Consider the following 55079-nt stretch of genomic DNA (forward strand, 5'->3'; position numbering starts at 1 on the left):
CCGGCACCATCATTGCACTGGACCCGGACATCCCCCCCGCGCGCCAGCGCCTGCAGTTCACGGCCACGGGCGACGGGCTGCTCTGGCGCATGGACGGCAAGCCGCTGGGCCGGGGCCCGCGTGTGGCCTGGCTGCCCTGGCCGGGGCGGCATGTGGTGCAGATCACCGACGCGCGCGGGCAGGTGCTGGACGAGATCCGCATCGAGGTGCGCGGGGCGGGCGTGGCGGCGGGGGCTGTGGCGCCCCCGATAAGGGCTGCTGCGCATTGACGCGCCCAAAGCCGAGGAATACGGTGTGATTTACCCATTCAGCGTCCCAATACGGGTCGCCTAAAATGGTTACAAATTATTTCTATGCCCTTTTTGCGCCAGTTCTTTTCGCATCGCCTGATCTGGCTGCTGTGCTGGTCTCCCTGGGGATCGGTGTGCTGTTTGCACGTTCGATCTGGACCATCCGCCAGGACGAGTGGAACTACGCCGCGCAGACCAATGCCAATCTGGTGCAGACCCTGGAGCAGGGCCTGGGCTGGGTGCTCGAGTCGTTTGACAAATCCCTGGAGGGCGTGGCCCGCGAGGTGGCGCGCCCCGAGGTGTGGGACCTGCCCCCCGAGCTGCGCGCACGGGTGGTGTTCGACAACTCCTTGCGCTCCCGGGGCGCTGGGGATGTGCTGGTGCTCGACGCCCAGGGCAACATCGTGCTGGATTCGGGCTCGCTCACGCCGCGCAAGGCCAACCTGGCGGACCGAGACTACTTCCTGGCGTTCCAGAAGGACGGGCACCAGGGCCTGTACATCGGCAAGCCCGTGCCTTCGCGCATCACGGGGCTCAACATCCTGCCCCTGTCGCGGGCCTACTTCCATGCCGACGGCAGCTTTGCGGGCGTGGTGGTGGGGGCCGTGCGGCTGAGCTACTTCAATGAGCTCTTCGGTGCCCTGGACATGGGCCCCAGCAGTGGCGTGAACCTGTTCCGTAGTGACGGCGTGGTGATCTCGCGCTTCCCGTACGGCGACATGGACGTGGGCAAGACGATTGCCGGGTCGCCCAACATGCTGCGCTTTCAGAAGGAGGGCAATGGCTCCTTCGTGGGCACGGCGGCGCTCGATGGTGTCGAGCGCCTGTATTCCTTCCGGCAGGTGGGCGAGTTCCCGCTGATCATCAATGTGGCCCAGGCCACCAGCACCATCCTGGGCAAGTGGTACAGCAGCTCCCTGTGGCTGGGCGGTTTCGCGCTGCTGCTGATGGCCGCCTGCCTGGGGCTGGCCCTGCTGTTTGTGCGCGAGCTGACCCTGCGCCAGCAGGTGGCCGCCCGGCTCAGCGAGGCCGAGCACGATGTGCGCACCATCCTCAACAACATGCCGTCCATGATCGGCTACTGGGACGCGCATCTGCTCAACCGTTTTGCCAACAAGGCCCACTTCGAGTGGTTCGGCATCCAGCCCGAGCGGCTGCGCGGCATGCACTTCAGCGAGCTGGTGGGGCCCGAGCGTTTTGCCGTGAACAAGCCATTTCTGGACCGCGCCCTGCAGGGCGAGCCGCAGCTGTTCGAGAGCACCCTGCTCGATGTGCATGGCGTGTCGCGCCACATCATCGTCTCGTACGTGCCTGACACCGAAGCGGGTGCCGTGCGCGGCATTTTTGTGCAGACCACCGACATCTCCGAGCGCAAGCGCATGGAGGACGAGCTGTTTGACGAGAAAGAGCGCGTGCGCCTCACGCTGCAGTCGATTGGCGATGCCGTGGTCTGCTCGGACGCCCGGGGCTCGGTGACCTACCTCAACCCGGCGGCCGAGCGCCTGACCGGCTGGCAGGCTTTTGATGCGGCGGGCCACAACGTGGACGAGGTGGTGTGCCTGCGCAGCCCCGACAACGATGCGCTGCTGCCCAGCCCCCTGCGCACGGCCATCCAGCAAGCGGCCGTGATGGAGGCCGTGCGGGGCGTGGTGGAGCATCGGGGCAGCGGCCAGCGTTTTCAGGTGGAGGAAACCGCCAGCCCCATTACCGACCGCCATGGTGCCGTGAGGGGCGCGGTGGCCGTGCTGCGCGATGTGACCGAGGCCGTGGCCATGGCCGAGCGCATGGCGCACCTGGCGCAGTACGACGCACTCACCGACCTGCCCAACCGCGTGCTCCTGCACGACCGCGCCCAGCTGGCCATTGCCCAGGCGCGGCGCGATGGCAAGTCGCTGGCCGTGATGTACCTGGACCTGGATGGTTTCAAGGAGGTCAATGACCGCCTGGGCCACGATGTGGGCGATGTGCTGCTCGTGCAGTTTGCCCAGCGCCTGAAGGCCGCCGTGCGCGCATCCGACACCGTGTGCCGCCAGGGCGGCGACGAATTTGTGGTGCTGCTGCCCGGCCTGGACGGCGCCGAGCCCGCGCGGGGCGTGGCGCGCAAGATCCTCGCCTCGTGCGACGCGCCCTTCGAGCTGGCGGGCGAGCCTGTGCGCGTGGGGCTCAGCGGTGGCATTGCGCTGTTCCCGCAGCATGGCGACACTTTCGATGCGCTCTCGCGCCACGCCGACAGCGCCATGTACGCCGCCAAGCGCGGTGGCCGCATGCGCTTCATGCTCTACCGGGGCCCGGATGTGCAGCCCGAGGTGGTGCTGCCCGAAGTGGCGGTGGGCGCCGAGGGGTGAGGGGCGCGTAGTGGGTAGTGGTTGCGATTTGCTATCTATTTGGTAGCAACAAGCGCTTGTCCATTGGGCGGTAACGGCATTTTTTGCTTGATAAAGCGCCGCCGCTGTGCCACATCCCGGGCGCGGCGCTGAAAATTTGTTGCAGCCCCTCGAAATAATTTTGATGGCTGGCCGATGCCCCAGCGCCTACCATCTGGCGCAATTCCCACCCTGGAGAGCCTGCGTGCCTGACCTGTCCAAAATCACCTGCATCGAAGACCTGCGTGCCATCGCCCAGCGCCGCGTGCCGCGCATGTTCTATGACTACGCCGATTCAGGCTCGTACACCGAGGGCACCTACCGCGCCAACGAAAGCGACTTCCAGCGCATCAAGCTGCGCCAGCGCGTGGCCGTGAACATGGAAGGCCGCAGCACGCGCACCACCATGGTCGGCCAGGACGTGGCCATGCCCGTGGCCATTGCGCCCACCGGCCTCACCGGCATGCAGCACGCCGATGGCGAGATCCTGGGCGCCAAGGCAGCCAAGGCGTTTGGCATCCCGTTCACGCTCTCGACCATGAGCATCTGCTCCATCGAAGACATTGCCGAGCACACGAGCCGCCACCCGTTCTGGTTCCAGGTCTACGTGATGCGCGACCGCGACTTCATCGAGCGCCTGATCGACCGCGCCAAGGCCGCCAACTGCTCGGCGCTGCAGCTCACGCTGGATTTGCAGATCCTGGGCCAGCGCCACAAGGACATCAAGAACGGCCTGTCGGCCCCGCCCAAGCCCACCATCGCCAACCTGATCAACCTGGCCACCAAGCCGCGCTGGTGCCTGGGCATGCTGGGCACCAAGCGCCGCAGCTTCGGCAACATCGTGGGCCATGCCAAGGGCGTGGGCGACTTGTCGTCGCTGTCGTCGTGGACGGCCGAGCAGTTCGACCCGCAGCTCAACTGGGGCGATGTGGAATGGATCAAGAAGCGCTGGGGCGGCAAGCTGATCCTCAAAGGCATCATGGACGCCGAAGACGCGCGCCTGGCCGTCAACAGCGGTGCCGATGCGCTCATCGTCAGCAACCACGGCGGCCGCCAGCTCGACGGTGCGCCATCCTCCATCGCCGCGCTGCCCGGCATTGCGGCCGCGGTGGGCAAGAACATCGAAGTGTGGATGGACGGCGGCATCCGCAGCGGGCAGGACGTGCTCAAGGCCCGCGCGCTGGGAGCACAGGGCACGCTGATCGGGCGCAGCTTCCTGTACGGCCTGGGCGCTTTTGGCGAAGCCGGTGTGACCCGTGCGCTGCAGATCATCCAGAAGGAGCTGGACATCACCATGGCGTTCTGCGGCCACACCAACATCAACAACGTGGATTCGTCGATCCTGCTGCCGGGTACGTTCCCCACCGCCTGAACCGGGGGCAGGCTGTTACCGGGCGGCGGATTCCGGCGACGGCACGCGTTTGAGCGTGGCCAGGTAGGCCACCACGTCCTCGCGGTCGCGCGCCTGGTCGAGCTGGTAGTCCATGCCCTGGCCGGGAATCAGCGCCTCGGGGTCGCGCAGCCAGGCCTTGAGCGTGGCACGCGTCCACAGAATCCTGCTTGCGCTCAGCGCGGGCGAATAGTCAAAGTCCTTCAATGCCCCCGCGCGGCGCCCCACCACGCCCCGGTGCGCGGGGCCGTCGCCATGCTGGTCGGCGCTGTGGCAGCTGCTGCAGTGTGCGGCATACAGCGCGGCGCCACGCGCTACCGACTGGGCGGCTGCAGGGCTGTGGGCCATCCAAAGCAGGGTGGCTGCTATGGCAACACAATGAACAGGGGGCAGTGGGTGGTACAGGGGCATGGCGGGGAGCGACGGGTGGAAAGCGCCTTGAGCGCGAGCAGGCGAACCCTTGCAATACGGCCCCGCCAGCCATCTGGATTCATTCGGTCCTGCCCGGGGGGGCCGATCCGGGGGCACCGGTTTCCGGCGCCGGGTCGCTGTTTGTGCCCCTACTACATCCAAAGTGCCCGCTGTGGCGTATTCACCTACGGCAAAGCCCCGCAGGCGCTGCCGAACCGACCAATCCCAGAGAATGGGCGCATGAGCACCCTCCACCCAGACAGTGAACTGATGGACCTCCTTGACCGCATCGCCGCGCAGGACGATTCCGCGCTGAAAAGGCTGTACGAGCGCACCTCGTCACAGCTTTTTGGCCTGGCCTTGCGCATCGTCCGCAACCGGGACGCGGCCGAGGACGTGCTGCAGGAGGCGTTCTTGACCATCTGGCGCAGCGCGGGCAGCTACCGCGCGTCGCTCAGCCCGCCCATGGCCTGGATGGGCCTGATCGTGCGCAGCCGGGCGCTGGATGCCCTGCGCAAGCGCAGCTCCGACCGGGCCGATCTGATGAACGAGCTGGACGATGACATGGCGCAAACGCTGGAAGGCGACTCGCCCAACCCCATGGACGCCGCCGACGCCAGCGAGCAGGCCTTTGCCCTGCACCACTGCCTGGGCAAGCTGGAGAGCAAACAGCGCGAAGTGGTGAGCCTGGCCTACCTGCGCGACCAGAGCCACGGCGAGCTGGCCGAGCAGCTCAAGCTGCCGTTGGGCACCGTCAAGACCTGGATTCGCCGGGGGCTGGAGCAACTGCGTGCCTGCATGGCGCGCTATGCCTGAGGTCGTCGCCATGAACATCACCCAACACCCTGATCTGCTCGACCGCCTGGCCGCCAGCTACGCGCTGGGCACGCTGCGCGGTGGCGCCCGCCGCCGCTTCGAGACCCTGGCCCGCGAGCACGCCACCGTGCGCGCTGCGGCCCTGGTGTGGCAGACCCGCTGGTCGGGCCTGACCGAGCTGCAACCGCAGGTGGCGCCGTCGCCCGCTGTGTGGACGCGCATCGACAACCTGGTGCGGGCCGGCCAGCTGGAGCAGGCCATGTTGGCCGCCCGGCAGGCCGCCCCCGCACACACACCCGCGCCAGCCCCAGGCGGCTGGTGGCGCAACCTGCTGTTGTGGCGCGGTGCCGCCGCTGCCGGTGCCATCGCCACACTGGCGGCGGTGGTGGTGGGTGTGCAGGTCAACGGCGGCCTGCGCGCCACCACGGGCGCGCAGATTGCTGCCCTGCAGCAGCAACTGCAGGCCACGCCCCAGATCCAGTACGTGGCCGTGCTGGCCGACGACAAGGCCGCTGCCTCGATGCTCGTCACCTTCGATCCCAAAAACAACCAGCTGGTGCTGCAGCGCGTGGGGGGCTTCCAGGAGGGGGCGGACAAATCCCTGCAGCTGTGGGCGCTGCCGCCTGCGGGGGGGCCGCGTTCGCTGGGGGTGCTGGGGCAGGACAAACTGCTGACGCTGGTGGCGGGCGAGGCCGATGTGCGCCAGGTGCCAGCGCTCGCCATCAGCCTGGAGCCCAAGGGGGGCGTGCCCAGCGAGACAGGGCCCACCGGGCCGGTGCTGTTCAAGGGCGAGCTGATCCAGCGGATGCTGTGAGGGCCTGAGCCGCGGGTTGCAGCGGCTTTTCAACAATTTTTCGGGGTCCGTGAATCCGCTTTGGTCTCGGGGGCGTATGTAGAAGGCAACATCTTCTTACAACCGTCCATTCACTGGAGACTGCGATGAAACACAGGCCCCCACCCATCCTTCTTGCTGTGGCCGCGCTGGCCCTTGCCAGCGGCCCGGCCCGGGCCGATACCGGCAAGCTGCTGCTCACCGGCGGCGTCAGCACCGTCGCCGGATCGGCGGGTGGCGGGCTCACCCCCTGGGCCGTCATTGGCAGCAACGCCACCGAAGGCGAGATGGGTGTGAGTGCCCATGCCACCCGCGCCGCCACGCAGGACTATGGCCTGACCGGCTATGGCGTGGCGCTGGGCCTGCACGACCGCCTGGAGCTGTCGCTGGCGCGGCAGGACTTTGATGCCTCGCCCGCCATCGCGCTCAACGGCATTGCACCGTTTGGTGTCACGCCGGGCCAGCACATCAAGATGGATGTGCTGGGCATCAAGCTCAGGGTGGCGGGTGACGCCGTGCTCGACAGCGACAGCTGGATGCCGCAGATTGCGGTGGGGCTGGAGCACAAGCGGGTGCGCCCGGGCTCGATCGGGTCGGTGCTGGACTTTCTGGGCACCAAAACCAGCGGCACCGATGTGTATGTGAGTGCGACCAAACTGCTGCTGGCGCAGAGCGTGCTCGTCAACGGCACGCTGCGCTACACCAACGCCAACCAGAACGGCCTGCTGGGTTTTGGCTCGGCGGCCCCCGGCAAGAACAACCGCAGCCTGCAACCCGAGTTCTCGGTGGCGTACCTGGTCAGCAAGAACCTCGCGGTGGGCGCCGAGTACCGCTTCAAGCCCAACAACCTGCAGGCGCTGGGCGCCGCCGCAGGCCTGGGCGCCGCGCTGCGCGAGGACGACTGGAAGGACATCTTTGTGGCCTGGGCGCCCAGCAAGAACATGTCGCTCACGCTGGCCTATGTGGACCTGGGCCGCATCGTGCCCGGCATCACCAACAACCGCCGCCAGACCGGGTACTACCTGTCGGCCCAAGTCGCATTCTGAGCGAGGAGATTGTCATGACGCACCACCGTACCCTCATCGCCCTTGCCATCGCCACTGCCATTGCTATGGGGGGCTTGCTGGCCCCGCCCGCGTTTGCCCAGGGCACCGCCGCCATGGCCACGGCCCCTGCAGGCCTGTACCAGGCGCTGGGCGAGAAACCCGGCATCACCCGCCTGATGGACGACTTTGTGAACCGTGTGGTCAAAGACCCACGGATTGGCGGCCACTTCAAGGATGTCAAACCCGCTGCCCTCAAGGAGAGCCTGACCGACCAGATCTGCCAGCTCAGTGGCGGCCCTTGCAAATATGAAGGCGCTGACATGAAATCAGCCCATGCCGACATGGACATCAACAAGGGCCACTTCAACGCCCTGGTCGAGGTGCTGCAAAGCGCCATGGATGCCCAGGGCATACCCTTCGCCCAGCAAAACCGCTTGCTGGCCCTGCTGGCGCCCATGCACCGGGACGTGATCACCATTCGTTGAACCACCATGAGAAATACTCTTGTTTTGATAGCTATCAGCGCTTTGTGGACAGGCGCTAGCGCCGGAAATGTCCAGATCCAGGTGCTGGACCGCGAAGGCAAGCCCGTGCCCGACGCCGTGGTGGTGATCTACCCCGGCAATACAGCGGGTACGCCGCCCAGCCTGCTGCAGGCCAGCCCCACCATCGAGCAGGAAAAAATGCGCTTTGTGCCTGCGGTGACGGTGGTGTCTGCAGGCACCACGGTGCGCTTTACCAACCAGGACCGGTGGGACCACCATGTGCGCGGCAATCCCACCGGCGTGGCCCCGGCCGCCGCGCCCGGTGCAGCAGCCAGCACCAATTTCGAGTTGCGCCTGGCGGGCAAGACCGATGGCAAGCCCGCCAATTTCGCCGATGTGAAGCTCGACGCGCCCGGTGTGGTGCTGCTGGGCTGCCACCTGCACGGCTCCATGCGCGGCCATGTGTTTGTGACGGACTCGGCCTGGTCGCTCAAGACCGACAACGACGGGATTGCGCGCTTCCCCTCCGTGCCCGACGGCGCCGCCCAGGTGCGCGTGTGGCACGCCGAACAGCTGGTGGACCTGCCGCGCAAGGCCCTGAACGTGGTGCCCGGCCCGGTGCTCGACACCGTGCAGCTCAGCGTGGTGCCCCGCGTGCGCCGCACCCCACCGGCCACCCCCGGCAACACCCCGGGCGGGCCCATGGGGGCATACAGCCAGGCGCCAACACAAGGCGCACACGCCCACCACCGCGGGAGCTGACCCACCACCACGGAGGGTGGTCCACCGGGCGGTGGGTCAGCGGGCAGCTGTCTCGTTCGGGGTTTGCCCGCTCGCGGTTCAACCCGGCAGCTTGAGCCCACCTGCGCCCGAGGGCACAGTGTTGGCGCTGCTCTTGGTGCCCTGGGCCGAGGGCAGGGGGTTGGCACCACCCACCTCCTGCTTCACGCTGCCGACCGGGGCATTCAAGTAGAGGTACAGCGCCTGTGCATCCACATCGCTGAGCTGGCCCAGCGACTCGAAGGGCATCACCTGGATGGGCGTGCCATCGGGCCGCTTGCCGGTGCGCAGCATGGCCACAAAGCTGTTGGCGTTGGGGTAGCGCGCCAGGGCGCTGTCGGCGCTGCGGGAGCCGGGGCGGATGTCGGAGGCCGCAGGCCAGTCGGGTGGGCCGCCGGGGATCTTGCCGCCCGACAGGTCTGCACCATGGCAGCCAATGCACATGTTGGCCACGTACTGGCCGTTGGCCAGCGTCACGCCCGCCGGCACTGGGCGTGAGGGCGCCAGCTGGTGGTCGATGCGCGCAGCCGCGTCAGGGATCACGCCCAGGCCGTACAGCACCCAGGCGGGGCGGGGCAGATCGACCACCGCCTGCTGCGTGCTCTCCTGGGGCGGCAACTGGCGCACATACGACACGAGTGCGTTCAGGTCTTCATTGGTGAGGCGGTTGTAGTCTTCGCTGGGCATCACCATCACGGGGCGGCCGTTGGGCTTGACGCCATGGCGGATCACGCTGTTCCAGTCTTCGGGCTGGTAGCGGCCCACCACGCCCGCAGACGTGATGTTGGGCCCGGCGATGCGCGTACCCTTGCCATCGTTCACAAACTCGCGGCCCGTGCCCTGGGCACCATGGCAGTCGGTGCAGCCGCGCGATGCATACAGGTAGCGGCCACGCTCGATGGTCTGCGCATCGGTGGTGTAGGCCACGGGGCGCGGCTTGATGTCGATGTAGCGGTTGCGCCGCTGTTCGGCCAGGTACAGGCCGCTGGCGGCGGTGGCGGCCACGATCATGCCCAGCAGCATTGCGCCGCCTGCAGTCCATTTGATCCAGCGTTTCATGGTGGTATCCCTCTTCTTCGATTCGACGACCCAATTGCCGTGTTCAGGCGGCGGATTCTGAATTCGAAGCAGCGGTTTGGCGCACCCCCAGGCCGCAGCGCGTGGCGGGGCCGGTGACATTTGTCACAAACGGCCCGCCGGTGTGAGCAGACGTTGCCTGCTCACACCCCTCTCAGCGCTCGATGGTCTTGTTCCAGCGCGTGTTCCAGGCGGGGCGGTTCGCGTTCACGCTGTCCCAGTCCAGCGTCACGGCGTTTTTCATCCACTGGCTGATCTTGGCCACCTGCTCGGCGCCTTCACCCACGGCCGGTGCCTTGGGGTTGGTGGGGATCTGCGCGCCAAACTGCAGCACATTGGCCTGGGCCAGCGGGCTCAGCAAAAACTCGGCAAGTTTTTGTGCCAGCTCGGGTTCGCTGTTCTTGGCGATCACGCACTGGCCGGTCATCAGCACCACCGAGCCCTCCTTGGGCTGTGCGTATTCCACCGGGATGCCCTTGGATTTGAGTGCGGCCACGGCCGTGGGCGTGAGGGGGAACAGCGCGGCCTCACCCGTTTGCACCATCTCGGAGATCTTGGCCGAGCTGGGGATGTACTCCAGCACGTTGGGGCCGATGGTCTTGGCCCAGTTGTTGAAGCCCGGCTCCACGTTCTTGTCGTTGCCACCCTGGATGCGGTTGAACATCAGGAAGCCGTGCAGGCCGAACGACGACGAAGGCATGGACTGGAACACCACCTTGCCCTTGTACTTGGGGTCGGCAAAGTCCATCCACGAGGTGGGCGCGGCCCAGCCCTTTTCCGCAAACATCTTGGTGTTGTAGGCAATGCCGGTCATGCCCAGGCTCACGCCGCTGGCCAGGTCGTCCTTGAAACGGGCTGCGGGGTAGATGTCGTTCAGGTGTGGGTTGGGCTTTTGCTTTTCGCACAGGCCCATGCCCATGGCGCGCACCATGATGCCGTCGTCCAGGAACATCACATGCATCTGCGGCTTGTCCTTGTTGGCCTGGGCCTTGGCCAGGATGTCTGACGAGGTGCCGGGCACCACCACCACGCGCGCGCCGTGCAGCTTTTCAAACGCCGGGAACACGTACTGCGTATACGCCTTCTCCATGGTGCCGCCGTTCATGCCGATGTACAGCGTCTTGGTTTGTGCCACGGCGCTGCCGCTGGCGGCCAGGGCCGTGGCAGCAGCCGCTGCGGCCAGCAGGCCACGGCGCAGGGAAACAACGTTCGAGCAGAAAGCGAAGTTCATGGTGATTGCCTTTCAGGTGGGTCAGGGGGAAATACAAGATCGGCTGGCTCAGTGGGCCTGCACTGGGGTTGTCGGGGTGTTGTGAGCGGCGGGCACAAGTGGTTCGTCGAAACGTGCGAGAGAAAACGCGTCGATGGGTGTGCTGGTCTGCCCGTCACGCGCCAGTTCGGCCAGCACCTCGCCCACGGCAGGGCCAATCTGAAAGCCCGCGCCTGCGAAGCCAAAGCCGTGGATCAGGCCAGGTGTGGTGCGGCTTTGGCACAGCACGGGCTGGCGGTCGGGCAGGTAGCCCTCGGTGCCGCTCCAGGTGCGGATGAAATGCGCGTGCTTGAGCGCGGGCAGCAGTTCGATGGCCTGCTGCGTGAGCGATGCAATCGCGCCGCGCTCGGAGCGCGCGCGGTCAGCATCCAGCCAGAAGCCCGAGCCGCCGCCCAGTACCAGGTTGCCGCGCGCCACCTGGCGGCAGTAGATGCCACCACCCTCCACGCCCAGGCTCCATTGCATGAAGTAGGGCAGGGGCTCGGTGACCATCATGGCCGGGTGGCCCGAGCGCAGCGGCACGGCCTCGCCAAATTGCGCAGCCAGGGCACCCGCCCAGGCGCCTGCGCAGTTGAGCACCACGGGCGCCTGCACCTGCAGCGCGGTGCCCGATTGCAGTGTGAACTGCTGGCCACCATGTTCGATGCGCGTGAGGGGCGAGCGCTCAAAGATTTGTGCGCCCGCGCGTTGGGCGGCCAGCGCGAAGGCGGGCGACACCAGGCGCGGGTTGGCTTGCCCGTCGTCGGCGCACAGCGAACCGCCCACGGCCTTGCCACCCAGCCACGGGCATTGCGCACGCAGGCGTTCGCCAGAGATCAGCGAGATTCCCAGGTCAAAGTCGCGGCTCAGGTCTGCGTAGTGCTCCAGCGATGCCAAGTCCGCCTCGCTGCGCGCGATCTTGAAATGCCCGGTGCGCTGGTATTCGCCGTCGGTGCCGATCAGCTCGGGCAGCCGCGCCCAGATCTGGTGGGCGCGCTGCGCCAGCGGCAGCTGGCTCAAAGGCCGGCCCTGGCGGCGCACACCGCCGTAGTTCACGCCGCTGGAGCGCGAGCCACACAGGTCGCGCTCCAGCAGCACCACGTCCACGCCCTTGCGGCGCAACGCCAAGGCTGCTGATGCGCCCACGATGCCGCCGCCCACGATGGCGACGTCGGTTTTGACAATGCGGGTGGTGCTGCTCATGCGGAGGCTCCCGCATCTGCTGAGGGCCGCGTCTGCAGGTGGATCGGTATCGGCTTGATGGGCGCCTGCCCGCGCAGGCGGCCTACCAGCTCCACAGGTTTGCCGGTGGCCTGGGCCAGGATCTCGGCGGCGGCCACGCCGCAGCTGCGGCCCTGGCAGCGGCCCATGCCCACACGGGTGAGCGCCTTCAGCCGGTTGATCTCGTCGGCGCCGGTGTTGCGCACGCAGGCGCGCAGCTCGCCCGCCGTGATGTTCTCGCAGCGGCACACCACCAGCGCATCGGGCGCGTGCGCGGCCCAGTCGGTAGGGAAGGGAAAGGCGCGCTCCAGCCCTTGGCGAAACTTCATCAGATGGGTGAGCTGGCCCTGCAGCGCCAGCATGCGTGCGGTGTCCACGGCCACGCCGTGGTCCTGCAGCAGCGCCAGCGCCGCCAGTTCGCCCGCCCACTCCGCTGCATCGGCACCCATGATGCCCGCGCCGTCGCCCGCCAGATACACACCCGGCACGCTGCTGCGGCCTTCGGCATCCCGCTCGGGCAGGTGGGCACGGTGCAGGGGGGCCCAGGCAAAGCGGCAGCCCAGCAGGTCGGCCAGCTGGGTCTCGGAGCGCAGTGCGTAGCCAAAGCCCACGGCGTCGCAGGCCAGCGTGTGCTCGCGCCCGGCGCTATCGGCCCACACCACACCTGCCACGCGCTGGTCGCCCAACACGCGCACGGGGCGGATGCCGCTGTGGATTGGGATGCCGTGCGTGCGCAGCCAGGCCACGTAGTACACACCTTTGGCAAAAACCGCAGGCTGCGTGAGCATGGCGGGCACGGCGGCCAATTGGTCGGTGAGCCGCGCGGTGTCGAGCACTGCAGCAACGCTGGCTCCGGCCTTGGCGTATTGGTAGGCCACCAGGTAGAGCAGCGGGCCCGTGCCCATCAGCACCACACGGCTGCCAATCGCACAGCCCTGGAACTTGAGCGCCACCTGCGCGCCGCCTAGCGTGTACACGCCCGGCAGCGTCCAGCCCGGGATGGGCAGCACCCGGTCGGTGGCGCCGCTGGCAACGATGAGCTGGCGATAGGGCACGGTGCGCGTGGTTTGCGTGGGGCCGTGCAGAACGTCCAGCAGGCCGCCCTGGGCGTTCCACACCAGGCTGTCGGGCCGGTAGTCGATCTGGGCCTGCAGGCCATCGAGCGTGTTGTGCACGGCGGTAGCGCGCGCGGCCTCGGTGCCATACAGCGTGGCTGCGGCGCGTGTGAAATGTGCGGGTGGTCGGCGATAGATCTGCCCGCCGCCGCGCGCGGCTTCGTCGATCAGCACGGGACGCACGCTGTGGGCGGCCAGCGTCTGCGCGGCGCGGATTCCGGCAGGGCCTGCGCCCACGATCACGGGTTGCAAGGTGGGGGGCGTCATGCCGGTCCTCCGGTCGTGAGGTCCATGCCCTCCGTCACGAAGGTGGTGCAGGCACGCAGCCGGTCGCCACTTGCCGCCATCACCCAGCAGTCCTGGCAAGCGCCCATCAAACAGAAGCCTGCGCGGGGCTCGTGGCTGAATTCATTGCGGCGCAGCTGCGCGCGCTGGGTCAGGATGGCGGTCAGCACCGTGTCGCCCTGCAGTGCGGTGGCGGGTTGGCCGTCGATGGTGAAGTGCACGGGCGCGCGGCTTTTTTCGGCCACGCGGTGCAGCAAAGGTGGGCAGGAACTCATGGTTTCAAGCGGCATCATTTCCGTCCGACCAAGACGCGGTCGAGCCCGTAGACGCGGTCCAGCAGCACCATGGCAAAGGCCGTGACTGCCACCATCAGCGCTGACACGGCAGCCATCAGCGGGTCGATGGATTCGGTGGCATACATGTACATGCGAACCGGCAGCGTCACCGTGCTGGGCGAGGTGACAAAGATCGACATGGTCACTTCGTCAAAGCTGTTGATGAAGGCCAGCATCCACCCGCCTGTGACGCCGGGCAGGATCATCGGTAGCGTGATGCGTGTGAACACCGTGGCCTGGCTCGCGCCCAGTGACAGGGCGGCATGCTCGGCACTGCGGTCAAACCCCACCAGCGCCGCCACCACCAGCCGCAGCGTGTAGGGCGTGACGATGAGCGCATGCGCAAACACCAGCCAGCCAAAGCTGCCCGTGCCGCCGATCAGCGCAAACAGTCGCAGCAGGGCCACGCCCAGCACCAGATGCGGAATGATGAGTGGCGACAAAAACAAGCCGTTGAGGAAGCCGCGCCCCGGAAAGTCGTAGCGCGTGATCGCAATGCCCGCAGGCACCGCCAGCACCGTGGCCAAGGTGGCCGATGCCAGCGCCAGCCACAGGCTGTTCCAGAAAGACTGAACGAAATCCGAATGTTCGAACACCGCCTTGAACCAGCGCAGCGAGAACTCGGTGGTGGGCAGGGTCAGCGTGTTGTGCGGCGTGAAGGCCACTATGCACACCACCAGCAAGGGGGCGAGCATGAAGGCGATGACGAGCGCGTTGAACGCGAGGGCGAGGGGGCCGTTCTTCTGCATCTTGGTTATCCCAAAGATTTCTTGTAGCGGCCTTCGACCAGCCGGTTGTAGCTCAGCATGACAACGAGGTTGGCCACCAGCAGCGTGAGCGCGATGGCGGCGCCCAGCGGCCAGTTCAGCTCATGCAGGTACTCGTCGTACACCACCGTGGCCACCATCTTCAGCCGCCGCCCGCCCAGCAGGCCGGGGATGGCAAACGAGCTGGCTGCCAGGCCGAACACGATGAGGCTGCCGGACAGGATGCCGGGCAGCACCTGCGGAAACACAATGCGCCGCAGCGTGGTGAAGGGCGTGGCCTGCAGCGACAGGGCGGCGTTCTCCACGCCCGGGTCCAGCTTCTGCAGCGAGGTCCACACGGGGATCACCATGAAGGGCAGCATCACATGCACCAGTGCAATCACCACTGCAATCTCGGTGTAGAGCATCTTCACCGGGCCGATGCCCACCAGGCCAAAGGCCGCGTTCACCAACCCTTCAGGGCCCAGCAGCATGCTCCAGCCAAAGGCGCGCACCACCACCGACACCAGTAGCGGCGCCAGCACCACCAGCAGCAAAATGGAGCGCCACGGGTTGCGCATGCGGCTGAGCACATAGGCCTCGGGCGCGCCGATGGTCACGCAGATCAGCGTGACCAGCCCGGCGATCCAGAACGTGCGCCAGAAGATCGCGTGGTAGTACGAATCGGCAAACACATGGCCGTAGTGCTCCAGCGTGAACTCGCCCGCCTTCACGCCCGTGGCCGGGTCAAAGGCGTTGAACGAGAGCACGGCCGTGAGGCCCAGCGGCACCAGCAGCAGCACGGTGAACAGCAGCAGCGCCGGGCCAGACAGCCACCAGGGCATGGCCTTCTTGCCCAGCAGCGGGTGGGGCGCTGCAGCCGTTGTTGTTGCAGCGCTTGTCATGGCGTGGCCTCGGCGTCGGCCATGGCAGCTTCATCGGCGGGAAGCAGGCGCATGGAGTGGTCGGGCCAGTCCAGGCCCGTGCGCTCGCCTTCGTCAAGCGCGCTGCGGCCGTCGTTGGGCGCCAGCACCATCAGGTCGCCCATGGCCGTGCCCACGCGGTACAGCCACTGGCTGCCCAGAAAGAAACGCTCGCGCACTTCGCCGTCGATACGGCCCTGCACTGCGGGCACCAGTTGCAGCTTTTCGGGGCGCACGCTCAGCAGCACGGCAGCACCGGCGCGGAACTGCGCGCCTTCCACGCGCACCTCGATGGGCCCGGCGCCCACATGGGTGTGTGTGGCATTGGCTGTGGTCACCTGGCCCGGCACCAGGTTGGCCTTGCCCACAAAGGTGGAAATGAAGCGCGTGCGCGGGTGTTCGTACACCCGGTGCGGGTGGTCGATCTGCGTGGCGCGGCCCGCCTCCATCACCACCACGCGGTCGCTGATGGACATGGCCTCGCTCTGGTCGTGCGTGACCATCACCGTGGTGGTGCCCACCTTGCGCTGGATCTGGCGCAGCTCGAACTGCATCTCCTCGCGCAGCTTGGCGTCGAGGTTGGACAGGGGCTCGTCCAGCAGCAGCACGGGTGGCTCGATCACCAGCGCACGGGCGAGGGCCACGCGCTGGCGCTGCCCGCCCGACAGCTCACGCGGGTAGCGGCCTGCGTGTTTTTCCAGGTGCACCAGGCCCAGGGCCTGGGCCACGCGCTCCTTGCGCTCGGCCTTGGGCACCTTGCGCATCTCCAGGCCAAAGCTCACGTTGTCGGCCACCGTCATGTGCGGGAAGAGCGCGTAGCTCTGGAACACGATGCCCAGCCCGCGCGTGTTGGCCTTGGCGTGGGTGATGTCGCGCCCGGCCAGTGCGATGCGGCCGCTGCTCACCGCCTCGAAGCCCGCCACCATCTGCAAGGTGGTGGTCTTGCCGCAGCCCGAGGGGCCGAGCAGGGAGACGAACTCGCCTTTTTCCACCGAAAGGTTCATGGACTGCACCGCACAGGTGCTGCCATAGAACTTGGTCACATCCGTGAGCTGGAGGAAGGACATGCGTGGGCCTTTCTTTCTGCCTGTTTGTCTATCGATCTGTTCTTGCGGGGCCAGCCGCCCGTCTTCTGCAAAAAAGCGCGGGCCACTGCGGTGTATCGGAACGCCGGGCGCCTTGTATTCCAGTGCGTGGGGCCGGGTGCACCGCTGTGGTGCGCCTGCTTGCATGAAATAGAACGTAACCGGCTTTGTTAATTCACTCTATTGCAATATGCGAACCAGGTTGAGTCGGGTATTCCATTAATCAGAATTATTCTTCAATTTATTCCGATGAATGGAATATTAAGATTAGAATACAAGCCATCTATTCCGCAGGAGTGACGCATGGAAGCAGCATCCGCAGGCACGGGCGGCGTATCCCGGGTCTTTGCCCTCATCCGCGCCCTGGTGGCCGTGCAGGCCGAGGGCGGCCGAGTCACCCAATTGGCGCGTGCCATTGGCCTGACGCAGGGCACCACGCACCGTTTGCTGCAATCGCTGGTTGCCGAGGGCATGGTCGAGCAGGATGAGCGCAGCAAGCTCTACCGCCTGTCCACCGAGTTCTTTGCACTGGCCGCCAAGGCGGGTAACCCCGGCGACCTGCGCAGCATCTGCCGGCCCGCGCTGCTGCGCCTGAGCGCCAGCCTGGGCGACAGCATCTTCCTCTTGGTGCGCAGCGGGTTCGACGCGATCTGCCTGGACCGCAGCGAAGGGCCGTTTCCCATCCGCTCGTTCACCGGCGACATCGGCGGCCGCGTGGCGCTGGGGGTGGGGCAGGGCGCGCTGTCCATCCTCGCCTTCCTGCCCGAGGCCGAGCGTGAAGAGGTCATCCGCTTCAACCTTTCACGTGTGCGCGAGTACGGCGTGTACGACGAGGTCTACCTGCGCACCGAGATCGAGCGTGTGCGCCAGACCGGCTATGCGGCGCGCAACACCGGCCTGCTCGAAGGCATGGCTGGCGTGGGCGTGCCCGTGCTCGACCGCGAAGGCCGCGCCGTGGCCGCGCTGAGCGTGGGCACCATCTCTGCCCGCCTCAACGAGGACCGCCTGCCCACGGTGGTGGAGCTGCTCAAGCGCGAAGCGGCCGCCATCGGCCCGCGCATCCACCCCTTCGACGCCACCCTGCGCCGCCCCGCACAAAGCCTGGCCGGGCAGCCGTCCGAGCAACTGCTGGCGCCGCCCGGCGCCGCCAACCCTTCGGTGTGAGGGCGCGTGCGTGCTGCATCTGACGTGCGTTTTACTGCGGTGATGGATGGGATGTGACCTGCTGTTCCATTGCGCAGACTGCCCGCCCAGCCGCCACACAAAAGCGCCAACGCCGTGAGGTGTGGTGCCGATAAAACGCTGCACTACCAAGGTGGCTTCGCGTCGCTATAGTCCGCGCTTTCCTGTGCGCAGGCAGCTCCACCCGCAGGTGGAGCACATTGCGGCACTGCCATCCTTGCATCGAGCCAACGCGACACCATGAGCCTGCAGCAAACCACCCCCGAATACCTCGACCAATGCCGCGCCGCACAGCGTGCCGAACAAGAGCGATCCCTGGCCACCACCGACAACTGGGCGCATGTGGACAAACCGAAGGTGCATGCCGACTTCGACGCCTTCTACAAAGAGCTGGCGCCGCTGATCGACGCCAATGCCCCCGAGTCCGAGGCGATTCAGGCGCTGATGGACAAGCACTTTGCCATCGTTGCGCGGTTCTACGTGCCATCGCGCGATGCTTATGTGGGCACCGCGCTGTTCTATGCCGACAACGCCGATATGAAGGCGTTTCACAACACCTACCACCCGCGCATGGTGGAGTTTCTGGGCGACGCCGCGTACACCTACGCGTTGCAGAACCTGCAATAGCGCTCTTTGGCTGCCATGCAACCACACCCCACTCCCGCGCTGCCCCTCACCAGCAGCGCCCTGGAACCTTTTCCGCCTGTGTGCGGCGCACTGGCCGAAGCGCTGAAGGACGACGCGTTCTACCAGGCAGTCACCATCGACCATGTGGGCGACCCCGCTCTGCGGCACCGCGTGTTGGCCCACTACTTTGTGCTGGCGCTGGACGAAGCCCGCGCGGTGGGTGAGGTGCATCTGGCCGGTGATGATGGCGCGGCCCTGTGGCTCACCCCCGATGCCCCAGCCAGCCACCGCGCCTTGCACAGCGAGCGCCGTACCCAGGCGCTGTCGCGCCTGCTCGGGCCCGCCGGGTTCGGCCACTACCAGCACATCGGCACCACCATGGAGGCGCAGGTGCCCGCCGACCTGCACGGCGCGTGGTACCTCTCCATCCTGGGCGTGCGCCCAGTTGCGCAGGGCCAGGGGCTGGCGCAGCGGCTGCTGCAGCCAACGCTGGCGCGCGCAGACCACGCGCGTGCCACCTGCTATCTGGAGACCTTCAACCCGCTCAGCCTGCCGTTTTACCGGCGCCTGGGGTTTGTGCGTGTGGTCGGGTGTTTGGAGCCCGTCTCTGGTCGCCCCTACTGGCTGATGGCGCGCGAGGCCGTGCAGTCGCAGTCCTGACGCCTGCGGTCAGAACACCGCCAGCGCCCGGGCCACCTGCGCGCGCGCATCGGTGTCGATGATGCAGTTGTGGGCCACCACCACCCGCGCAAAGGGCCAGCGCAGCAAGCGCTCAGCACTGCGGGCCGCCGCAGCCCGGTCCCGCACCAGCGCGCGCACCGTGAGCGGCACGGCGAGCTCGCTGCGCACTCCGGTCAGCGTGGCATACACCCGTGTGGACCAGGGCAGATCGCCCGCCATCCACTGCAGCAGGTCCGTCACGACGAGCGTGGCTGACGGCCGGTGAAACCACACCGATTCATTGCCCGCCGGAATGCCCTCGAAGGCAAAGTGCTCCAGGTCCGGCAGCCATTCAGGCAGGTCGCTCGCAGGCAGCACGCGCAATGTTGCGGCCAGATCTGGCCGTTTTTGCGCCAGCCCTTGCGGGCCGTACACCACCGCGCCCGGGAAGGCTGCGGCAGCGGGAGCCAGAAACAGGTGGTGCATCTTGTTGGGCGCCACGATAAAGGCCACGCTGCCGAGGTCTTGCACCTGGCGCAACAACGTGCTGCCGGGCGGCATCGGAATGGGCGAGTGGATCAAAAGCTTGCGCCCTGGCAGCTGCACCACCGTCATGCGCGTGGGGATGGGAAGGCCGTTGGCCTTGAAGGCGTGGGTGGCGTGCCAGAGGTGGGTGTCGAGGGGTTCAAGTTGCATGGCGCGGGATGGTGCCCGGGCGAGGAGGTGGGGTCTTGAACGAAATCGACATGGGGCGGAGTTCTGCTTTGGGCCCTGAGCTGCCGTTCAGCACCCCCTTCCAAAAGCAGTCATTGTTTCAAAACAGATTGATCGGCGCTCTACACATTAAGTCGGGGGAATCAGTTCAACCAAAGGGGCGCTATAAATGCAATCTCATCTTGCATTGCATTCAACCCTGGTCAGCCGAACTCAATCGTTATGACTCGTGACATGCCACGCCGCTATCTCAGCTCCGGCGAAGCACATGCTGCGCTTCGCCGTGGTAAGGCCATCGAAGTGTTTCTCGGCGCGTGTTCACGCTCAGACTGTCACGGCATTCGCTGGGTGCAGATTCGAGGTTTGCCAAATGGGTGCGAACTTCATCTTTATGAGACGGCGGACCTTGGGTCAAAAGACTACACGGACTTGTATGAGTTTGGTCCGTTAGACCCAGAACTTGAGCAGTACGAGGCAAATGAGGTGCTGACCTTTTCGAGTTTTGAAGAGTGCTTAAAAACACTCGAAACTCGCTGGCCTGGCGCCCCATCGCGATTGACGAATGAGTTCGTGGTTCAGGACGAGTACGCCGACTATCTGCGGCGAGGTCGCGATGTCTAACCTGCAGCTTAATCGTTGAGCGTCCGCTTCCACCTGCCACCACCGACTGCTCCTGGCCGTTAGCTGCCGCACAAGCTCCCGGTATGGGCATGAAGTATCAGGTGTTTTGTGTCAATCTTGATGAGCTGTGGCCGCTTTGCAATATGGCGCTATAGGCCATTTTGATTCCAGCCTCATTCTCTTGGCGATACGCCCCGGTCGCCTGGTATGAGCGCTCGGCCCTCACTCTTGCCGTTGCCCCGCACACTCCCCCACCACCCAATCCCTGAACGCCTTGACCAGCGGCGTCTGCGCCCGTGCCTCCGGGTACACCAGGTAGTACGCATCGGTGCTCGTCAGCACTTGGTCTGACAGCTCCACCAAACTCCCGGCCGCCAGCTCTTGCTCAATCAAAAAGCGCGGCAGCAGCGCCGCCCCCAGGTGGGAGACCGCAGCCTGCGCAATCATGGCGAAGTGTTCGGACTGCGGGCCGCGCAGCGCCAGTGCCGTGGGCACGCCCACCAGCTCAAACCACTCGGCCCACTGTGTGGGGCGGGTGCTTTGCTGCAGCAGTACCACGCGGGTCAAATCCTGTGGGGTGCGGATGCCGTGGCGGTCGCGGTAGGTGGGGCTGCACACGGGCACGGTTTCTTCGTGCATCAGGTATTCGCACACGGCGCCCGCCCAGTGCGGGGTGCCGAAGTGGATGGCGGCATCGAACGGCGTGCCCGCAAAGTCAAAGGGCTCGGTGCGGGCCGAGAAGTTGACCATGGCCTCGGGGTGCAGCGCCATGAAGCCGCCCAGGCGCGGGATGAGCCAGCGGGTGCCCAGCGTGGGCAGCACGGCCAGGTTGAGCAGGCCGTCGGTGCTGGAGAACGCCATGGCTTTCTGCGTGCTGGCCGACAGCTGCTGCAACACGTTTTGCACGTCGGCCGCATAGACACGGCCCGCGTCGGTGAGCACCACACGCTGGCGCACGCGGTGGAAGAGGGCGGTGCCAATCTGATCTTCCAGCTGGCGGATCTGGCGCGACACCGCGCTTTGGGTGAGGTGCAGCTCTTCGGCCGCGCGCGACACGCTCTGGTGCCGGGCTGCGGCCTCAAAGGCCAGCAGGTCGGCGGTGGAGGGCAGGAAGGCGCGGCGCAGCAGGGTCATACTGGGTTATGCATTGGGGGAATGATGATGGGTGCCAAAAATTGAGCTTTTTGAGCCCCTGCCGCGCTTTGGGTATGGGGTAGCAGTCCTGATATTTTCAGGCACTTCATTCTGATTTGTGATCAAGTGGTTCCATTTTTTTGCTATCCAGCGTGGCCCGATTGGCGGATATTGGCGCATTCATTGCGTGTGTTTTCCCACGCTGTTTCCCTTTCTCTGCCTCCACCCACGCTAGCGAGCCGCCATGTCCGCCACCCCTGCCGCCACACCCCTTGTGTCCGAAGTCGATCAACTGCTGCAACGCCTGGGCGTGCCCCGCGCTGCGTACACCGGCGGCACGCTGGCGGCCCGTTCGCCCATCACGGGCGAGGTGCTGGCCCAGGTGCCGCAGCAAAGTGCGGCCGATGCCACGGCCGCCATCGGCCGCGCGCATGCGGCTTTCCAGGCATGGCGCAATGTGCCCGCGCCGCGCCGGGGCGAGCTGGTGCGCCTGCTGGGCGAAGAGCTGCGCGCTGCCAAGGCCGACCTGGGCCTGCTGGTGACCATCGAGGCGGGCAAGATCCCGTCCGAAGGCCTGGGCGAGGTGCAGGAGATGATCGACATCTGCGACTTTGCCGTGGGCCTGTCGCGCCAGCTGTACGGCCTGACGATTGCCACCGAGCGCCCTGGCCACCGCATGATGGAAACCTGGCACCCGCTGGGCGTGTGCGGCGTGATCTCGGCCTTCAACTTCCCCGTGGCCGTGTGGTCGTGGAATGCGGCGCTGGCACTGGTGTGCGGTGATTCGGTGGTGTGGAAGCCGTCGGAGAAAACGCCGCTCACGGCTCTGGCCACGCACGCGATTGCGCAGCGCGCCATCGCACGCTTTGGCGCCGATGCACCCGAAGGCCTGCTGGAGCTGATCGTGGGCCAGCGCGACATTGGCGAGGTGCTGGTGGATGATGCCCGCGTGCCGGTGTTGTCGGCCACGGGCTCCACCGCCATGGGCCGCGCCGTGGGCCCGCGCCTGGCAGCGCGTTTTGCGCGCGGCATCTTGGAGCTGGGCGGCAACAACGCCGCCATCGTGGCGCCTACGGCGGACCTGAACCTGGCACTGCGCGGCATCGCGTTTGCCGCCATGGGCACGGCCGGTCAGCGCTGTACCACGCTGCGCCGCCTGTTTGTGCACGAAAGCATTTACGACCAGCTGGTGCCCCAGCTTGCCAAGGTGTACGCCAACGTGCAGGTGGGCGACCCGCGCACCGCTGGCACGCTGGTGGGCCCGCTGATCGACCGCATGGCCTTTGACGGCATGCAAAAGGCGCTGGAGCAAAGCCGCGCGCTGGGCGCCACGGTGCATGGCGGTGGCCGTGTGGAAGGCGTGGGCGGTGCGGATGCGTATTACGTGCGCCCTGCGCTGGTCGAGCTGCAAAAACACGAAGGCCCCGCGCTGCACGAAACCTTTGCGCCCATCCTGTACGTGGTGCGCTACAGCAGCATTGATGAAGCCATCGCCATGAACAACGCCGTGGGCGCGGGCCTGTCGTCGTCGATCTTCACACTCAACGTGCGCGAGGCCGAGTTGTTCATGTCGGCCGCAGGTTCGGACTGCGGCATTGCCAACGTGAACATCGGCCCCAGCGGCGCCGAAATTGGCGGCGCGTTTGGCGGCGAGAAGGAAACGGGCGGTGGCCGCGAGGCGGGATCGGACAGCTGGAAGGCCTACATGCGCCGTGCGACAAACACCATCAACTACTCCACCGCACTGCCGCTGGCGCAGGGCGTGACGTTCGACGTGTAAGCCACGCGCTGGTTGCCCCGTTCATGTTGATTGCTAAGGACTCACACCCCATCGTCATCATTGGCGGTGGTGTCATCGGCAGTGCGATTGCGTACTTCCTCACGCTGCAGCAACCGGGCTGCGAGGTGGTGGTGATCGAGCGCGATCCGACCTACGCGCGTGCCTCGTCGGCCCTGTCGGCCAGCTCCATCCGCCAGCAGTTTTCTACCGACATCAACATCCAGATCTCGGCGTTCGGCATCGGCTTTCTGCGGAACGTGGGCCAGCTGTTGGCGTGCCATGGTGATGCGCCCGACATCGGTCTGCACGAAGGCGGCTATCTGTACCTGGCCACCCAGGCGGGCGAGGCCACGCTGCGCGAGAACCATGCACTGCAGAAGCAGCACGGCGCCGATGTGGCGCTGCTGAACCCGCAGCAACTGTCCGAGCGTTTTCCGTGGCTGGCGCTGCAGGATGTGGCGCTGGGCTCGCTGGGCCTGTCGGGCGAGGGCTGGTTTGATGGCTACCTGCTGCTGACGGCCTTGCGCAAGAAGGCGCAGAGCCAGGGCGTGCGCTATGTGGCCGATGAGGCGGTGGGGCTGGACACTGCGGCCAGCGACGGCGTGTTGCATGTGAACGCAGTACGCCTGCAAAGCGGCGCCGTGCTGCCTTGCCGCTACGCCGTGAATGCGGGCGGCCCGTGGGCGGCTGCCATTGCGGGCTGGGCTGGCATTGATTTGCCCGTGGTGGGCAAGCGCCGCACGGTCTTCAATCTGGCCAGCCCCGCAGCGCTGCCGGGCTGCCCACTGCTCATCGACACCAGCGGCATCTGGCTGCGGCCCGAGGGCAAAGGCTTTATCTGCGGCTTTGCGCCCGACGCAGTCAACGATGCCGACTTTGCCCCGCTGGAGCCGGAGTACGCCGCGTTTGACAACCTCATCTGGCCCACGCTGGCCGAGCGCATCCCGGGCTTTGAGGCACTGCGCATGCAGGGCGCCTGGGCGGGCTACTACGAGATGAACACCTTCGACCACAACGCCATCGTGGGCCTGCACCCGGCGTGCGACAACCTGGTGTTCGCCAACGGCTTTTCAGGCCACGGCCTGCAGCAGTGTCCTGCCGTGGGCCGGGGCGTGGCCGAGCTGTTGCTCACGGGCCGCTACCAAAGCCTGGACCTGTCGCCGCTGTCCATCGAACGCATTGCGCGCAACGCGCCGCTGCTCGAAAAGAACGTGATCTGAGCCCTGCTTTTTTTCAACCTGCCAACCACAAAACACAAGGAGACAACGACATGGCAATTTCCCGCAAGACCTTCACAGCGCTCGCTGCAGGCCTGACCCTGGCCTGCATGGCCACGGCCCCCGCGCTGGCGCAGACGGTCAGCCAGCCCACGCTGGAGAAGATCAAGGCCAGCGGCAAAGTGGTGCTGGGCGTGCGCGAGACCTCGCCGCCCATGGCCTACGCGTTGGGCGCAAACGAAAAATACGTGGGCTACCACGTCGAGCTGTGCGAGCGCGTGCTGAAAGAAATCGCACCCGACGCCAAGCTCGAATACATGGCCGTGACGGCGCAGAACACGCTGCCGCTGGTGCAGAACGGCACGCTGGACATCGGCTGCGGCCCCACCACCAACAACACGGCGCGCCAGCAGCAGGTGGCGTTTGCGGTGACCACCTACGTGAGCGAAGTACGCATGGCGGTGCGCAAGGATTCGGACCTGAAGTCCATCGGCCAGCTTGCAGGCCGCACCATTGCGGCATCGACCGGCACCACCGCCGTGCAGCTGCTGCGCAAGCAAGAGCGCGCGCTGGGCGGCGCCCCCATCAAGACCGTGCTGGGCAAGGACCACCACGAGAGTTTCCTGCTGCTGGAGTCGGGCCGCGCGGATGCCTTTGTGCTCGACGACAACCTGCTGGCGGGCATGATTGCCAACTCCAAGGACCCCTCGGCCTACCGCATCGTGGGCGAGCCGCTGGGCGCAGAGCCCATTGCGCTGCTGTTCCGCAAGGACGACCCCAGCTTCAAGGCGGCGGTGGATGGCGTGCTGACCAAACTCATGCAATCCGGCGAGATGGAGAAGATCTACGCCAAGTGGTTTGTGAGCCCCATCCCGCCCAAGAACGTGGGCCTGAGCCTGCCGCTGGGCTCCACGCTGCGCCAGCTGTTTGCCACCCCCAACGACAAACCCCTGGAGACCTACCAACAATGAACGCTCCCATCCCCGCCACGGCCTTCCGCGCGGCCGACCGCCTGGGCGCCATCGGCGTCTCGGAAATCGTGCGCCTGACGCAAGAGGCCAACCAGCTCAAGCGCCAGGGCCAGCCCGTGATCGTGCTCGGCCTGGGCGAGCCGGACTTCGACACGCCAGCCCACATCCTGGAGGCCGCGCAGCAGGCCATGGCGCGGGGGGAGACGCACTACACGGTGCTGGACGGAACGGCTGAGCTGAAAGCCGCCATCCAGCACAAGTTCAAGCACGACAACGGGCTGGACTTTCAGCTCAACGAAATCACCGCAGGTGCGGGTGCCAAACAGATCCTCTACAACGCGCTGATGGCCTCGGTGAACCCTGGCGACGAGGTGATCCTGCCCGCGCCGTACTGGACGTCATACGCCGACATGGTGCTGATTGCGGGCGGTGTGCCGGTGGTGGTGCCCTGCACCGAGGCCAACGGCTTTCGCATCACGCCCGAGCAGCTCGAGGCCGCCATCACCCCGCGCACGCGCTGGGTGTTCATCAACTCGCCCTCCAACCCCAGCGGGGCCGCCTACAGTGCCGAGCAGCTGCTCCCCGTGCTGGACGTGGTGGAGCGCCACCCGCAGGTGTGGCTGCTGGCGGACGACATCTACGAACACATCCTGTACGACGGTCGGGCTTTTGCCACGCCCGCCGCCGTGTTGCCCTCGCTGCGCGATCGCACGCTGACGGTGAACGGTGTCTCCAAGGCCTATGCCATGACGGGCTGGCGCCTGGGCTACGGCGCAGGCCCCAAGGCGCTGATTGCCGCCATGGCGGTGGTGCAGAGCCAGGCCACGTCCTGCCCCTCGTCCATTAGCCAGGCGGCGGCCGTGGCGGCGCTGACGGGGCCGCAAGACGTGGTGCGCGAGCGCTGCCAAGCGTTCCAGGACCGGCGTGACCTGGTGGTGGCGTCGCTCAATGCCTCGCCGGGCTTGCGCTGCCGCGTGCCTGAGGGCGCGTTCTATACCTTTGCCAGCTGCGAAGGTGTGCTGGGTCGCATCACGCCGGGCGGTTTGCTGCTGCGCACCGATGCCGACTTCTGCGCCTACTTGCTGCGCGAGCACCATGTGGCCGTGGTGCCCGGCGGCGTGCTGGGGCTGGCGCCGTACTTCCGCATCTCGTACGCTGCGTCCACGGCTGACCTGCAAGAGGCCTGCGCACGCATCCAGCGCGCCTGCCAGGCCCTGTTCTGAATTTTTGATCCGATACCGTTGACATGAACACGACCTCCCTCACCCCCCGCACCGGCGGCCAGATCCTGGTGCAGCAGCTCATCACCCATGGTGTGAAGCAGCTCTTTTGTGTACCCGGCGAAAGCTACCTGGCCGTGCTCGATGCGCTGCATGATGCCGACATCGGCGTGACCGTGTGCCGCCAGGAGGGCGGGGCGGCCATGATGGCCGAGGCGCAGGGCAAGCTCACCGGCCAACCTGGCATCTGCTTTGTGACGCGCGGGCCCGGCGCCACCAATGCGTCGGCCGGTGTGCACATTGCGCACCAGGATTCGACGCCCATGATCCTGTTCGTGGGCCAGGTGGCACGCAACGCCATGGGGCGCGAGGCGTTTCAGGAGCTGGACTACAGCGCCGTGTTTGGCACCATGGCCAAGTGGGTGGTGCAGATTGACGACCCCGCCCGTGTGCCCGAGCTGATCTCGCGCGCCTTCCACGTCGCCACCTCGGGCCGCCCTGGCCCCGTGGTGGTGGCACTGCCTGAAGACATGCTGACCGAGGCCGCCACGGTGGCCGATGCCTTGCCCTACCAGGTGACGGAGACCCACCCTGGCGCCGCGCAGATGGCTGAGCTGGTGCAGCGCCTGCAAGCCGCCCAAAGTCCCGTGGCCATCCTGGGCGGCAGCCGCTGGTCTGAGCAGGCGGTGCGCGAGTTCACCGCGTTTGCCGAAGCGTGGTCCATTCCGGTGTACTGCTCGTTCCGCCGTCAGATGCTGTTCCCGGCCACGCATGCCTGCTACGGCGGCGACCTGGGCCTGGGCGTCAACCCCAAGCTGCTGGCGCGCATCAAGGCCTCCGACCTGGTGCTGGTGGTGGGCGGGCGCCTGTCCGAAGTGCCCTCGCAGGGCTACGAGTTGTTCAACATCCCCACGCCCGCGCAGCCGCTGGTGCACGTGCATGCCGATGCGGAGGAATTGGGCAAGCTCTACCGCCCCACCCAAGCCATTCACGCCACGCCCCAGGCGTTTGCGGCGGCGCTCAATACGGTGCGCCCCACGGCCGCTGTGCCGTGGACTGCCCACACGGAAGCCGCCCATGCCGAATACCTGGCCTGGAGCGACCCGGCGCCCATCCGCATCCCCGGCAACCTGCAGATGGGCCAGGTGATGCAGCACCTCAAGGAAGTGCTGCCGGCCGACACCATCTTCTGCAACGGCGCGGGCAACTTCGCCACCTGGATTCACCGCTTCTGGCCCTTCACCACCTACGCGAGCCAGCTTGCGCCCACCAGCGGGTCGATGGGCTACGGCCTGCCCGCAGGCGTCGGTGGTAAGCGCCTGTGGCCCCAGCGTGAGGTAGTGGTCTTTGCGGGCGACGGCGACTTCCTGATGCACGGCCAGGAATTTGCGACTGCTGTGCAATACGGCCTGCCCATCATCGTGGTGCTGCTGGACAACGCCATGTACGGCACCATCCGCATGCACCAGGAGCGTGAGTACCCCGGCCGCATCAGCGCCACGCAGCTCAAGAACCCCGACTTCAAGGCCTACGCGCAGGCCTTTGGCGGCCATGGCGAGCGCGTGGAACGCACCGAGGACTTCGCCCCGGCCCTCGCCCGCGCGCGCGCCAGCGGGCTGCCCAGCGTGCTGCATTGCCTGATCGACCCCGAGGCGATCACGCCCACCGGCACGCTGCAGGGCATTCGCAAAGCGGCCCTGGCAAAACAGTGATGGTGACCCGGCGATAGCGCTAAAGTGCGGGATGGCAGCAGGCTGCCACCCCGCCGCGCACAATAGCGGGCGTGACCGTTCCCGCATCTGAATTTGCTGAAAGCGACCCGGCAACCCCGGCCCAGACCGGGGGCAAGCTGCGCCGCATTGCGCACCTCGACATGGACGCCTTTTTCGCGTCCGTCGAGTTGCTGCGCTACCCGCAGCTCAAGGGCCTGCCCGTGGTCATTGGCGGCGGGCGGCGCAAGGTGGACGAGCTGCTGCTGCGCGGGCCCGACGGCACGGCCGAGCGCGAGCGGCGCTTCATCCCGGTAGAGGATTTCCCGCTGCTCAAGGACTATGTGGGCCGGGGCGTGATCACCACCGCTACCTATGCCGCGCGGAAGTTTGGTGTGGGCTCGGCCATGGGCATGATGAAGGCGGCCAGGCTGTGCCCGCAGGCCATCGTGCTGCCGGTGGATTTTGACGAGGTGCGGCGTTATTCGCGCACCTTCAAGGCCGCCATCACCGAGATCGCGCCGGTGATGCAGGACCGGGGTGTGGACGAGGTGTACATTGACTTCACCGACGTGCCCGGCGGCCAGCGCGAGGGCGGGCGGGTGCTGGCGCGGCTCATCCAGAAAAGCATCTTCGACAAGACGGGGCTGACCTGCTCCATCGGCGTTGCGCCCAACCGGCTGCTGGCCAAGATGGCGAGCGAGTTCAACAAGCCCAATGGCATCTCCATCGTTTACGAGGAAGACCTGCAGGAAAAAATCTGGCCGCTGAACGTGCGAAAGATCAACGGCATCGGCCCTAAGGCGGGAGAGAAGCTGGCGCGGTTGGGCATCGAGACCATCGGCCAGCTGGCGGCGCAGGATCCGCAGTGGCTCATCGGCCATTTCGGCAAGTCCACCGGCGCCTGGATGCACCGCGTGGCCTGGGGCCGCGACGACAGCCCCGTGGTGACCGAAAGCGAGCCCGTGAGCATGAGCCGCGAGACCACCTTTGACCGCGACCTGCACGCCGTGCGCGACAAGGCGGAATTGGGCGCGATCTTCACCGACCTGTGTGTGCGTCTGGCCGAGGACCTGCAGCGCAAGGGCTATGTGGCGCGCACCATTGGCATCAAGCTGCGCTACGACGACTTCAAGATTGCCACGCGGGACCACACGGCGGGCATCTACACGGCCGATGGCGCCACCATCCGTCAGTTGGCGGGGCAGTGCCTCAAGCGCGTGCCTTTGGACAAGCGCCTGCGGCTGCTCGGTGTGCGGGCCAGCACGCTGGCGCGGCGGGGTGAAGAGCCCGTGCTGGAACCCCGGGCTGGGGCAGCGGCAGAAACACGCCGACGCAAGCCAGGCACCACCGATGGCACCGACGGTGTGGGGGGCACTGCCCAGCTTTTTTAGCGCGGGCTGGCTGCAACAGCTGCCGCGTTTCTATACTCGCGCGCATATGGCCACTGCCACTGATCGCTCCTCCGCCAACCTGCAGGCATTGATCCGCGCGGCCGCCGCGGGTGATCATGCCGCCTTCGCGCAGGTCTACCAGCGCACCCATGTGCATCTGTTTGGCGTTGCCGTGCGTATGTTGGGGCAAGGACAGGCGGCAGAGGACGTGCTGCAAGAGGCGTATGTGAGCATCTGGAAAAACGCTGGAAGCTACCGCAGCGAAGTGGGTGGGCAACCTGTCCAGCCCATGACATGGCTGATTGCCATTGTGCGCAACAAGGCGCTGGACGCTTTGCGCGCCCGTGCGCGGCGGCCCGAAAGCGCCTGGAACGACACCACCGAGCCCGCAGGCGGTGAGGCGGAAGGCAGCGACGCGCCGGATGCTGCATCTGCATGGGCCACCGCACCCAGCGCGCAGCACCTGCTGGAGCAGGCCACCCAGGCGCTGCGCATCGACGGCTGCATGAATGCGCTGGACGGGAGCCACCGGCAAAGTCTGGCGCTGGCCTATTACCAAGGCCTGTCGCATTCCGAGGTGGCGGCGCAGATGGGCGCGCCACTGGGCTCTGTCAAGGCGTGGATTCGGCGGGGCCTGGAACGTCTGAAAAACTGCCTGGCCGCGCAAGGGGTGGGCGCATGAGATACACCCATCCCGCGCTGCTGGACCACCTGGCGTCTGCCTATGTGCTGGGCACCCTGGGCGGCGGTGCGCGCCGCCGGTTTGTGCGGCTGCTGAGAGATCGCAGCGACTTGCAGTTGCTGGTGGCGCAATGGGAAGCGCGGCTGGGCCTGTTGGCCAGTTCGGTGCCGATGCAGCAGCCACCGCCGCGCGTGTGGGCCGCCATTGAGGCGCGCACCCGGCCGCGCGATTTGAATGTGAAAGAAGCCGCCCTGCAGGGCGGTTGGATGGGCGCGTTGTGGCGGCGCCATGGGGTGTTGCAGGGCTTGGCGGGCTTGGTGCTGGGGGTGGCGGCCACCGTGGCGCTGGTGGCTGCGGTGCCCACCTGGTTTGTGTCGAGCGACCAGGTGGCCTTGCGCGCCGGGGACAAGCTGCCGCAGGCCTATGTGGGCTTGCTGACGGACGCGGCTGGCAATGGCAAGGTGCTGGTGAGTTCGTTGCGCCATGGGCGCACGCTGACGGTGAAGGCCATCGGGCCCATCACGCTTCCAGCGATGCCCGCGGCTCCTGCCACGATGGCGGGCGCTGCCCCCCAGCTGGTGCTGTGGGCGGTGCCCGCCGACGGTGCCCCATTTGTGCTGGGTACGGTGCCGATGACGGGCTCTGCGGTGTCGGCATTGCCCGATACGTCAGAGAAGCTGCTACTCAAGGTCAGCAAGCTCATGGTGACACTGGAGACATCGGCAACGCCCCCGGTGCCCAGTGGCACCGTGCTTTTCACTGGCAACTGCGCCAAGCTGTGGTGAGCGGGGGCGGGGCGAGGCCGCCCCTGGCGTCGCCAAGAAAAAATTTTCCGGGCACTGCATCCGTTTGGCTCTCCGTGGCGTTTGTCCAAGGTGCCGTTGCGCGGCATGGGGCCGGTGCGGCCTCTCACCCCTTTTTTCTTGTCTGCTTTTTCAGGAGTCTTCCTATGCCTTCCTTTTCTGTTCGCCGTTGGATGTCCACGCCCCTGCTGAGCCTGGCATTGGCGGCGGCGCCCCTGTGGGCGCTGCACACTGCCCACGCCGCCGATACACCCACCACGCCGGTCGAGAACACCCGCATTGACGACTTTGCCGTGGGCAAAAAAGCCATCGAAGCCAAGAACTGGGCGCTGGCGGCCAGCAGCTTCAGCAAGGTGGTGGCCCAGAACCCGCAGAACGCCGATGCCTACAACCTGCTGGGCTACTCCAACCGCTGGCTGGGCAAGTACGACGAGGCGTTTGCCGCCTACAACAAGGCCCTGGCGCTGGACCCCCGCCACAAGGGCGCGCTGGAATACTCGGGCATGGGCTACCTCAAGGTGGGCCAGAAGGCGCAGGCCGAAGCCCAACTCGCCAAACTGCAGGCCATTTGCGCGCAGTGCGAGGAAACCACTGATCTGGCCAAGGCCATCGCGGCGTACAAGCCTGCGCAGTGAACGGGGGCGCTGGTGTGCCGGGGGGCGGGGCGCTGGCGGGCTGCTGGAGCGAGCAGGCAAGCCGGGGGCTTTGTCACCCCCACGGGAGAGGCGATCTTCATCCCGGTATTCCTTGACGAAGCCTTACTCGTAACTTACATTGAATCACCCGTTTTCCGGGAGATTCCCATGACGCTGGACGAGCTGCAACGCATCAAGCAATGGCATGTTGCGCACAAGGGTGACCACCCGCTGGAGTACCACCTGTGGGACCTGGTGCTGACGCTGTGGGTGCTGGGCTGGGTGGGCTGGTTTCCCATCTGCGCCTTTGGCGAGCCGCTCACCGCCCCACTGAGCCTGATCGGTATCTTTGTGCCCAGTCTGTACGTGACCTGGCGCACCCGCGCACATTTGCGCCATACCCTGCGGTGTGACTGGCTTGATGTGCGGGGCTGATGGCGGGCTTACTGCCGCGCCGTGCGCACATTGCGCGGCAGGCCCTGCGGGTGGCTGGTGCGCAGGGGGTTGATGTCCAGCCCGCCCCGGCGCGTGTAGCGCGCATACACCGTGAGCTTGATGGGTTTGCAGCGTGCCCACAGGTCCATGAAGATGCGCTCCACACACTGCTCGTGGAACTCGTTGTGGTTACGAAAGCTCACCAGGTACTGCAGCAGGCCTTCCTGGTTGATCTGCGGGCCGCTGTAGCTGATCTGCACGCTGCCCCAGTCGGGCTGGCCGGTCACCAGGCAGTTGCTTTTGAGCAGGTTGCTGGTCAGCGTCTCCGTCACGGGCGCTTCGTTGAATTCGGCCGTCAGCAACTCGGGCGCGGGCTGGTAGCGCGTGCATTCCACATCCAGCCGGTCCAGGCTCAGGCCGTCCAGCTCGTGCACGGGTTCCTGGTCGAACAGCTCGGGCGCGACGAGCTTCACGCCCACGGTGGCAGGGTGTTCTGCGCCGCGCCACACGGCCTCGCTGATGTCGGTGCGGATGCGGGCCTGTACCTCGGCCATGTCGGCAAACCGTGTGTTGTTGAAGCTGTTGAGGTACAGCTTGAACGATTTGCTTTCAACGATGTTAGGCGTCTCGCAGGGCACGGTGATGTGCGCCAGCGCCACCTGCGGCTTGCCGCGCGCATTCAGCCATGACAGCTCGAAGGCCGTCCACAGATCGGCGCCGAAGAAGGGCGCAGCGCCGGTGATGCCGATCTCGGCCCGTTTGCCTGCGCGGGGGATGGGGAACAGCAGCGTGGCGTCGTACTGGTCTACATAGGCCGAGGCCTTGCCCAGCTGGGATTGTTCTGGCGTGTTCATGCTGGTGTGGTTGTATGGATGTTTGCTATTGTTTTGATAGCTATTAAGGCAATATGGAGGGGCGGAGAGGCCTGTTTTTATTTGAATTCCCGCTCGCGCAGCCACTTGGTGGCGATCCACTTCTCGCCCGCGATCACGGGGGCGCCGCCGTGCAGGGTGCGGGTGGAGGTGTGGGGGCGCTCGTAGCTGAAGAACACCGCATTGCCGCGCTGCGGGCCCACCTCAAGATGCACGTCGGGGAAGGTGGTGCCGCCGCCTTTTTCGGGGGTGTTGAGGTACATCACCAGCGTGCCCACGCGCTGCCCGCCGCGCTTGACGATGGTGGCCGTGCCGGGCTCGGCGGGGTCGAAGTAGTCGTAGTGCGGCTTGTACTCGGCGCCGGGGCGGTAGTGCAGCACCTGCAGGCCTTCGCCGTTCTCGATGGGCCAGTTCAAGAGGCGGGCGATGCGCTCTTCGATGCGCTGGATCAGCGGGGTTTCGCCGCGCTGGAAGAACATGCCGTCGCTGGTGCGGTCGGCGTTGATCTCTTCGCCACCCGTCTTGGTGGCCACGGTGAGCGAGCGCGCCAGGCGGGGCTCGGCGTCGGCAATCAGGGCGTCACATTCCTCGGGCGACAGCAGGTTGCCAAACACCACGATGCGCGGCTGGGCCATGGCCAGCAGCACGTTGACCATGCGGTCGCCGCAGTCCACCTGCGAGGGTGATGCATCGAGCTGCGGCTCGGGCACGGGCACGGCCGAGGGCAGGCCTTGTTGCACAGCCAGCTCGTTCAGGTGGTCCTGCAGCGTGATCTCCAGCGCGTCGGCAGCCACGTCTTCGTCCCAGCCCGCGTCGCGCATGGACTGCAGCACCACGGGCGCGGCGTGGCCGGCCTGTGCCTGCTCGATGATCCAGCGGCGCAGCTCGGGCGTGATGGCCTGCCGCGCCGTATGGTTGCGCTGGGCCGTGGTGGTGCTGTCGGAATGCGTGTCAGAGCGTGATGCCATGGCGGTCCTTCAACGGGGTGCGGTGGGGAGGCAGAACAATTCAATTCATGCGGCAGGTGCCGCCTTGCGCCGGAACACCAGGCGCTCCGGGTCGGATGATGCCGGGGCAAAGGCATAGCCGTCCAGATCAAAACCTTCGAGCTTGTGCGGCGTGGCAATGCGGTGGGTGATGGCATAGCGTGCCATGAGGCCGCGCGCACGTTTGGCAAAAAAGCTGATGATCTTGTAGTTGCCGCCCTTCCAGTCCTCGAACACACACTCGATGACGCGGGCCTTGAGCGCCTTGCGATCCACGGCCTTGAAGTATTCCTGCGAGGCCAGGTTGACCACCACGGGCGTGGTGTCGGAGCGCAGCCGGGTGTTGAGGTGTTCGGCGATCTGGCTGCCCCAGAACTGGTAGAGGTTGCTGCCCGCGCCGGTGGCCAGGCGTGTGCCCATTTCCAGGCGGTAGGGCTGCATGCGGTCCAGCGGCCGCAGCACGCCATACAGGCCGCTCAGGATGGCCACATGGCTCTGCGCCCAGTCCAGGTCGTCAGGGCCCAGGCTGCGGGCTTGCAGCCCGTCGTAGACATCGCCGTTGAAAGCCAGCACCGCCTGGCGTGAGTTGCTGGCCGTGAAGCGGGGCCGCCAAGCCTGGTAGCGTGCCACGTTGAGGGCCGCGAGGGTGTCGCTCAGTTCCATCAGCGAGGCGATCTGCTGCGGGGACTGCGTGCGCAGCACCTCGATGAGGGCCGTGGATTGGGCCACAAACTGCGGCGTGGTGTGTGGCAGGCCCTCGGGCAGGGGCGTGTCGTAGTCGAGCGACTTGGCAGGGGACAGCAGGAACAGCATGGGGCGGAAAGCTCTTGGGTCTATAGGGGGGCGGTTTGCCAGCGGCTGTGCGGGCTATGCGGGCTATGCAGGAAATGGTACCTGCTCCATCCCGGTTGCCGATCGCTCATGGGTATTGGCGGGCACGCGCTGCCAACGCTGAACAAGGCGCTGGGCCTTGCTCGCGCGACCCCAAAAAAAGAAGGCGGCCGGAGCCGCCTTCTGGGTTCACAGCCACCGCCAGGGGCGGGAGCCATGTGCTGCGGGCTTCAAGCCGCTGGTGGCTGCTCAAAAGGCAGGGGCATGGCCGACAGGTCGCGGCGGGTTTCCACCAGCACCAGCGGGCCTTCGTCCACTACCACCACAGGAGGCCGTTCGCGGGGCACGTGGATGGGCTTGGGTTCGGCTGCAATCGCGGCCTGCACGGCGGCGATCTTGTCTGCATCGGAGTTCACCCATTGCAGGCCCGACGAAGCGGCCACTTGCTGCAGTGCATCGACCGGCAGCGTGAACGCCTGTACGCGGGGCAGGCCGCCCTGGGCTGCTGCGGTTGCGGGGGCCGCTGTGGCAGCAGCCGGGGCCACTGCCGCGGGTGCCGCAGGGGTGGTCGCTGCGGCGACAGGTGCGGCGGCGACCACTGGCGCGGGCGCAGGCACAGCGGCCACGGGCGCTGCAGCGGGTGCCACGGCTTCGGCCTCTGCCGCCACCGGAGCGGCGGGCGCAGTGGCCGGGGCGCTGAAGTAGCTGCGGCGTGGGGGCTCGTCCTGGGATGCCGTGGCTGCTGCGGGCGCGGCCTGGGTCAGGTCGAAGTCCAGCATGGCGGGTGCAGCAGCGGCTTCGGCACCGTTGCCATCGCGGGGGCCACGTTCACCGCGTTCACGGCGGTCGCGGCCATAGCGGTCGCGTGAACGGCGTTCGCGGCGCTGCTCTTCTCCACCTGCGCCTTGGCCGTTGCCGGGAGCGTCATTGCCGCTGAGGTCCAGGTCGGGCAGCGAGGCCAGGGGCGCTGTGTCGGCAAAGTCGCCGGGCACGGCAGGGGCCTGTGCCGCTGCCGCTTCCTGGGCTTCCACGGCGCGGGGTGCGCGTTCGCCACGGGGGGCGCGGTCACCACGTTCGCGGCGGGGGCCGCGTTCACCACGGGGCTGCTGGGCTGGTGTGCCTTCGGCGCCCTGGTTGCCCGGGCCTTCCACCTGTGCGCTGGCGGCGGTGTTGTCGCCGTTCAGGGCCACATTCTGTTGGCGGGGCTCGGCATCGCGGCGGCCACGGCCACCGTCGCGTCCATCGCGTCCGCTGCGGCCACCACCTTCACGGCCTTCGCCCTCGGGGCGGCGGTCGGTGTCACGCGGTGGGCGGCTCTCCACGTCGCGGGGGGCGCGGCCTTCGGCCGAACGCTCGCCACGGCGGCCACGGCCTTCGCCGTTGCCAGCTTCGCGGTTGCCGTCACGGCCGCCTTCACGCTGGCCCTCACGGTTGCCATCGCGGCCACCGCTGCGGCGGCCACGGCCTTCACCGTTGCGGCCTTCGCGGCGGGGTTCGCCACGGCCAGCGGGCTCGGCGGCCGGTGCGGCGGCAGGAGCTGCCACCGGGGCCGGGGCCGCAGCGGGCGCGCTGCCAAAGCCGAACAGGCTCTTGAGCCAGGCAAAGAAGCCTTGTTCCTGCGGCGCGGCCGGGGCAGGCGCTGCCACCGGGGCCGGTGCGGGCGCTGGTGCAGCAGCACCGCGTGGGGCCTGGCCAGCACGTGCTGGGCGGGCCGCGCCTTCAGGGCGGGGCTCGACCTGCGGAGCGGGCGCGTCAGGCAGCACGCCCTTGATCACCGGGGTCTGCTTGTTGGTGGGCTCTTGCGAGCGGCGCGTCACGGCCGTGGGGTCTTCCACTTCCTCGGCAAGCTTGTAGCTGGCTTCGATGTGGTCCAGGCGCGGGTCGTCGTGCTTGAGGCGTTCCAGGCGGTAGTTGGGGGTTTCCAGCGTCTTGTTGGGCACCATCAGCACGGCCACACGCTGCTTGAGTTCGATCTTGGCGATCTCGGTGCGCTTTTCGTTGAGCAGGAACGAGGCCACCTCCACCGGCACCTGGCAGTGCACGGCGGCCGTGTTGTCCTTCATCGATTCTTCTTGAATGATGCGCAGGATCTGCAGCGCCGACGATTCGGTGTCGCGGATGTGGCCCGAGCCGCCGCAGCGGGGGCAGGGGATGGACGAGCCTTCGCTCAAGGCGGGCTTCAGGCGCTGGCGGCTCATTTCCATCAGACCGAACTTGCTGATGGTGCCGAACTGCACGCGGGCGCGGTCCTGGCGCAGCGCGTCGCGCAGGCGGTTTTCCACTTCACGGCGGTTCTTGCTCTCCTCCATGTCGATGAAGTCGATCACGATCAGGCCGCCGAGGTCGCGCAGGCGCATCTGGCGGGCCACTTCGTCGGCGGCTTCCAGGTTGGTGCGGGTGGCGGTTTCCTCGATGTCGCCGCCCTTGATGGCGCGGGCCGAGTTCACGTCCACGGACACCAGCGCTTCGGTGTGGTCGATCACGATGGCGCCGCCGGAAGGCAGGCTCACGGTGCGGGCGTAGGCCGACTCGATCTGGTGCTCGATCTGGAAGCGGCTGAACAGGGCGGCGTCGTCGCGGTAGCGCTTCACGCGGGCGGCATGCTCGGGCATGACGTGCGCCATGAACTGCTGCGCCTGTTCGTAGATGTCGTCGGTATCGATGAGGATGTCACCGATGTCGTTGTTGAAGTAGTCGCGGATCGCGCGGATCACCAGGCTCGATTCCTGGTAGATCAGGAACGCGCCCCGGCCACCCTTGGCGGCGCCGTCAATGGCGTTCCAGAGCTTGAGCAGGTAGTTCAGGTCCCACTGCAGCTCAGGGGCGGTGCGGCCAATGCCCGCAGTGCGCGCAATGATGGACATGCCGTTGGGGTATTCCAGCTGGTCCATCGCCTCCTTGAGCTCGGCGCGGTCTTCGCCCTCGATGCGGCGCGAGACGCCACCACCCCGGGGGTTGTTGGGCATCAGCACCACATAGCGGCCTGCCAGCGAGATGAAGGTCGTCAGGGCAGCGCCCTTGTTGCCACGCTCTTCCTTTTCGACCTGGACCAGCAGCTCCTGGCCTTCCTTGATGACTTCGTTGATGCGCGCCTGGCTGGGCGACACGCCGGGGGCGAAGTACTGGCGCGAGATTTCCTTGAATGGCAGAAAGCCGTGGCGGTCTTCGCCGTAGTCCACAAAACAGGCTTCCAGCGAGGGCTCGACGCGCGTCACGACGGCCTTGTAGATGTTGCCCTTGCGCTGTTCGCGCCCTTCGATCTCGATTTCGTAGTCGAGGAGTTTTTGTCCATCGACGATGGCCAGGCGCCGTTCTTCGGGCTGCGTGGCGTTGATGAGCATCCGCTTCATGATGCGATTCCTTCAGTGTTTCGCAGACAGCAGCGGTGCAGCCGACCTGACCCACAGGGACGGGCTGCGCGGGCTGCCGCCCACAGTTTCCAAACCAATACAACAAGCTCTACAGGAGCTGTGAATGCCTGGACTGACGCATCGAAACGAAGGGAATTGCCGGGGATGCCAATGATCTGCCGCGCTCTAGCGCAGCATCGTGAGGCAGGGGCGCGTGGATGGGGGCGAGTGGTAGGAGCGCAGTTTTGCTAGCAAAAAAGTAGCTGAATGCGCTTGCTGGCTGGGCGTTGAAGGCGATTTTGAGCATGCAGCCAAAGGCCGCAGCCTCCGCCACAGGGTCTCTATCCATGCCATCAACAACCACATGCTCGCTTTGATCCGCTGGCAGGCTGCGCCCGGGTAGGGAACATCTGCCAGCTTGGGGGATTCCGTATCAGTGTTTCAATCTGTCAGCCCGCCGCGTGGCATGCGGGCCACCACAGGCATCTGGCCTGCAATCTGCGCGCACGACACCCGCTGGCATCGACCTGCCTGCACGGGGCAACGGGCTGTGTGGACTAAACTCCAGACAAATCAACCACTTACATGACAACGCGCAGGTGAAACACATTATAGGGGCCAAACCGCCCGCCGCTCCTGCGGGCCTTCCCGCAGCCCGCATGGTGGAGGTCGATGAAGACTCCGCCGGCCAGCGGCTCGATAACTTTTTGATACGCCACCTGAAGGGCGTGCCCAAGACGCATGTCTACCGCATCATCCGCAGCGGCGAGGTGCGCATCAACAAAGGCCGCGTGAGTGCCGACACCCGCGTCGAGGCGGGCGACATCGTGCGCCTTCCTCCTGTCCGGATTTCAGACAAGGTCGCCGAAAAGGCCGAGCGCCCGGCGCCCGCACGCGAATTTCCCATCCTGCTCGAAGACGAGCACCTGATCGCCATCGACAAACCGGCCGGCGTGGCGGTGCATGGCGGCAGCGGTGTGAGCTTCGGCGTGATCGAGCAACTGCGCCAGGCGCGCCCGGCCTCCAAATTCCTGGAGCTGGTGCACCGGCTGGACCGCGAGACCTCCGGCATCTTGCTGGTGGCCAAGAAGCGGTCAGCGCTCACTCACTTGCAGGACCAGTTCCGCGAGCGCGAGACAGGCAAAACCTATCTGGCGCTGGTCACGGGCGCCTGGCCCGCCAACAAGAAGGTCATCGATCTGCCGCTGCACAAATACCTGCAGGCCGACGGCGAACGCCGCGTGCGCGTGACCACCCCCGACGACCCGGATGGCATGCGCTCCATTACCCTGGTCAAGGTGCGCAGCACAGCAGCTGCCCGGCCGGAACAGGGCCTGCCCGCGATGTCGCTGCTGGAGGTGACGATCAAGACCGGCCGCACCCACCAGATCCGCGTGCACCTGGCCAGCCAGGGGCGCGCCATCGTGGGCGACGACAAATACGGCGATTTCGACCTCAACAAACGCCTGCAGAAGCAGGGGATGAAGCGCATGTTTCTGCATGCGTGGCGGTTACAGTTCAACCACCCCGCTTCGGGTGAGCGTGTGCAGCTGATTGCCGAACTGCCCCCCGAGCTGGCCGAATTTGTTGCCCCCGCCTGACGATCCAGCGCGAAAACCTCTGCTTCCATGTCTGTCAAAAACTTCCGTCCGCGCCGCTTCGACCTCATCGCCTTTGACTGGGACGGCACCCTGTTCGACTCCACCGCCATCATCGTGCGCTGCATCCAGGCGGCGGTGCGCGACGTGGGCGGCACCGTGCCCACCGACAAGGAGGCGGCCTACGTGATCGGCATGGGCCTGATGCAGGCCCTGGCCCATGCAGCGCCGGATGTACCCCCCGAGAAGTACACCGAGCTGGGCAACCGCTACCGGTTCCACTACATCCAGCACCAGGACGACCTGAGCCTGTTCGAGGGCGTGCTGCCTCTGCTGAACGACCTGCGCGAGCGCGGCCACCTGCTGGCCGTGGCCACCGGCAAGAGCCGGCGCGGGCTGGACGAGGCGCTGCACACGGTTCAACTCAAGGGCGTGTTCGACGGCTCCCGCACCGCCGACCAGACCGCTGGCAAGCCCCATCCGCTGATGCTGCAGGAGCTGATGGCCGAATTTGACGTGGTGCCCGAGCGCCTCTTGATGATTGGCGACACCACCCACGACCTGCAGATGGCGGTCAACGCGGGCTGTGCGAGCGTGGGGGTGAGCTATGGCGCCCACGAGCCCGATGCCTTCCACGCGCTGAACCCGCTGTCGGTGGTGCATTCGGTGCGCGAGCTGCACGACTGGCTGCTGCAGCATGGCTGAGAAGGTGTGAACGAATCCGCCATGTCCACGCCCCCCGAACAGTCCCTTCCCCTGTGCAACAGCGCCGACCTGGTCGATGGTGGCCGGGCGGTGGCATTTGATGTGCGTTATGCGGGGCAGACCTGCCGCGCCTTTGCCATCCGCTACCGGGGCGTGCCCCATGCCTACCTCAACCGCTGCACCCATGTGGCGATGGAGATGGACTACCAGGAAGGCCATTTTTTTGATGACACCGGCCAATGGCTGCTGTGCTCCACCCATGGGGCGGCCTACCTGCCCCACACGGGCCAGTGTGCCGGCGGCCCCTGCCGGGGCGGGCTGGTGAAAATTGCTTTGTCAGAAAGCGATGGTGTGGTGCACTGGCATACTGCCCACCACCTGCAGCCCGTGGAGTTCTAGACAATCCAGATGGAAAGCCTGGACTCATGCCATCTGCCACCCGCCGCCTGTGTGGGGGCGCCGGCCGCAGTGGTGCAGCGCCCAGGACACAAGACATGACTGACCCCCAATCGCCCGGACCCTCGGGTTTTGACCCCAAAAGCAACCCCGCGCCCGACCTGTGGGCGCAAGCAGCTACAAATTCAGGAGCATCAGTGAGCGACCCATCGCGTGAACCTGGCTGGGAACGCGCCACGCTGGAAAAGCTGGCCTTCTCCGCCCTCCAAGAACAACGCAGCGCCCGCCGCTGGAAGATCTTCTTCCGCCTGGCCTGGCTGGTGTTGATTGCCGCCGTCGCCTTCACGGCGCTGCGCCAGGCATCGCCCAGCGCCAGCAAAAGCACGCCCCACACGGCGGTGGTGGACATCAAGGGCGAGATCGCCAGCGGCGCCGAGGCCAGCGCCGAATTTGTCGTGGCCGCCATGCGCAGCGCGCTCGAAGACGAAGGCTCGCAGGCGCTGGTGCTGCTCATCAACTCGCCCGGTGGCAGCCCGGTGCAGGCGGGCATCATCAACGACGAGATCATTCGCCTCAAGGCCAAGCACAACAAGCCGATCTACGCCGTGGTCGAGGAAACCTGCGCCTCGGCGGCCTACTACATTGCCGCAGCCGCCGACGACATCTATGTGGACAAGGCCAGCATCGTGGGCAGCATCGGCGTGCTGATGGATGGTTTTGGCTTCACCGGCACCATGGAAAAGCTGGGCGTGGAGCGTCGCCTGCTCACTGCAGGAGAGAACAAGGGTTTCCTCGACCCCTTCAGCCCACAGACCGAAAAGCAGCGCGCCTACGCGCAGACCATGCTCGACCAGATCCACCAGCAGTTCATCGCCGTGGTGAAAGCAGGTCGGGGCGACCGACTCAAGACCACGCCCGACACCTTCAGCGGCCTGTTCTGGACCGGCCAGCAGGCCGTGGAAATGGGCCTGGCCGACAAGCTGGGCAACCTGGACTACGTGGCGCGCGAAGTGGTAAAGGCTGAGGAAATCATCGACTACACCCGCCGCGACAACGTGGCCGAGCGCCTGGTCAAGCGATTTGGTGCTGCGATTGGTGTGGGTGCGGTGAGGTCGCTGTCACTGGCGGGCCCTCAGCTGCGCTGACCGCCTCCCACCCGGCCTGGTGGCCGATGGCAGAAAAAATGCCCCGGATGGAGTTTCCATTCGGGGCATTTTGCGTATGGGTTGCTGGTCTGGGTGGTACGGACGGCGTCTTCAGCTGTCCACCCCACCCGCCTTGCGCTGGCGTGATCCGTCTTCCAGGATGGCGTCGTCTGCAGTCAGCTTGCCGGTGTCATCCCACTGCTTGCGCGCCGTGAGCCGGGTGCGCCCTCGGCCGTCGGGATCGGAATACTGCTCTTCCTGCGCCAGGCGGCCGTTGTCGTGGAAGGCCTGCTGGGTGCCCACAGGCCACTGGTCGGCGTTGAGCTGCTCGCGCCGGGCCAGTTTGCCGTCGTCGCGGTACATCTCGCGCAGCAGGCGGGCGTCCTTGCCGGTGCCGCTCCAGGCGCTGCGCTCGCGCACTGCGCCGTTCAGGTACCAGCGCTCCACCTGCACCTCGCGGCCCTCGGCAAAGCTGCGCTGCTCGATGAGCTGGCCCGACGCGCCATAGCGTTTGGCGCTCAGCAATTGGCCGCGCGTGTCCCGCAGCGTGCGGTCGTCCGGCGCGAAGACACGCTCCTCGCGCAGCACGCTCTTGCCGCCTTCGGTAGTGAAGCTTCTGTGCACCCGCCGGCCGTCCACCACCAGTTGCTGGGCAGAGACGATGCCGTCGGTGGTCCATTCGGTGGCGCTCAACAGTCGGCCCTGGTCGTAGCGCAGTTGCGCCGACCGCGTGCCGCTTTCGGCAAACAGTGGGGTGTCGGCGGCGCCATCAAAACCGCAGAGCTTGCGGTCCTCGGGCAGCACGCTGGTGCGCGGGCACAGCAGGCGCGCTGGCTGGCCCTTGCTGGTGTACTCCACGTAAAAAAGCTCCTGCCCCTCGCCGTGGAAGGACACGCGCTCCACCCGGCCTGAGGCATCGAAGCGCCGCACCGCGCCCTGGGTGCGGCCGTTGTCGGCGGTTTCCTCGCGGCGCACCTGGCCGTTGGGCCAGAACTCCGCCACCCGGCCGTGGCTGTTGCCGCGCTCGTTCACGCTGCGCTCGCGCTGCAGGCGGCCTTCGCGGTCGAACATGCGCTCCAGGCCCATGAACTTGCCGTTCTGCAACTGCTGCTCGCGCTGCACGTGGCCGGTGTTCTCGTCACGGCAGCGCACCAGGCCGGACTGGCCTGCGGTCTCGGCACCGTTGGAAATATTGATCGCCTTGCCATTCAATTCACAACGAATAATGGCCTCTGCGCTCGTTCCATAAGCGCCGATTGCTATCAAAAATATAGCAAAAGGGTAGGAGTGCTTTGCCATGCTAGCGGCCTAGTGCAAACACGACCGGGGTGCGGTTGTCGGGCGGTGCGGGTTGCTGGCGCCATTGCCGCACCAGCTGGCTGTGGATGCGTGCCTCGGGCAGTGTCAGCCCGCTGGCCAGCGCCAGGCGCGTGTGGGGCTGCAGCGTCTGCACCAGGGCTTGCCACAAGGCGGGGTTGCGGTAGGGGGTTTCGATGAACAGCTGGGTCTGGCCCGTGCGCAGCGCGATGCTCTCCAGCTCCTTGATGCGCTGGGTGCGCTCCTGGCCGTCCTGAGGCAGGTAGCCCACAAACGCGAAGTTTTGCCCGTTCAGCCCACTGGCCGCCAGGGCCAGCAGCAGCGACACCGGGCCCACCAGGGGGACAACGGGGATGCCCAGGTCGTGCGCGGCGCGGACCACTGACGAGCCCGGGTCGGCCACAGCAGGCATGCCCGCTTCACTGACCAGGCCGATGTCGTGCCCGTTCAGTGCTGCCGCGAGCAGCGGGCGGGCGTCGAACGGGGCCGAGCCTTTGTCGCCGTGGTCGCCCTTTTTGTGGACTTCGCGCGGCAGCTCTGTGATCTGCTGCTGCTGCAGGGAGGCGGCCAGGGGGTGCAGGGCGTCGATGCGCTTGAGGTAGGCGCGTGTGCTCTTGGCGTTTTCACACACCCAATGGGTCAGGCGTGCGGCCGTCTGCAGCGTGGCTGCGGGCAGGGCGTCCTGCAGCGGGGCCTGGGTGTCGCAGCCAAAGTCGAGGGGGGCGGGGACCAGGTACAGCGTGCCGGTTTTCGCATTCATCGTTGGCCTCCATAGCGCTGCGCAGCGTCCGGTGCCGGAGAAACTGACGCGGTGCAAGCCCGCGCACCCGTGGAGCTGGCTTGGTCAGGCCACTGGGTGTGTCTCCTTCCCGAAGGGGAGGGGGAGGGCGCGAAGCGACTCAGGGGGTGCTTCATCACGGCAGCACCAGCCCTGCAGCGCGCAGCATGCGGCAGGTGCGGATCAGCGGCAGGCCAATGAGGGCCGTGGGGTCGTCGCTGTGGATGGCGTCGAGCAGCGCAATGCCCAGGCCTTCGCTTTTGGCGCTGCCCGCGCAGTCGTAGGGCTGCTCGGCGCGCAGGTAGCGCTCGATTTCTTCATCGGACAGGGCGCGGAACCGCACTTCCACGGGGGCCAGTTCCACCTGTTCAAAACCCGTGGCAGCACACACCACGGCCACGGCGGTTTGGAACACCACGGTCTGGCCGCGCATCTGGCGCAGTTGCTGCACGGCGCGTTCGTGCTGGCCCGGCTTGCCCAGGGGCTCTCCCGCGAGGTCGGCCACCTGGTCGGAGCCAATCACCACGGCCCCGGGGTGCTGCTGCGCCACGGCGCGCGCCTTCGCCAGCGCCAGGCGCAGGGCCAGATCGCGCGGGGTTTCGCCGGGCAGGGGGGTTTCGTTCACATCCGGGGCTGCGACCTCGAAAGGCAGGTTCAGCCGCTCTAGCAATTCACGCCGGTAGCGCGAGGTGGAGCCCAATACCAGAGGGCGTTGCTGGGGGGGGGGATTGATGCATGCGCCGATTCTCTTACACTGCCGCCATGACCAAGGAATTCTCCCCGCAGCGCCTGGACGTGAAAGCCTTCGCACAGGCGGGCGGTCGGCTGGCGGGCCACGACTCGCTGCTGAAGTACGAACGCCTGGCCCAGGAGGCCAAGGGCCTGCACCCCGACCTGCTGGTGGACTGGGAGGCCGTGGGCGAAGTGCGTACCGCGCTGGGTGGCATGGGGCAGGTGTGGCTGCACATCAAGGTGCGCGCAAGTTTCCCTATGGAATGTCAGCGCTGCATGACCCCCGTGGACGTGCCGCTGGAGGTGGACCGCGAGTTCCGTTTTGTGGCGGACGAAGCCACCGCCGAGGCTCTGGACGACGAGAGCGAGGAAGACCTGCTGGCCCTGAGCCGCGAATTCGACCTGCACGAACTCATCGAGGATGAGCTGCTGATGGCCTTGCCCGTGGTGCCCAAACACGATGAATGCCCCACGGCTGTGCCGCTGGCCTCGTCCGACGATGATTTTGAAGAAGCGAACGCCGAAAAGCCCAATCCTTTTGCCGCGCTCGCCGGGCTGCGCAAGGATCCCAAGGGGTGATTGGCTGACCCAAAAATCATTTGGGTTATAATCGTGGGCTTCACGCGAATCCCATCGTGTCTTTTGGGCTGATCGCGTTTTTACCAACCTACTCAAGATCAGGAGCCATCATGGCCGTTCAGCAAAACAAAAAGTCCCCTTCCAAGCGCGGCATGCACCGCTCGCACAATGCCCTGAACGTGCCAGGCATTGCTGTGGAACCCACCACCGGTGAAACGCACCTGCGTCACCACATCAGCCCCAACGGTTTCTACCGTGGCCGCCAGGTGCTGAAGAACAAGTCTGAAGCCTGATTTCAGCACCCATCAAGGCCCGCAACTACGTCGCGTAGTGCGGGCCTTTGTTTTGACCGTCGTATTTTTCTTCCGGCCCCGTCTGCTGGCCGGACAAGTCGCCCATGATCACACTGGCTGTTGACTGCATGGGGGGCGACCATGGCCCCCGCGTCACGCTCGCGGCGTGCCGCCAGTTTCTCGAACACCATCCCGACGCCCGTTTGCTGCTTGTGGGTCTGCCGGCCAGCCTGCAAGCGTTTGCGCACGACCGTGCCGCCATCGTCCCCGCTTCCGAGGTGGTGGCCATGGATGATCCGGTGGAGGTGGCCTTGCGCAAGAAGAAGGACTCTTCGATGCGCGTGGCCATCCAGCAGGTCAAGGACGGCGCGGCATCGGCGGCGGTTTCGGCGGGCAACACCGGCGCGCTGATGGCCATCGCCCGCTATCTCCTCAAGACGCTGGACGGCATTGACCGCCCGGCCATCGCCACCCAGTTGCCCAACGCCACGGGCGGTGCCACCACGGTGCTGGACCTGGGGGCCAATGTGGACTGCTCGGCTGAGCATCTGCTGCAGTTTGCCGTGATGGGGTCGGCGCTGGTGTCGGCCCTTCAGGAGGGTGGGGAGCCCACCGTGGGCTTGCTGAATATTGGTGAAGAGGTCATCAAAGGCAGCGAAGTTATTAAAAAAGCGGGTGAACTGCTGCGATCTGCGGCTAGTTCCGGCGATTTGAATTTCTTTGGCAATGTCGAAGGCAATGACATTTTCAAGGGCACCGTGGACATCGTGGTGTGTGACGGTTTTGTTGGCAATGTCGCGCTCAAGGCCAGCGAGGGTGTCGCCTCGATGATCATTGGAGCGCTCAAGGCCGAGTTTTCTCGCCATATCTTCACGAAAATGGCGGCAATCATCGCCTATCCGATCCTAAAAGCGCTTATGAAGCGCATGGACTACCGCCGATACAACGGCGCGGCGCTGCTCGGCCTGCGCGGATTGGTGTTCAAGAGTCACGGATCGGCCGACGCCATGGCCTTCGAGCAGGCTTTGAACCGGGCGTATGATGCAGCCCGCAACAACCTGCTCGACCGTGTCCGGACCCGGATTGCGCATGCGGCGCCGCTTCTGGTGCCTGCAGATGCCCAGCCCCTGCCTGGCGTTGCGGCGACCGCACAATAATGAGACGTTACTCCCGCATTACCGGCACCGGCAGTTATCTGCCGCCCCGCCGGTTGACCAACGCCGATCTGGTGGCCGAACTGGGCCAGCGCGGCATCGAAACCTCTGACGAATGGATTGTGGAGCGCACCGGCATCCGGGCGCGCCATTTTGCGGCCCCCAATGTGGCCAGCAGCGATCTGGGTCTGGAGGCTGCTCGCAATGCCTTGCAGGCGGCCGGGCTGCAGCCGACGGATATCGACCTGATCATCGTGGCCACGTCCACGCCCGACATGGTGTTCCCCTCCACCGCTTGTATCTTGCAGAACAAGCTGGGGGCCAATGGCTGCCCCGCGTTTGATGTGCAGGCGGTCTGCAGCGGTTTTGTGTACGCGCTGTCGGTGGCAGATGCCATGATCCAGACGGGGGCGGCCAACCGCGCCCTGGTGATCGGCGCCGAGGTTTTCAGCCGCATCCTGGATTTCAATGACCGCACCACCTGCGTGTTGTTTGGTGATGGGGCCGGGGCTGTGGTGCTGGAGGCGTCCGAGACGCCGGGCATTCTGTCGAGCGACCTGCATGCCGATGGCAAACATGTGGGCATTCTGTGTGTGCCGGGCAATGTGTCGGGTGGCCAGGTGCTGGGGGATCCGCTCCTCAAGATGGATGGGCAGGCGGTTTTCAAGCTGGCAGTGGGAGTGCTGGAAAAGGCCGCCCATGCCGCACTGGCCAAGGCCGGGCTGGCCGAAGCGGACATCGACTGGCTGATTCCGCACCAGGCCAACATCCGCATCATGCAGGGCACGGCCCGCAAGCTGAAGCTGTCCATGGACAAGGTGGTGGTCACCGTGGACCAGCATGGCAACACTTCGGCGGCATCCATTCCACTGGCGCTCGACCATGCCGTGCGCTCCGGCCAGGTTCAAAAGGGTCAGACCCTGCTGCTGGAAGGTGTGGGTGGTGGCTTTACCTGGGGTGCTGTGCTCCTGAAATTGTAGCTATCAAGCCAATGTGGGCAGGCGGTAGCGCCCGATTTATCTCAAATTTCTGGATTTTTTCATGACATCTTTTGCATTTGTCTTTCCCGGACAAGGCTCCCAGTCCGTGGGCATGCTCGATGGGTGGGGCGACCACCCTGTGGTGGCGCAGACCCTGCAAGAAGCATCGGATGCCCTGGGTGAAGATGTGGGTGCCCTGATCAAAGAGGGCCCCAAGGAGGCGCTGGCGCTGACCACCAACACCCAGCCGGTGATGCTGGTGGCGGGTGTGGCGGCCTGGCGTGTCTGGCGTGCTGAGGGCGGGGCTGCCCCTGTGGCAGTGGCCGGGCATTCGCTGGGCGAGTATTCGGCCCTGGTGGCGGCCGGCGTGCTGACGCTGGCACAGGCGGCTCCGCTGGTGCGGCTGCGCGCTGCGGCCATGCAAGAGGCTGTGCCGGTGGGCACCGGCGCCATGGCCGCCATCCTGGGTATGGAAGCCTCCAAGGTCATCTCCGGGTGTGCCGAGGCGCTGGCATCGTTCGGGCCCGGCACCACCGAGGTCGTCGAGGCTGTCAATTTCAACGACCCTATCCAGACCGTGATCGCCGGAACCAAGGCCGGTGTGGACAAGGCCTGTGAAGTGCTCAAGGCGGCCGGCGCCAAGCGTGCGCTGCTGCTGCCGGTGTCGGCCCCTTTCCACTCCAGCCTGATGAAGCCCGCAGCGGAAAAGCTGCGCGTGGCGTTGGCTGGCGTGGCACTGGCCGCGCCCCAGATTCCTGTGCTCAACAATGTGGACGTGGCGGTGCAGCAGGACGCGGACGCCATTCGCGACGCGCTTTACCGTCAGGCCTTTGGCCCGGTTCGCTGGGTCGAATGCGTGCAGGCGCTGAAAGGCCGTGGCGTGACGCACATTGTTGAATGTGGCCCTGGCAAGGTGCTGGCGGGCCTGACGAAGCGCATCGACCCCGAACTGGTTGGCGCAGCATTGTTTGACTCGGCCACGCTGGCCGAAACCCGGGAGTTGTTGGCATGACGGAATCGACCCAGACAGCAGTGCAGGCAGCGCAAGTGGCGCTGGTGACCGGTGCATCGCGCGGCATTGGCGCGGCGATTGCCTTGGAGTTGGCTGTGCGTGGCTACCGGGTGGTGGGTACGGCCACCACCGACGAGGGTGCTGCGCGGATCAGCCAGGCATTGGCGGCCTATCCGGGCTGCCGGGGTGCCAATCTGAATGTGAACGATGTGGCAGCGGTCGAGGCCTTGATGGACTCCATCGTCAAGCAGCAAGGCGGCCTGCACGTGTTGGTGAACAACGCTGGCATTACCCGCGACACCCTGGCCATGCGCATGAAGGACGACGACTGGGATGCGGTGATGGACACCAATCTCAAGGCTGTATTCCGCGTGAGCCGCGCCGCGATCCGTCCGATGATGAAGCAGCGTTTTGGGCGCATCATCAGCATCACCAGCGTGGTGGGTGCATCGGGCAATCCTGGTCAGGCCAACTACGCCGCCGCCAAGGCGGGTGTGGCGGGCATGACGCGCGCACTGGCCCGTGAGCTGGGCAGCCGCAGCATCACCGTGAACTGCGTGGCGCCTGGTTTTATCGAGACCGACATGACCTCCGTGCTGCCCGAAGACCAGCAAAAAGCACTCAATGCGCAGATCCCGCTGGGCCATATGGGCAAGCCTGCGGACGTCGCGCATGCGGTGGCTTACCTGGCTTCGCGCGAAGCAGGCTATGTGACGGGGCAGGAGTTGCACGTCAATGGCGGCATGTACATGTAATTAAGACAAGTTAACGCCGGTTCATCCGGACGGCGGGTCGTTTAGGGGCTTCTCCTTAAGCGGCTAGAATCGCGGATTCATTCACAACCCCCAGAGGGAAACCATGAGCGATATCGAAGCACGCGTCAAAAAAATCATTGCCGAACAACTCGGCGTGGAAGAGTCCCAAGTCACCAATGAAAAGGCCTTCGTGGCAGACCTCGGTGCCGACTCGCTCGACACGGTGGAACTGGTGATGGCTCTGGAAGACGAATTCGGCATCGAGATCCCGGACGAAGACGCCGAGAAGATCACCACGGTGCAAAACGCCATCGACTACGCCAATACCCACCAGAAGGCCTGAGCGGCGCCCTGCGCCTGACTCAAGCGATCAGCAGAAGGTTTTTACGCATGAGCCGTCGTCGCGTTGTCGTGACCGGCCTGGGTTGCGTCAGCCCCGTGGGTAACACGGTGGCCGATTCCTGGGCCAACCTCCTTGCCGGAAAGTCCGGCATTGATCTCGTCACCAAGTTCGATGCGTCGAACTTCGCCTGCAAGATCGCGGGAGAGGTCAAAGGTCTTGACCTGGAGTCGTACATCAGCGCCAAGGATGCGCGCGCGATGGACACCTTCATCCACTTCGGCATTGCCGCTGCTGCGCAGGCCGTGCAAGACGCCGGTCTGCCCACGGGCGAGGCGCTCAGTGAAGAGTTCGCTACGCGCATTGCCTGCGTGATCGGCTCTGGCATTGGCGGCCTCCCGCTGATCGAAGACACCCATGCGGAACTGGTCAGCCGTGGGCCTCGGCGTATCACGCCTTTTTTTGTGCCCGCGTCCATCATCAATATGGTGGCCGGCCATGTGTCCATGCGCTTTGGTTTCAAGGGGCCGAATCTGGCCGTGGTGACGGCCTGTACAACGGGCCTGCACTGCATCGGAGAAGCGGGCCGCATGATCGAATACGGGGATGCGGATGTGGTGGTGGCTGGTGGCACAGAGTCCACGGTGTCGCCGCTGGGCATTGGTGGCTTTGCCGCCATGCGCGCCCTGTCCACCCGCAATGATGACCCCCAGACCGCCTCCCGCCCCTGGGACAAGGACCGCGATGGTTTTGTGCTGGGAGAAGGCGCCGGCGTGATGGTGCTGGAAGAGTACGAACACGCCAAGGCCCGTGGCGCCAAGATTTACGCCGAACTCAGTGGCTTTGGCATGAGTGCGGATGCAGGCCACATGACGGCCCCCAACATGGATGGCCCCCGCCGTGCCATGCTCAGCGCCTTGCGCAATGCAGGCGTCAATGCCGACCAGGTGGATTACCTGAATGCGCATGGCACCTCCACTCCGCTGGGTGACATCAACGAGACCAACGCGATCAAAGCGGCCTTGGGTGCACATGCCTACAAGACCGTTGTCAGCTCCACCAAATCCATGACGGGCCATCTGCTCGGTGGTGCCGGGGGGATTGAAAGTGTTTTCACTGTGCTGGCCCTGCACGAGCAGAAGGTGCCTCCCACCATCAATCTGTTCAACCAGGATCCCGAGTGCGATCTCGACTACTGCGCCAACACGGCGCGTGACATGAAGATCGACGTGGCCGTCAAGAACAACTTCGGTTTTGGCGGCACCAACGGCACGCTGGTTTTCAAGCGCATCTGATCCTGCGGACTGCGTTTTCCATCGTGGCATCAATGCCCATGGACGCCATAGGTCGAGCTCGCAGAATGTCCGCCCCTTGTTCCGCAGGGTGGCGAGATGGCGCGTGCTGTGGCGCAGTTACAGCTTGACCTGTATGCCATGATCCGGCCCACACGGCGTGCGCCTGCAGTGTTGTACCCCGTGCGGCGCAGCATGGCCTTGGGCGCCGTTTTGGCGGTGTTGTTGTTTGCGGGGGCTGCGGTGCTGTGGGCCTGGCTCGCGGAAACAGCGACGCTATCCTGGATGTCTGCAAGCACTGCTATTGGCCTTTGGCTGGCGGCTGCGGCAGGTGCGGTGCATTTCTGGCGCCAGCAGTTCGTGGGATCCCTGCGCTGGGACGGGCAGGGGTGGGTTCTGGAAGGCGAGGGGCCTGAAAAAATATTCCGGGCACTTTCTGCACCGCCTGAAGTCCTTCTTGACCTGCAGGCCCATCTTTGGGTGTGTGTGTCTCCCTGGGGGCATCGCCGCACCTGGCTTTGGCTGGAGCGTGCGAGCCAGCCCGAGCGCTGGCTGGACATGCGCCGTGCGGTATATTCGCGCGCCGTACCAGGCGCTGACAACCCTGAAGCAAACGCCCCGGCCACGTCTGTGGGGCGTGAATCCTGAGTATCCATGACTGTAATTTCGCCTTCTCCCTCCGAAGACAGCGATCTCCACCTGGTGGAGCGCACGGTAGCGGGCGATCAGCGCGCTTATGAGTTACTGGTCATCAAATACCAGCGCCGCATCGAGCGCCTGATAGGGCGGATGGTGCGCGACACCGATCTTGTCCAGGACATTGCCCAGGAGACCTTTATCCGCGCCTACCGGGCGCTGCATCAGTTCCGTGGGGATGCGCAGTTCTACACCTGGCTGTACCGCATTGCCGTCAATACCGCCAAAAAGGCGCTGATGGACATGAAGCGCAACCCGGTCATTTCAGAAAACGCCTTCCGAGGCAGCGAGGATGAGGATGAAACTTCCCGCCTCGGACATGAACTAACCAGCGACGAAACCCCCGAGACCGTTCTGGCCGCCCAAGAGATTGCGCAGGTGGTGAACGCGGCCATGGAGGCATTGCCCGATGACTTGCGCCAGGCGGTGACGCTGCGTGAGATTGAGGGTTTGAGTTACGAAGAGATCGCGGCGGCCATGGGATGCCCCATTGGCACAGTGCGGTCCCGGATTTTTCGGGCGCGCGAGGCCATCTCGGCCAAAGTGCGTCCTCTGCTTGAGAACCAGTCAGGCAAACGGTGGTGAGGTGATGGAATGAACAAGGCTGAAACAGGTATCAATGGACTGGCGGGCGGCTCTGTGGACCAAGGGATGGACCATCGGGAGCGGCTGTCTGCGCTGGCCGATGGCCAACTTCAGGGTGAAGAGCTGAATGCTGCATTCGCGTACGCGGCGGACGACGAGGAAGGGGCCAAGACCTGGCAGCTGTACCACTTGGTGGGTGATGTGCTGCGTTCGGCGGACCTGGCGCAGCCTGCCAACCCGGCATTCATGGCCCGTTTGCGTGAACAACTGGCCCAGGAGGCGCTGCCTGAGCGTCCCCAGGTCCCGGTCCCCGTGGCAATGGTGGCGGCCGGGCTGCCCGAGGCCGCCAATGCGTCTGTTTTCCGCTGGAAGATGGTGGCGGGCTTTGCTTCCCTGGCTGCGGTGGCGGCGATAGGTTGGACATCCCTGGCCAGTTTGCAAGGAGCTGGCGCTGGCCCTGCAGCTGGCGCTCAGTTGGCTGCGGCGCCCGAACACAGCAGCCCGGCCCAAGGGGCGCCTGTGGTGGCTGTGGCTGATGCCGATGGGCAGCAGGTGATGCTGCGGGATCCCCGTCTGGATGAATTGCTGGCGGCCCACAAGCAGTTTGGCAGCACTTCGGCACTGCAGATGCCGGCGGGTTTTCTGCGCAATGCCACCTTTGAAACCCCTGGCCGTTGAGTTGGGAATAGGGATGCCTGCTCCAGGCGGTGAGATCGCGTGATGAACACATTGGGAGTGCTGGGCGCTGCTGAAGTCTTTCGCAATCGGTGGCTGATGTGGTGTGGGGTGGTGGTTGTGTGGGGCCTGGTGGCATCGGCAGCCTTGGCTGCGGGCCCTGGCGGAGGCAATCCTGCTGCGTCTTCCTCGGAAGCGATATCGGTCCCTGCCGAGCGCGATGTGGCGCAGTGGATTGAGCGCATGCACAGTGCGCCCTGCCGCAAATCCTACGCCGGGGTGTTTGTGGTGATGTCGGCCAACGGGGCCCTGTCCAGCTCGCGCATCTGGCACGCCTGCGACGGGCTCCAGCAGATGGAGCGGGTGGAGTCGCTAAGCGGCACGCCGCGCACTGTTTTTCGGCGCAACGATGAGGTGCGTACCTTTTTGCCGCAGGCGCGTGTGGTGCGCACGGATCGGCGCGATGCGGCCGGGCTTTTCCCGCGTGTGCCGGTGGTCAGTGGCACATCCACGGCCCAGTTTTATACCTCTCAGTTGATGGGCCAGGAGCGGGTGGCGGGGTTGGTGTCCGACGTGGTGTGGTTCAAGCCCCTGGATGCCCTGCGCTTTGGCTATCGCCTTTGGGTGGAGCGGGACACCGGGCTGGTGGTGAAGCTGCAAACCCTGGCCTTGGACGGGCGGGTTCTGGAGCAGGCTGCGTTTTCTGAGCTTGACTTGAATGCGTCGGTGCGGGTGGAGCAGCTCTCCCGCTCGATGGATTCGACAACGGGCTACAAGGTGGTCGCCCCCGCCGTTGTGAAGACGACGGCCCAGGCCGAGGGCTGGGTACTGCGGCAGCCGGTGGCGGGGTTCGTGCCTGTCAGTTGCCATCGCCGGGCGGTTTCTGGTGCAGACGATGCACAAAGTGTGCTGCAGTGTTTGTATTCCGATGGACTGGCTTCTGTGTCCTTGTTCCTGGAGTCCTTTGACCCGCAGCGCCACCCGGCGCAATCCCAGGTGTCGGGCATGGGCGCAACGCAGCTCCTGGCGCAGCGGGTGTCGCCGGATACTTGGGTAACCGCTGTCGGCGAGGTGCCCTTGCAGACGCTGCGCCTTTTTGCAGGACTGCTGGAGCGCGCCCGCTGAGCGGCGTCCGTCCTCGCTGGTTGTGAAAGCCCCTTTCTGGCATTGTTGGCTCACGGGGAGGCGAAGAACCTGGGTCTTTGCCGGGAACCATTTCGCGGCACACTCTTCACAGTCACACCAAGTTGATGGACAGCATTTGCACAATTCACGAAAGGTCGAAGATGCCGAAGTTCGATGGAAATAAGCTGCGCTCTGTAGCGCTCGCGTGCATGTTTGCCGGGTTGGGCGGTGCCGTGGCGCTGCCTCAGGCGGCATGGGCCCAGCCAGCGGCCGTTGTCCGGGGTCTGCCGGACTTCACGGAGCTGGTGGACCAGGTGGGGCCGTCGGTGGTCAATATCCGCACGGTCGAAAAAGCATCCTCCCGCGCCGGCGCCAATGGCATGGATGAGGAGATGCTGGAGTTCTTCCGGCGTTTTGGTGTGCCCATTCCCAACCAGCCCCGCCAGCAGCGCCCCCAGAGACCGCAGCAGGAAGAGGAGCAGCAGCCACGGGGTGTCGGTTCCGGTTTCATTCTCACGGCAGACGGGTTTGTCATGACCAACGCCCATGTGGTGGATGGTGCCGATGAGGTCATCGTGACGCTCCCGGACAAGCGCGAGTTCAAGGCCAAGATTGTGGGCGCGGACAAGCGCACGGACGTGGCAGTGGTC

General features: G+C 65.9%; 56 protein-coding genes and 1 pseudogene (1 of these 57 running past the window's edge). 39 read left to right on the plus strand and 18 right to left on the minus strand.

Annotated features, from left to right (window positions below):
• The 3 genes and pseudogenes from ACTPOI_RS21715 to ACTPOI_RS21725 all read left to right on the plus strand — a co-directional run.
• Positions 1-269: pseudogene (locus ACTPOI_RS21715) on the plus strand (penicillin-binding protein 1C); the annotation flags it as partial.
• Between the two features lie 131 nt (positions 270-400).
• Positions 401-2635, plus strand: a complete 2235-nt coding sequence (locus ACTPOI_RS21720) for a diguanylate cyclase domain-containing protein (protein WP_440112741.1) — start codon at positions 401-403, stop codon at positions 2633-2635.
• 223 nt (positions 2636-2858) lie between these two features.
• On the plus strand, positions 2859-4025 hold the full coding sequence (locus tag ACTPOI_RS21725; protein WP_440112743.1) for an alpha-hydroxy acid oxidase: 1167 nt from the start codon (positions 2859-2861) through the stop codon (positions 4023-4025).
• A 15-nt stretch (positions 4026-4040) separates the two neighbouring features.
• Here ACTPOI_RS21725 and ACTPOI_RS21730 read toward each other — a convergent pair whose 3' ends face one another.
• Positions 4041-4391, minus strand: a complete 351-nt coding sequence (locus ACTPOI_RS21730) for a c-type cytochrome (protein WP_252657742.1) — start codon at positions 4389-4391, stop codon at positions 4041-4043.
• Between the two features lie 303 nt (positions 4392-4694).
• Between ACTPOI_RS21730 and ACTPOI_RS21735 the strand changes: the two genes are divergently transcribed.
• The 5 genes from ACTPOI_RS21735 (at position 4695) to ACTPOI_RS21755 (ending at position 8395) form a co-directional block, all read left to right on the plus strand.
• A complete protein-coding gene (locus ACTPOI_RS21735) occupies positions 4695-5270 on the plus strand; it encodes an RNA polymerase sigma factor (RefSeq protein WP_094285447.1) in 576 nt (191 codons plus the stop codon).
• 10 nt (positions 5271-5280) lie between these two features.
• Positions 5281-6084 (plus strand): anti-sigma factor, encoded by an 804-nt coding sequence (locus ACTPOI_RS21740; RefSeq protein ID WP_252657744.1) that lies wholly within the window; start codon positions 5281-5283, stop codon positions 6082-6084.
• A 125-nt stretch (positions 6085-6209) separates the two neighbouring features.
• Positions 6210-7148, plus strand: coding sequence for a DUF3034 family protein (locus tag ACTPOI_RS21745; protein WP_440112746.1), 939 nt, complete (start codon positions 6210-6212; stop codon positions 7146-7148).
• A 14-nt stretch (positions 7149-7162) separates the two neighbouring features.
• On the plus strand, positions 7163-7633 hold the full coding sequence (locus ACTPOI_RS21750) for a group I truncated hemoglobin (protein ID WP_094285450.1): 471 nt from the start codon (positions 7163-7165) through the stop codon (positions 7631-7633).
• A 6-nt stretch (positions 7634-7639) separates the two neighbouring features.
• Positions 7640-8395 carry a cupredoxin domain-containing protein gene (locus ACTPOI_RS21755; protein ID WP_440112748.1) on the plus strand — a complete coding sequence of 252 codons (756 nt, stop codon included), beginning with the start codon at positions 7640-7642 and terminating at the stop codon, positions 8393-8395.
• Between the two features lie 78 nt (positions 8396-8473).
• Here ACTPOI_RS21755 and ACTPOI_RS21760 read toward each other — a convergent pair whose 3' ends face one another.
• From ACTPOI_RS21760 to ACTPOI_RS21795, 8 genes are all read right to left on the minus strand, one after another.
• Positions 8474-9472 (minus strand): c-type cytochrome, encoded by a 999-nt coding sequence (locus tag ACTPOI_RS21760; RefSeq protein WP_440112750.1) that lies wholly within the window; start codon positions 9470-9472, stop codon positions 8474-8476.
• Between the two features lie 172 nt (positions 9473-9644).
• The gene (locus ACTPOI_RS21765) at positions 9645-10721 is read right to left on the minus strand and encodes an ABC transporter substrate-binding protein (protein ID WP_440112752.1); all 1077 of its coding nucleotides are present in this window, start codon (positions 10719-10721) and stop codon (positions 9645-9647) included.
• Positions 10722-10769: 48 nt separating this feature from the next.
• Positions 10770-11942 (minus strand): NAD(P)/FAD-dependent oxidoreductase, encoded by a 1173-nt coding sequence (locus ACTPOI_RS21770; protein ID WP_440112754.1) that lies wholly within the window; start codon positions 11940-11942, stop codon positions 10770-10772.
• Complete coding sequence (locus tag ACTPOI_RS21775; protein WP_440112756.1) at positions 11939-13342, minus strand: FAD-dependent oxidoreductase; 1404 nt, start codon at positions 13340-13342, stop codon at positions 11939-11941. Before ACTPOI_RS21775 ends, ACTPOI_RS21770 begins: the two co-directional genes overlap by 4 nt.
• Complete coding sequence (locus tag ACTPOI_RS21780) at positions 13339-13635, minus strand: (2Fe-2S)-binding protein (RefSeq protein WP_440112758.1); 297 nt, start codon at positions 13633-13635, stop codon at positions 13339-13341. Before ACTPOI_RS21780 ends, ACTPOI_RS21775 begins: the two co-directional genes overlap by 4 nt.
• Positions 13636-13649: 14 nt before the next feature.
• A complete protein-coding gene (locus ACTPOI_RS21785) occupies positions 13650-14444 on the minus strand; it encodes an ABC transporter permease (RefSeq protein WP_440112760.1) in 795 nt (264 codons plus the stop codon).
• A gap of 5 nt (positions 14445-14449) precedes the next feature.
• Entirely contained in the window at positions 14450-15346 is an 897-nt protein-coding gene (locus tag ACTPOI_RS21790) for an ABC transporter permease (protein WP_440112762.1), read from the minus strand.
• A complete protein-coding gene (locus ACTPOI_RS21795; protein ID WP_440112764.1) occupies positions 15343-16431 on the minus strand; it encodes an ABC transporter ATP-binding protein in 1089 nt (362 codons plus the stop codon). The genes ACTPOI_RS21790 and ACTPOI_RS21795 overlap by 4 nt, the downstream gene beginning before the upstream one ends.
• A gap of 321 nt (positions 16432-16752) precedes the next feature.
• Between ACTPOI_RS21795 and ACTPOI_RS21800 the strand changes: the two genes are divergently transcribed.
• From ACTPOI_RS21800 to ACTPOI_RS21810, 3 genes are all read left to right on the plus strand, one after another.
• A complete protein-coding gene (locus ACTPOI_RS21800) occupies positions 16753-17613 on the plus strand; it encodes an IclR family transcriptional regulator (protein ID WP_440112766.1) in 861 nt (286 codons plus the stop codon).
• 258 nt (positions 17614-17871) lie between these two features.
• Positions 17872-18258 carry a TipAS antibiotic-recognition domain-containing protein gene (locus tag ACTPOI_RS21805; protein WP_440112768.1) on the plus strand — a complete coding sequence of 129 codons (387 nt, stop codon included), beginning with the start codon at positions 17872-17874 and terminating at the stop codon, positions 18256-18258.
• A 15-nt stretch (positions 18259-18273) separates the two neighbouring features.
• Positions 18274-18918 (plus strand): GNAT family N-acetyltransferase, encoded by a 645-nt coding sequence (locus ACTPOI_RS21810; RefSeq protein WP_440112770.1) that lies wholly within the window; start codon positions 18274-18276, stop codon positions 18916-18918.
• 9 nt (positions 18919-18927) lie between these two features.
• Here ACTPOI_RS21810 and ACTPOI_RS21815 read toward each other — a convergent pair whose 3' ends face one another.
• Positions 18928-19614 (minus strand): DUF4336 domain-containing protein, encoded by a 687-nt coding sequence (locus ACTPOI_RS21815; RefSeq protein WP_440112772.1) that lies wholly within the window; start codon positions 19612-19614, stop codon positions 18928-18930.
• Between the two features lie 252 nt (positions 19615-19866).
• Between ACTPOI_RS21815 and ACTPOI_RS21820 the strand changes: the two genes are divergently transcribed.
• The gene (locus tag ACTPOI_RS21820; RefSeq protein WP_440112774.1) at positions 19867-20253 is read left to right on the plus strand and encodes a hypothetical protein; all 387 of its coding nucleotides are present in this window, start codon (positions 19867-19869) and stop codon (positions 20251-20253) included.
• A gap of 222 nt (positions 20254-20475) precedes the next feature.
• Here ACTPOI_RS21820 and ACTPOI_RS21825 read toward each other — a convergent pair whose 3' ends face one another.
• The gene (locus ACTPOI_RS21825) at positions 20476-21387 is read right to left on the minus strand and encodes a LysR family transcriptional regulator (RefSeq protein ID WP_440112776.1); all 912 of its coding nucleotides are present in this window, start codon (positions 21385-21387) and stop codon (positions 20476-20478) included.
• Positions 21388-21631: 244 nt separating this feature from the next.
• On the opposite strand from ACTPOI_RS21825, the gene amaB reads away from it, so the two are divergent.
• The 10 genes from amaB to ACTPOI_RS21875 all read left to right on the plus strand — a co-directional run bounded on the left by amaB (position 21632) and on the right by ACTPOI_RS21875 (position 32233).
• Entirely contained in the window at positions 21632-23167 is a 1536-nt protein-coding gene (amaB, locus tag ACTPOI_RS21830) for an L-piperidine-6-carboxylate dehydrogenase (RefSeq protein WP_440112778.1), read from the plus strand.
• Positions 23168-23190: 23 nt separating this feature from the next.
• On the plus strand, positions 23191-24387 hold the full coding sequence (locus tag ACTPOI_RS21835; RefSeq protein ID WP_440112780.1) for an NAD(P)/FAD-dependent oxidoreductase: 1197 nt from the start codon (positions 23191-23193) through the stop codon (positions 24385-24387).
• A gap of 50 nt (positions 24388-24437) precedes the next feature.
• The gene (locus tag ACTPOI_RS21840) at positions 24438-25355 is read left to right on the plus strand and encodes an amino acid ABC transporter substrate-binding protein (protein ID WP_440112782.1); all 918 of its coding nucleotides are present in this window, start codon (positions 24438-24440) and stop codon (positions 25353-25355) included.
• Positions 25352-26578, plus strand: coding sequence for a pyridoxal phosphate-dependent aminotransferase (locus ACTPOI_RS21845; RefSeq protein WP_440112784.1), 1227 nt, complete (start codon positions 25352-25354; stop codon positions 26576-26578). The genes ACTPOI_RS21840 and ACTPOI_RS21845 overlap by 4 nt, the downstream gene beginning before the upstream one ends.
• A 23-nt stretch (positions 26579-26601) precedes the next feature.
• A complete protein-coding gene (locus ACTPOI_RS21850; protein ID WP_440112786.1) occupies positions 26602-28287 on the plus strand; it encodes a thiamine pyrophosphate-binding protein in 1686 nt (561 codons plus the stop codon).
• A 161-nt stretch (positions 28288-28448) separates the two neighbouring features.
• Positions 28449-29678, plus strand: a complete 1230-nt coding sequence (locus ACTPOI_RS21855) for a Y-family DNA polymerase (RefSeq protein ID WP_094285885.1) — start codon at positions 28449-28451, stop codon at positions 29676-29678.
• 46 nt (positions 29679-29724) lie between these two features.
• The gene (locus ACTPOI_RS21860; protein ID WP_094285468.1) at positions 29725-30360 is read left to right on the plus strand and encodes an RNA polymerase sigma factor; all 636 of its coding nucleotides are present in this window, start codon (positions 29725-29727) and stop codon (positions 30358-30360) included.
• A complete protein-coding gene (locus tag ACTPOI_RS21865) occupies positions 30357-31145 on the plus strand; it encodes an anti-sigma factor (RefSeq protein ID WP_094285469.1) in 789 nt (262 codons plus the stop codon). The genes ACTPOI_RS21860 and ACTPOI_RS21865 overlap by 4 nt, the downstream gene beginning before the upstream one ends.
• Before the next feature lie 164 nt (positions 31146-31309).
• On the plus strand, positions 31310-31798 hold the full coding sequence (locus ACTPOI_RS21870; RefSeq protein WP_094285470.1) for a tetratricopeptide repeat protein: 489 nt from the start codon (positions 31310-31312) through the stop codon (positions 31796-31798).
• A gap of 168 nt (positions 31799-31966) precedes the next feature.
• Positions 31967-32233: a hypothetical protein gene (locus tag ACTPOI_RS21875; RefSeq protein ID WP_094285471.1), complete on the plus strand. Its 267-nt coding sequence runs from the start codon at positions 31967-31969 to the stop codon at positions 32231-32233.
• Between the two features lie 8 nt (positions 32234-32241).
• Here the strand turns inward: ACTPOI_RS21875 and queF are convergent, their stop codons facing one another.
• From queF to ACTPOI_RS21895, 4 genes are all read right to left on the minus strand, one after another.
• Positions 32242-33087: an NADPH-dependent 7-cyano-7-deazaguanine reductase QueF gene (queF, locus tag ACTPOI_RS21880; protein WP_440112790.1), complete on the minus strand. Its 846-nt coding sequence runs from the start codon at positions 33085-33087 to the stop codon at positions 32242-32244.
• 77 nt (positions 33088-33164) lie between these two features.
• Positions 33165-34073 carry a 2OG-Fe(II) oxygenase gene (locus tag ACTPOI_RS21885; protein ID WP_205734073.1) on the minus strand — a complete coding sequence of 303 codons (909 nt, stop codon included), beginning with the start codon at positions 34071-34073 and terminating at the stop codon, positions 33165-33167.
• Positions 34074-34118: 45 nt separating this feature from the next.
• Positions 34119-34904 (minus strand): peroxide stress protein YaaA, encoded by a 786-nt coding sequence (gene yaaA / locus ACTPOI_RS21890; protein ID WP_440112792.1) that lies wholly within the window; start codon positions 34902-34904, stop codon positions 34119-34121.
• Between the two features lie 248 nt (positions 34905-35152).
• Positions 35153-38272, minus strand: a complete 3120-nt coding sequence (locus tag ACTPOI_RS21895) for an Rne/Rng family ribonuclease (protein ID WP_440112794.1) — start codon at positions 38270-38272, stop codon at positions 35153-35155.
• A gap of 599 nt (positions 38273-38871) precedes the next feature.
• On the opposite strand from ACTPOI_RS21895, the gene ACTPOI_RS21900 reads away from it, so the two are divergent.
• The 4 genes from ACTPOI_RS21900 (at position 38872) to ACTPOI_RS21915 (ending at position 42116) form a co-directional block, all read left to right on the plus strand.
• Entirely contained in the window at positions 38872-39873 is a 1002-nt protein-coding gene (locus ACTPOI_RS21900; protein WP_440112796.1) for an RluA family pseudouridine synthase, read from the plus strand.
• Between the two features lie 27 nt (positions 39874-39900).
• On the plus strand, positions 39901-40575 hold the full coding sequence (locus tag ACTPOI_RS21905) for an HAD family hydrolase (protein ID WP_094285476.1): 675 nt from the start codon (positions 39901-39903) through the stop codon (positions 40573-40575).
• A 21-nt stretch (positions 40576-40596) separates the two neighbouring features.
• Positions 40597-40974 carry a Rieske (2Fe-2S) protein gene (locus tag ACTPOI_RS21910; RefSeq protein WP_094285889.1) on the plus strand — a complete coding sequence of 126 codons (378 nt, stop codon included), beginning with the start codon at positions 40597-40599 and terminating at the stop codon, positions 40972-40974.
• Between the two features lie 95 nt (positions 40975-41069).
• On the plus strand, positions 41070-42116 hold the full coding sequence (locus ACTPOI_RS21915; protein ID WP_094285477.1) for a S49 family peptidase: 1047 nt from the start codon (positions 41070-41072) through the stop codon (positions 42114-42116).
• A 111-nt stretch (positions 42117-42227) separates the two neighbouring features.
• Here ACTPOI_RS21915 and ACTPOI_RS21920 read toward each other — a convergent pair whose 3' ends face one another.
• The 3 genes from ACTPOI_RS21920 to ACTPOI_RS21930 form a co-directional block, all read right to left on the minus strand.
• Positions 42228-43328 carry a toxin-antitoxin system YwqK family antitoxin gene (locus tag ACTPOI_RS21920; RefSeq protein WP_440112799.1) on the minus strand — a complete coding sequence of 367 codons (1101 nt, stop codon included), beginning with the start codon at positions 43326-43328 and terminating at the stop codon, positions 42228-42230.
• An 88-nt stretch (positions 43329-43416) separates the two neighbouring features.
• Entirely contained in the window at positions 43417-44193 is a 777-nt protein-coding gene (locus ACTPOI_RS21925; RefSeq protein WP_094285479.1) for an SAM-dependent methyltransferase, read from the minus strand.
• A gap of 154 nt (positions 44194-44347) precedes the next feature.
• A complete protein-coding gene (locus ACTPOI_RS21930; RefSeq protein ID WP_440112801.1) occupies positions 44348-44911 on the minus strand; it encodes a Maf family nucleotide pyrophosphatase in 564 nt (187 codons plus the stop codon).
• 62 nt (positions 44912-44973) lie between these two features.
• On the opposite strand from ACTPOI_RS21930, the gene ACTPOI_RS21935 reads away from it, so the two are divergent.
• From ACTPOI_RS21935 to ACTPOI_RS21995, 13 genes are all read left to right on the plus strand, one after another.
• Positions 44974-45522 carry a YceD family protein gene (locus tag ACTPOI_RS21935; protein ID WP_094285481.1) on the plus strand — a complete coding sequence of 183 codons (549 nt, stop codon included), beginning with the start codon at positions 44974-44976 and terminating at the stop codon, positions 45520-45522.
• A gap of 110 nt (positions 45523-45632) precedes the next feature.
• The gene (gene rpmF, locus ACTPOI_RS21940) at positions 45633-45815 is read left to right on the plus strand and encodes a 50S ribosomal protein L32 (RefSeq protein ID WP_005794249.1); all 183 of its coding nucleotides are present in this window, start codon (positions 45633-45635) and stop codon (positions 45813-45815) included.
• Positions 45816-45919: 104 nt separating this feature from the next.
• Entirely contained in the window at positions 45920-46972 is a 1053-nt protein-coding gene (plsX, locus tag ACTPOI_RS21945) for a phosphate acyltransferase PlsX (RefSeq protein WP_440112804.1), read from the plus strand.
• The gene (locus ACTPOI_RS21950) at positions 46972-47949 is read left to right on the plus strand and encodes a beta-ketoacyl-ACP synthase III (protein WP_440112806.1); all 978 of its coding nucleotides are present in this window, start codon (positions 46972-46974) and stop codon (positions 47947-47949) included. The genes plsX and ACTPOI_RS21950 overlap by 1 nt, the downstream gene beginning before the upstream one ends.
• 61 nt (positions 47950-48010) lie before the next feature.
• Positions 48011-48961, plus strand: a complete 951-nt coding sequence (fabD, locus tag ACTPOI_RS21955; RefSeq protein WP_252657775.1) for an ACP S-malonyltransferase — start codon at positions 48011-48013, stop codon at positions 48959-48961.
• Complete coding sequence (gene fabG, locus ACTPOI_RS21960) at positions 48958-49716, plus strand: 3-oxoacyl-ACP reductase FabG (protein ID WP_440112808.1); 759 nt, start codon at positions 48958-48960, stop codon at positions 49714-49716. Before fabD ends, fabG begins: the two co-directional genes overlap by 4 nt.
• 103 nt (positions 49717-49819) lie before the next feature.
• Positions 49820-50059: an acyl carrier protein gene (gene acpP, locus ACTPOI_RS21965; RefSeq protein ID WP_003058049.1), complete on the plus strand. Its 240-nt coding sequence runs from the start codon at positions 49820-49822 to the stop codon at positions 50057-50059.
• Positions 50060-50106: 47 nt separating this feature from the next.
• Complete coding sequence (gene fabF / locus ACTPOI_RS21970; RefSeq protein ID WP_440112810.1) at positions 50107-51351, plus strand: beta-ketoacyl-ACP synthase II; 1245 nt, start codon at positions 50107-50109, stop codon at positions 51349-51351.
• Between the two features lie 282 nt (positions 51352-51633).
• Positions 51634-51996, plus strand: a complete 363-nt coding sequence (locus tag ACTPOI_RS21975; protein ID WP_440112812.1) for a hypothetical protein — start codon at positions 51634-51636, stop codon at positions 51994-51996.
• A 6-nt stretch (positions 51997-52002) separates the two neighbouring features.
• Positions 52003-52629 (plus strand): RNA polymerase sigma factor RpoE, encoded by a 627-nt coding sequence (rpoE, locus tag ACTPOI_RS21980; protein ID WP_094285487.1) that lies wholly within the window; start codon positions 52003-52005, stop codon positions 52627-52629.
• Between the two features lie 9 nt (positions 52630-52638).
• The gene (locus tag ACTPOI_RS21985; protein ID WP_094285488.1) at positions 52639-53307 is read left to right on the plus strand and encodes a sigma-E factor negative regulatory protein; all 669 of its coding nucleotides are present in this window, start codon (positions 52639-52641) and stop codon (positions 53305-53307) included.
• 42 nt (positions 53308-53349) lie between these two features.
• A complete protein-coding gene (locus ACTPOI_RS21990; protein WP_440112814.1) occupies positions 53350-54429 on the plus strand; it encodes a MucB/RseB C-terminal domain-containing protein in 1080 nt (359 codons plus the stop codon).
• A gap of 161 nt (positions 54430-54590) precedes the next feature.
• Positions 54591-55079 carry the beginning of a Do family serine endopeptidase gene (locus ACTPOI_RS21995; protein WP_440112816.1) on the plus strand. Its footprint extends 981 nt past the window's final position, so 489 of the gene's 1470 nt are visible here — the first part of the coding sequence; it begins with the start codon at positions 54591-54593; the stop codon falls past the right edge of the window.

The organism is Acidovorax sp. BL-A-41-H1, assembly GCF_051942715.1.

Bases quoted from the DNA above. Each gene is read 5' to 3' on its own strand.
- ACTPOI_RS21730 (WP_252657742.1), bottom strand. From the start codon at position 4,391: ATGGCCCACAGCCCTGCAGCCGCCCAGTCGGTAGCGCGTGGCGCCGCG.
- ACTPOI_RS21735 (WP_094285447.1), top strand. From the start codon at position 4,695: ATGAGCACCCTCCACCCAGACAGTGAACTGATGGACCTCCTTGACCGC.
- ACTPOI_RS21740 (WP_252657744.1), top strand. From the start codon at position 5,281: ATGAACATCACCCAACACCCTGATCTGCTCGACCGCCTGGCCGCCAGC.
- ACTPOI_RS21745 (WP_440112746.1), top strand. From the start codon at position 6,210: ATGAAACACAGGCCCCCACCCATCCTTCTTGCTGTGGCCGCGCTGGCC.
- ACTPOI_RS21750 (WP_094285450.1), top strand. From the start codon at position 7,163: ATGACGCACCACCGTACCCTCATCGCCCTTGCCATCGCCACTGCCATT.
- ACTPOI_RS21755 (WP_440112748.1), top strand. From the start codon at position 7,640: ATGAGAAATACTCTTGTTTTGATAGCTATCAGCGCTTTGTGGACAGGC.
- ACTPOI_RS21760 (WP_440112750.1), bottom strand. From the start codon at position 9,472: ATGAAACGCTGGATCAAATGGACTGCAGGCGGCGCAATGCTGCTGGGC.
- ACTPOI_RS21765 (WP_440112752.1), bottom strand. From the start codon at position 10,721: ATGAACTTCGCTTTCTGCTCGAACGTTGTTTCCCTGCGCCGTGGCCTG.
- ACTPOI_RS21770 (WP_440112754.1), bottom strand. From the start codon at position 11,942: ATGAGCAGCACCACCCGCATTGTCAAAACCGACGTCGCCATCGTGGGC.
- ACTPOI_RS21775 (WP_440112756.1), bottom strand. From the start codon at position 13,342: ATGACGCCCCCCACCTTGCAACCCGTGATCGTGGGCGCAGGCCCTGCC.
- ACTPOI_RS21780 (WP_440112758.1), bottom strand. From the start codon at position 13,635: ATGAGTTCCTGCCCACCTTTGCTGCACCGCGTGGCCGAAAAAAGCCGC.
- ACTPOI_RS21785 (WP_440112760.1), bottom strand. From the start codon at position 14,444: ATGCAGAAGAACGGCCCCCTCGCCCTCGCGTTCAACGCGCTCGTCATC.
- ACTPOI_RS21790 (WP_440112762.1), bottom strand. From the start codon at position 15,346: ATGACAAGCGCTGCAACAACAACGGCTGCAGCGCCCCACCCGCTGCTG.
- ACTPOI_RS21795 (WP_440112764.1), bottom strand. From the start codon at position 16,431: ATGTCCTTCCTCCAGCTCACGGATGTGACCAAGTTCTATGGCAGCACC.
- ACTPOI_RS21800 (WP_440112766.1), top strand. From the start codon at position 16,753: ATGGAAGCAGCATCCGCAGGCACGGGCGGCGTATCCCGGGTCTTTGCC.
- ACTPOI_RS21805 (WP_440112768.1), top strand. From the start codon at position 17,872: ATGAGCCTGCAGCAAACCACCCCCGAATACCTCGACCAATGCCGCGCC.
- ACTPOI_RS21810 (WP_440112770.1), top strand. From the start codon at position 18,274: ATGCAACCACACCCCACTCCCGCGCTGCCCCTCACCAGCAGCGCCCTG.
- ACTPOI_RS21815 (WP_440112772.1), bottom strand. From the start codon at position 19,614: ATGCAACTTGAACCCCTCGACACCCACCTCTGGCACGCCACCCACGCC.
- ACTPOI_RS21820 (WP_440112774.1), top strand. From the start codon at position 19,867: ATGCCACGCCGCTATCTCAGCTCCGGCGAAGCACATGCTGCGCTTCGC.
- ACTPOI_RS21825 (WP_440112776.1), bottom strand. From the start codon at position 21,387: ATGACCCTGCTGCGCCGCGCCTTCCTGCCCTCCACCGCCGACCTGCTG.
- amaB (WP_440112778.1), top strand. From the start codon at position 21,632: ATGTCCGCCACCCCTGCCGCCACACCCCTTGTGTCCGAAGTCGATCAA.
- ACTPOI_RS21835 (WP_440112780.1), top strand. From the start codon at position 23,191: ATGTTGATTGCTAAGGACTCACACCCCATCGTCATCATTGGCGGTGGT.
- ACTPOI_RS21840 (WP_440112782.1), top strand. From the start codon at position 24,438: ATGGCAATTTCCCGCAAGACCTTCACAGCGCTCGCTGCAGGCCTGACC.
- ACTPOI_RS21845 (WP_440112784.1), top strand. From the start codon at position 25,352: ATGAACGCTCCCATCCCCGCCACGGCCTTCCGCGCGGCCGACCGCCTG.
- ACTPOI_RS21850 (WP_440112786.1), top strand. From the start codon at position 26,602: ATGAACACGACCTCCCTCACCCCCCGCACCGGCGGCCAGATCCTGGTG.
- ACTPOI_RS21855 (WP_094285885.1), top strand. From the start codon at position 28,449: ATGGACGCCTTTTTCGCGTCCGTCGAGTTGCTGCGCTACCCGCAGCTC.
- ACTPOI_RS21860 (WP_094285468.1), top strand. From the start codon at position 29,725: ATGGCCACTGCCACTGATCGCTCCTCCGCCAACCTGCAGGCATTGATC.
- ACTPOI_RS21865 (WP_094285469.1), top strand. From the start codon at position 30,357: ATGAGATACACCCATCCCGCGCTGCTGGACCACCTGGCGTCTGCCTAT.
- ACTPOI_RS21870 (WP_094285470.1), top strand. From the start codon at position 31,310: ATGCCTTCCTTTTCTGTTCGCCGTTGGATGTCCACGCCCCTGCTGAGC.
- ACTPOI_RS21875 (WP_094285471.1), top strand. From the start codon at position 31,967: ATGACGCTGGACGAGCTGCAACGCATCAAGCAATGGCATGTTGCGCAC.
- queF (WP_440112790.1), bottom strand. From the start codon at position 33,087: ATGAACACGCCAGAACAATCCCAGCTGGGCAAGGCCTCGGCCTATGTA.
- ACTPOI_RS21885 (WP_205734073.1), bottom strand. From the start codon at position 34,073: ATGGCATCACGCTCTGACACGCATTCCGACAGCACCACCACGGCCCAG.
- yaaA (WP_440112792.1), bottom strand. From the start codon at position 34,904: ATGCTGTTCCTGCTGTCCCCTGCCAAGTCGCTCGACTACGACACGCCC.
- ACTPOI_RS21895 (WP_440112794.1), bottom strand. From the start codon at position 38,272: ATGAAGCGGATGCTCATCAACGCCACGCAGCCCGAAGAACGGCGCCTG.
- ACTPOI_RS21905 (WP_094285476.1), top strand. From the start codon at position 39,901: ATGTCTGTCAAAAACTTCCGTCCGCGCCGCTTCGACCTCATCGCCTTT.
- ACTPOI_RS21910 (WP_094285889.1), top strand. From the start codon at position 40,597: ATGTCCACGCCCCCCGAACAGTCCCTTCCCCTGTGCAACAGCGCCGAC.
- ACTPOI_RS21915 (WP_094285477.1), top strand. From the start codon at position 41,070: ATGACTGACCCCCAATCGCCCGGACCCTCGGGTTTTGACCCCAAAAGC.
- ACTPOI_RS21925 (WP_094285479.1), bottom strand. From the start codon at position 44,193: ATGAATGCGAAAACCGGCACGCTGTACCTGGTCCCCGCCCCCCTCGAC.
- ACTPOI_RS21935 (WP_094285481.1), top strand. From the start codon at position 44,974: ATGACCAAGGAATTCTCCCCGCAGCGCCTGGACGTGAAAGCCTTCGCA.
- rpmF (WP_005794249.1), top strand. From the start codon at position 45,633: ATGGCCGTTCAGCAAAACAAAAAGTCCCCTTCCAAGCGCGGCATGCAC.
- plsX (WP_440112804.1), top strand. From the start codon at position 45,920: ATGATCACACTGGCTGTTGACTGCATGGGGGGCGACCATGGCCCCCGC.
- ACTPOI_RS21950 (WP_440112806.1), top strand. From the start codon at position 46,972: ATGAGACGTTACTCCCGCATTACCGGCACCGGCAGTTATCTGCCGCCC.
- fabD (WP_252657775.1), top strand. From the start codon at position 48,011: ATGACATCTTTTGCATTTGTCTTTCCCGGACAAGGCTCCCAGTCCGTG.
- fabG (WP_440112808.1), top strand. From the start codon at position 48,958: ATGACGGAATCGACCCAGACAGCAGTGCAGGCAGCGCAAGTGGCGCTG.
- acpP (WP_003058049.1), top strand. From the start codon at position 49,820: ATGAGCGATATCGAAGCACGCGTCAAAAAAATCATTGCCGAACAACTC.
- fabF (WP_440112810.1), top strand. From the start codon at position 50,107: ATGAGCCGTCGTCGCGTTGTCGTGACCGGCCTGGGTTGCGTCAGCCCC.
- ACTPOI_RS21975 (WP_440112812.1), top strand. From the start codon at position 51,634: ATGTCTGCAAGCACTGCTATTGGCCTTTGGCTGGCGGCTGCGGCAGGT.
- rpoE (WP_094285487.1), top strand. From the start codon at position 52,003: ATGACTGTAATTTCGCCTTCTCCCTCCGAAGACAGCGATCTCCACCTG.
- ACTPOI_RS21985 (WP_094285488.1), top strand. From the start codon at position 52,639: ATGAACAAGGCTGAAACAGGTATCAATGGACTGGCGGGCGGCTCTGTG.
- ACTPOI_RS21990 (WP_440112814.1), top strand. From the start codon at position 53,350: ATGAACACATTGGGAGTGCTGGGCGCTGCTGAAGTCTTTCGCAATCGG.